The sequence below is a fragment of the Actinomadura sp. DC4 genome, assembly GCF_030406325.1.
Classification (GTDB): Bacteria; Actinomycetota; Actinomycetes; order Streptosporangiales; family Streptosporangiaceae; genus Actinoallomurus.
The window spans coordinates 1-57671 of sequence record NZ_JAUEQY010000036.1 but is presented as its reverse complement, the minus strand read 5'-3'; the positions used below and the strand labels follow the sequence as shown (position 1 = coordinate 57671).

At 71.9% G+C, this 57671-nt stretch carries 50 protein-coding genes (1 of these 50 running past the window's edge); 19 read left to right on the top strand and 31 right to left on the bottom strand.

Features of this window, described 5'->3' with window-relative positions; genetic code table 11:
- The 5 genes from QWU11_RS40345 to QWU11_RS40325 all read left to right on the top strand — a co-directional run.
- Nucleotides 1–569 carry the end of an APC family permease gene (locus QWU11_RS40345; protein ID WP_290119843.1) on the top strand. It extends 829 nt beyond the left edge of the window, so only the last 569 of its 1398 coding nucleotides appear in the window; its start codon lies beyond the left edge, outside the window; its stop codon occupies nucleotides 567–569.
- Nucleotides 566–1450 carry an ROK family protein gene (locus tag QWU11_RS40340; protein ID WP_290119842.1) on the top strand — a complete coding sequence of 295 codons (885 nt, stop codon included), beginning with the start codon at nucleotides 566–568 and terminating at the stop codon, nucleotides 1448–1450. The genes QWU11_RS40345 and QWU11_RS40340 overlap by 4 nt, the downstream gene beginning before the upstream one ends.
- Nucleotides 1451–1466: 16 nt before the next feature.
- Complete coding sequence (locus QWU11_RS40335; protein WP_290119841.1) at nucleotides 1467–1982, top strand: hypothetical protein; 516 nt, start codon at nucleotides 1467–1469, stop codon at nucleotides 1980–1982.
- 91 nt (nucleotides 1983–2073) lie between these two features.
- Nucleotides 2074–2433, top strand: a complete 360-nt coding sequence (locus QWU11_RS40330) for a hypothetical protein (RefSeq protein WP_290119840.1) — start codon at nucleotides 2074–2076, stop codon at nucleotides 2431–2433.
- 35 nt (nucleotides 2434–2468) lie between these two features.
- Nucleotides 2469–3404, top strand: coding sequence for a helix-turn-helix domain-containing protein (locus QWU11_RS40325; protein ID WP_290119839.1), 936 nt, complete (start codon nucleotides 2469–2471; stop codon nucleotides 3402–3404).
- Here QWU11_RS40325 and QWU11_RS40320 read toward each other — a convergent pair.
- Nucleotides 3399–4589, bottom strand: a complete 1191-nt coding sequence (locus tag QWU11_RS40320; protein ID WP_290119838.1) for an MFS transporter — start codon at nucleotides 4587–4589, stop codon at nucleotides 3399–3401. The two genes, QWU11_RS40325 and QWU11_RS40320, sit on opposite strands and share 6 nt — an antisense overlap.
- A gap of 468 nt (nucleotides 4590–5057) precedes the next feature.
- Nucleotides 5058–6650, bottom strand: coding sequence for a phosphoglycerate dehydrogenase (gene serA, locus QWU11_RS40315; protein ID WP_290119837.1), 1593 nt, complete (start codon nucleotides 6648–6650; stop codon nucleotides 5058–5060).
- A 258-nt stretch (nucleotides 6651–6908) separates the two neighbouring features.
- Between serA and QWU11_RS40310 the strand changes: the two genes are divergently transcribed.
- On the top strand, nucleotides 6909–7583 hold the full coding sequence (locus tag QWU11_RS40310) for an SseB family protein (protein ID WP_290119836.1): 675 nt from the start codon (nucleotides 6909–6911) through the stop codon (nucleotides 7581–7583).
- Between the two features lie 45 nt (nucleotides 7584–7628).
- Nucleotides 7629–8990: a CehA/McbA family metallohydrolase gene (locus tag QWU11_RS40305; RefSeq protein WP_290119835.1), complete on the top strand. Its 1362-nt coding sequence runs from the start codon at nucleotides 7629–7631 to the stop codon at nucleotides 8988–8990.
- A gap of 48 nt (nucleotides 8991–9038) precedes the next feature.
- Here QWU11_RS40305 and ilvC read toward each other — a convergent pair whose 3' ends face one another.
- The 6 genes from ilvC to QWU11_RS40275 form a co-directional block, all read right to left on the bottom strand.
- Nucleotides 9039–10022 carry a ketol-acid reductoisomerase gene (gene ilvC / locus QWU11_RS40300; RefSeq protein ID WP_290119884.1) on the bottom strand — a complete coding sequence of 328 codons (984 nt, stop codon included), beginning with the start codon at nucleotides 10020–10022 and terminating at the stop codon, nucleotides 9039–9041.
- Between the two features lie 36 nt (nucleotides 10023–10058).
- A complete protein-coding gene (gene ilvN, locus QWU11_RS40295) occupies nucleotides 10059–10583 on the bottom strand; it encodes an acetolactate synthase small subunit (protein ID WP_290119834.1) in 525 nt (174 codons plus the stop codon).
- A gap of 33 nt (nucleotides 10584–10616) precedes the next feature.
- A complete protein-coding gene (locus QWU11_RS40290) occupies nucleotides 10617–12359 on the bottom strand; it encodes an acetolactate synthase large subunit (protein WP_290119833.1) in 1743 nt (580 codons plus the stop codon).
- A 312-nt stretch (nucleotides 12360–12671) separates the two neighbouring features.
- Nucleotides 12672–14570: a peptidoglycan recognition family protein gene (locus QWU11_RS40285; protein ID WP_290119832.1), complete on the bottom strand. Its 1899-nt coding sequence runs from the start codon at nucleotides 14568–14570 to the stop codon at nucleotides 12672–12674.
- A gap of 124 nt (nucleotides 14571–14694) precedes the next feature.
- Entirely contained in the window at nucleotides 14695–17415 is a 2721-nt protein-coding gene (locus QWU11_RS40280) for an EAL domain-containing protein (protein ID WP_290119831.1), read from the bottom strand.
- Nucleotides 17416–17863: 448 nt separating this feature from the next.
- The gene (locus QWU11_RS40275; RefSeq protein WP_290119830.1) at nucleotides 17864–18775 is read right to left on the bottom strand and encodes a 2-hydroxyacid dehydrogenase; all 912 of its coding nucleotides are present in this window, start codon (nucleotides 18773–18775) and stop codon (nucleotides 17864–17866) included.
- A gap of 178 nt (nucleotides 18776–18953) precedes the next feature.
- Between QWU11_RS40275 and QWU11_RS40270 the strand changes: the two genes are divergently transcribed.
- The 3 genes from QWU11_RS40270 to QWU11_RS40260 all read left to right on the top strand — a co-directional run bounded on the left by QWU11_RS40270 (nucleotide 18954) and on the right by QWU11_RS40260 (nucleotide 22028).
- A complete protein-coding gene (locus QWU11_RS40270; RefSeq protein ID WP_290119829.1) occupies nucleotides 18954–20048 on the top strand; it encodes a PQQ-dependent sugar dehydrogenase in 1095 nt (364 codons plus the stop codon).
- A 14-nt stretch (nucleotides 20049–20062) separates the two neighbouring features.
- On the top strand, nucleotides 20063–20605 hold the full coding sequence (locus tag QWU11_RS40265; RefSeq protein WP_290119828.1) for a suppressor of fused domain protein: 543 nt from the start codon (nucleotides 20063–20065) through the stop codon (nucleotides 20603–20605).
- Between the two features lie 139 nt (nucleotides 20606–20744).
- Nucleotides 20745–22028, top strand: coding sequence for a YhjD/YihY/BrkB family envelope integrity protein (locus QWU11_RS40260; RefSeq protein WP_290119827.1), 1284 nt, complete (start codon nucleotides 20745–20747; stop codon nucleotides 22026–22028).
- A gap of 234 nt (nucleotides 22029–22262) precedes the next feature.
- On the opposite strand, the gene QWU11_RS40255 is transcribed toward QWU11_RS40260, so the two are convergent.
- The 9 genes from QWU11_RS40255 to mnmA form a co-directional block, all read right to left on the bottom strand.
- Nucleotides 22263–22427, bottom strand: a complete 165-nt coding sequence (locus QWU11_RS40255) for a hypothetical protein (protein WP_290119826.1) — start codon at nucleotides 22425–22427, stop codon at nucleotides 22263–22265.
- 195 nt (nucleotides 22428–22622) lie between these two features.
- Nucleotides 22623–24104 (bottom strand): Asp-tRNA(Asn)/Glu-tRNA(Gln) amidotransferase subunit GatB, encoded by a 1482-nt coding sequence (gene gatB / locus QWU11_RS40250; protein ID WP_290119883.1) that lies wholly within the window; start codon nucleotides 24102–24104, stop codon nucleotides 22623–22625.
- An 11-nt stretch (nucleotides 24105–24115) separates the two neighbouring features.
- Nucleotides 24116–25615, bottom strand: coding sequence for an Asp-tRNA(Asn)/Glu-tRNA(Gln) amidotransferase subunit GatA (gene gatA, locus QWU11_RS40245; protein WP_290119825.1), 1500 nt, complete (start codon nucleotides 25613–25615; stop codon nucleotides 24116–24118).
- Between the two features lie 2 nt (nucleotides 25616–25617).
- Nucleotides 25618–25929, bottom strand: coding sequence for an Asp-tRNA(Asn)/Glu-tRNA(Gln) amidotransferase subunit GatC (gene gatC, locus QWU11_RS40240; RefSeq protein WP_290119824.1), 312 nt, complete (start codon nucleotides 25927–25929; stop codon nucleotides 25618–25620).
- Nucleotides 25930–26018: 89 nt separating this feature from the next.
- Nucleotides 26019–28118: a bifunctional diguanylate cyclase/phosphodiesterase gene (locus QWU11_RS40235; RefSeq protein WP_290119823.1), complete on the bottom strand. Its 2100-nt coding sequence runs from the start codon at nucleotides 28116–28118 to the stop codon at nucleotides 26019–26021.
- Between the two features lie 236 nt (nucleotides 28119–28354).
- Nucleotides 28355–30550, bottom strand: a complete 2196-nt coding sequence (ligA, locus tag QWU11_RS40230) for an NAD-dependent DNA ligase LigA (RefSeq protein WP_290119822.1) — start codon at nucleotides 30548–30550, stop codon at nucleotides 28355–28357.
- A 99-nt stretch (nucleotides 30551–30649) separates the two neighbouring features.
- Nucleotides 30650–31648, bottom strand: coding sequence for a methionine synthase (locus tag QWU11_RS40225; protein WP_290119821.1), 999 nt, complete (start codon nucleotides 31646–31648; stop codon nucleotides 30650–30652).
- A gap of 202 nt (nucleotides 31649–31850) precedes the next feature.
- On the bottom strand, nucleotides 31851–32669 hold the full coding sequence (locus QWU11_RS40220; protein WP_290119820.1) for an LLM class F420-dependent oxidoreductase: 819 nt from the start codon (nucleotides 32667–32669) through the stop codon (nucleotides 31851–31853).
- Nucleotides 32670–32684: 15 nt separating this feature from the next.
- On the bottom strand, nucleotides 32685–33761 hold the full coding sequence (mnmA, locus tag QWU11_RS40215; RefSeq protein WP_290119819.1) for a tRNA 2-thiouridine(34) synthase MnmA: 1077 nt from the start codon (nucleotides 33759–33761) through the stop codon (nucleotides 32685–32687).
- A gap of 130 nt (nucleotides 33762–33891) precedes the next feature.
- On the opposite strand from mnmA, the gene QWU11_RS40210 reads away from it, so the two are divergent.
- Nucleotides 33892–34899 carry a DUF695 domain-containing protein gene (locus QWU11_RS40210; protein WP_290119818.1) on the top strand — a complete coding sequence of 336 codons (1008 nt, stop codon included), beginning with the start codon at nucleotides 33892–33894 and terminating at the stop codon, nucleotides 34897–34899.
- A 1-nt stretch (nucleotide 34900) separates the two neighbouring features.
- Here the strand turns inward: QWU11_RS40210 and QWU11_RS40205 are convergent, their stop codons facing one another.
- On the bottom strand, nucleotides 34901–36055 hold the full coding sequence (locus tag QWU11_RS40205; protein WP_290119817.1) for a cysteine desulfurase family protein: 1155 nt from the start codon (nucleotides 36053–36055) through the stop codon (nucleotides 34901–34903).
- Nucleotides 36056–36226: 171 nt separating this feature from the next.
- On the opposite strand from QWU11_RS40205, the gene QWU11_RS40200 reads away from it, so the two are divergent.
- Both QWU11_RS40200 and QWU11_RS40195 read left to right on the top strand, forming a co-directional pair.
- On the top strand, nucleotides 36227–36748 hold the full coding sequence (locus QWU11_RS40200; protein ID WP_290119816.1) for a TetR/AcrR family transcriptional regulator: 522 nt from the start codon (nucleotides 36227–36229) through the stop codon (nucleotides 36746–36748).
- A gap of 84 nt (nucleotides 36749–36832) precedes the next feature.
- Nucleotides 36833–38029 carry an MFS transporter gene (locus QWU11_RS40195; RefSeq protein ID WP_290119815.1) on the top strand — a complete coding sequence of 399 codons (1197 nt, stop codon included), beginning with the start codon at nucleotides 36833–36835 and terminating at the stop codon, nucleotides 38027–38029.
- 115 nt (nucleotides 38030–38144) lie between these two features.
- Here QWU11_RS40195 and QWU11_RS40190 read toward each other — a convergent pair whose 3' ends face one another.
- From QWU11_RS40190 to QWU11_RS40165, 6 genes are all read right to left on the bottom strand, one after another.
- Entirely contained in the window at nucleotides 38145–39095 is a 951-nt protein-coding gene (locus QWU11_RS40190) for an electron transfer flavoprotein subunit alpha/FixB family protein (protein WP_290119814.1), read from the bottom strand.
- An 11-nt stretch (nucleotides 39096–39106) separates the two neighbouring features.
- Entirely contained in the window at nucleotides 39107–39886 is a 780-nt protein-coding gene (locus QWU11_RS40185; protein WP_290119813.1) for an electron transfer flavoprotein subunit beta/FixA family protein, read from the bottom strand.
- Nucleotides 39887–40099: 213 nt separating this feature from the next.
- Nucleotides 40100–40759 (bottom strand): hypothetical protein, encoded by a 660-nt coding sequence (locus QWU11_RS40180; RefSeq protein WP_290119812.1) that lies wholly within the window; start codon nucleotides 40757–40759, stop codon nucleotides 40100–40102.
- Nucleotides 40760–40817: 58 nt separating this feature from the next.
- Entirely contained in the window at nucleotides 40818–42269 is a 1452-nt protein-coding gene (locus QWU11_RS40175) for a serine/threonine-protein kinase (protein WP_290119811.1), read from the bottom strand.
- Nucleotides 42270–42279: 10 nt separating this feature from the next.
- Nucleotides 42280–43902 (bottom strand): serine/threonine-protein kinase, encoded by a 1623-nt coding sequence (locus QWU11_RS40170; protein WP_290119810.1) that lies wholly within the window; start codon nucleotides 43900–43902, stop codon nucleotides 42280–42282.
- Nucleotides 43903–43958: 56 nt separating this feature from the next.
- On the bottom strand, nucleotides 43959–44759 hold the full coding sequence (locus QWU11_RS40165; protein ID WP_290119809.1) for a serine/threonine-protein kinase: 801 nt from the start codon (nucleotides 44757–44759) through the stop codon (nucleotides 43959–43961).
- Nucleotides 44760–44819: 60 nt separating this feature from the next.
- On the opposite strand from QWU11_RS40165, the gene QWU11_RS40160 reads away from it, so the two are divergent.
- Complete coding sequence (locus QWU11_RS40160; RefSeq protein WP_290119808.1) at nucleotides 44820–46346, top strand: DUF885 family protein; 1527 nt, start codon at nucleotides 44820–44822, stop codon at nucleotides 46344–46346.
- On the opposite strand, the gene QWU11_RS40155 is transcribed toward QWU11_RS40160, so the two are convergent.
- The gene (locus tag QWU11_RS40155; protein ID WP_290119807.1) at nucleotides 46343–46762 is read right to left on the bottom strand and encodes a hypothetical protein; all 420 of its coding nucleotides are present in this window, start codon (nucleotides 46760–46762) and stop codon (nucleotides 46343–46345) included. The two genes, QWU11_RS40160 and QWU11_RS40155, sit on opposite strands and share 4 nt — an antisense overlap.
- 120 nt (nucleotides 46763–46882) lie before the next feature.
- On the opposite strand from QWU11_RS40155, the gene QWU11_RS40150 reads away from it, so the two are divergent.
- Nucleotides 46883–48328, top strand: coding sequence for a sulfatase (locus QWU11_RS40150; RefSeq protein ID WP_290119806.1), 1446 nt, complete (start codon nucleotides 46883–46885; stop codon nucleotides 48326–48328).
- Here QWU11_RS40150 and QWU11_RS40145 read toward each other — a convergent pair whose 3' ends face one another.
- The 6 genes from QWU11_RS40145 to QWU11_RS40120 form a co-directional block, all read right to left on the bottom strand.
- Complete coding sequence (locus QWU11_RS40145; RefSeq protein ID WP_290119805.1) at nucleotides 48329–49639, bottom strand: MinD/ParA family protein; 1311 nt, start codon at nucleotides 49637–49639, stop codon at nucleotides 48329–48331.
- An 840-nt stretch (nucleotides 49640–50479) separates the two neighbouring features.
- Nucleotides 50480–51406, bottom strand: a complete 927-nt coding sequence (locus QWU11_RS40140; protein WP_290119804.1) for a hypothetical protein — start codon at nucleotides 51404–51406, stop codon at nucleotides 50480–50482.
- Nucleotides 51407–51423: 17 nt separating this feature from the next.
- Entirely contained in the window at nucleotides 51424–51939 is a 516-nt protein-coding gene (locus QWU11_RS40135) for a hypothetical protein (protein ID WP_290119803.1), read from the bottom strand.
- 38 nt (nucleotides 51940–51977) lie between these two features.
- Nucleotides 51978–54275, bottom strand: a complete 2298-nt coding sequence (locus QWU11_RS40130) for a hypothetical protein (protein WP_290119802.1) — start codon at nucleotides 54273–54275, stop codon at nucleotides 51978–51980.
- A gap of 32 nt (nucleotides 54276–54307) precedes the next feature.
- The gene (locus tag QWU11_RS40125) at nucleotides 54308–54640 is read right to left on the bottom strand and encodes a DUF6507 family protein (protein WP_290119801.1); all 333 of its coding nucleotides are present in this window, start codon (nucleotides 54638–54640) and stop codon (nucleotides 54308–54310) included.
- The gene (locus tag QWU11_RS40120) at nucleotides 54637–54945 is read right to left on the bottom strand and encodes a hypothetical protein (RefSeq protein WP_290119800.1); all 309 of its coding nucleotides are present in this window, start codon (nucleotides 54943–54945) and stop codon (nucleotides 54637–54639) included. Before QWU11_RS40120 ends, QWU11_RS40125 begins: the two co-directional genes overlap by 4 nt.
- 245 nt (nucleotides 54946–55190) lie before the next feature.
- Between QWU11_RS40120 and QWU11_RS40115 the strand changes: the two genes are divergently transcribed.
- The 4 genes from QWU11_RS40115 to QWU11_RS40100 form a co-directional block, all read left to right on the top strand.
- A complete protein-coding gene (locus QWU11_RS40115; protein WP_290119799.1) occupies nucleotides 55191–55532 on the top strand; it encodes a hypothetical protein in 342 nt (113 codons plus the stop codon).
- Between the two features lie 14 nt (nucleotides 55533–55546).
- Nucleotides 55547–55852: a pore-forming ESAT-6 family protein gene (locus QWU11_RS40110; protein WP_290119798.1), complete on the top strand. Its 306-nt coding sequence runs from the start codon at nucleotides 55547–55549 to the stop codon at nucleotides 55850–55852.
- A 33-nt stretch (nucleotides 55853–55885) separates the two neighbouring features.
- A complete protein-coding gene (locus QWU11_RS40105; protein WP_290119797.1) occupies nucleotides 55886–56860 on the top strand; it encodes a TNT domain-containing protein in 975 nt (324 codons plus the stop codon).
- Nucleotides 56861–56901: 41 nt separating this feature from the next.
- Nucleotides 56902–57671: EsaB/YukD family protein (locus QWU11_RS40100; protein ID WP_290119796.1), on the top strand; the 770-nt coding region annotated here is incomplete at its 3' end.

Below are 57671 nucleotides of genomic sequence, written 5' to 3'. Positions count from 1 at the left end.
TCGTGCTGGAGAAGGCCTGGGGCAAGGGCGCCGCGCAGATCTTCACCGTCGGGATCATCATCACCGCGTTCGCCTCGGTGTTCGCCGGGCTGCTCGGCGGGTCGCGGGTGCCCTACAACGCCGCGCGGGACAAGGTCTTCCTGTCCTGGTTCGGGCGGCTGCACCCCCGCCTGCACTTCCCCACCGCCGGCCTGTTCGCGATGGGCATCATCACCGCGGTCGGCAGCCTCTTCACCCTCACCGACGTGATCAGCATGCTCACCGCGGTCTTCGTGCTCATCCAGTCGGTCGCCCAGGTCGTCGCCGTGACCGTGCTGCGCAAGCGGCAGCCGAACCTCCGCCGCCCGTACAAGATGTGGCTCTACCCGCTGCCCAGCATCGTCGCGCTGGTCGGCTGGATCTACATCTACAAGTCGGCCGGGCTCAAGCCGATCCTGCTCTCGCTCGTCTGGCTGGTCGCCGGCGGCATCGCGTTCCTGATCTGGGCGCGCGCCGAGCGGACCTGGCCGTTCGGCCCCAAGGAGATCCGGGAGGCCTTCGTGGAGCACGCCGAGGAGGCGCCGGCATGACCTCGGCCGACGGCTTCGTCCTCGGGCTCGACTTCGGGGGCACCAAGATCGCCCTGGCGACCGCCACGACCGCCGGCGAGCGCCTGCGGGGCACCCGCATCGAGACCCGCGCCGCCGACGGCGCCGAGGAGGTCATGCGGCGGACCCTGGCCGCCGCCCGGCGGCTCGTCGAGGACACGCCCGGCCGGCTCGCCGCGGCCGGGGTCTCCACCTTCGGGGTGGTCCGCGACGGCCGGGTGCAGCTCGCGCCCAACGTGCGCGGCTGGGAGGACCTGCCGCTGCCCGCGCTCCTCAAGGAGGGCCTCGGCGTCCCGGCGCTGAAGGTCGACAACGACGTCAACGCCGCCGCGACCGCCGAACTCGACTGGGGCGCCCTGGCCGGCACCGACGTCGGCCTGTACGTCAACCTCGGCACCGGCACGGGCGCCGCGCTGATCGTGGGCGGCCGGGTCATCCCCGGCATGCACGGCGCCGCCGGGGAGATCGGCTATCTCCTGCGGGAGCCGGGCGAGCCCGGGTACGCGCACGGCCACGCGCCGCTGGAGGAGTACACCTCCGGCAGCGGCCTGGCCTCGCGCGGCACCACCCTGCTGCGCCGGTCGGTCACGGCCGTGGACCTGGCGGCGAGCCGGGACGAGCCCGCCGTCGCCAGCCTGCTGGACGACGCCGCCGCCACGATCGGCATGACCGTGGCGAACCTCGCGACGTTCCTGGACCCCGAACGCGTCATCGTCGGCGGGGGCATGGCCACCGCGTTCCTGCCCGCCATCGCGGCGGCCGTCACCCGCGCGGTGCCGTTCCCGCCGCCGGTGCGTACGGGCCGCTTCGTGGACGACGCGCCCCTCATCGGGGCGCTGGCCCTCGCCGTCGAGGCACTGTGAGCGCTACGTTCGCCGTGTGACCGTACGCCGGTACCGCTATGTGGGGCCCCTCGACGTCCTGGCCGCGGTACGGCCCGGCCGCGAGGGCCGGGCGATCGGCTCCCAGGACGACCTCGCCGCGTGGCTGGGCTTACAGGGGTCGTCCGAGCCGTTCACGTTCGTGGTCGACCTCGCCGGGGTCCTGCGTCTCGCGCCGCGCCGCAGCGAGCACGTGGCCTGCGCCGGCGGTTCGGCCGTCCTCGGCGCGGGAGAGATCACCTTCGCCCGTGACGGCGAGCGCTGGGCGGTCGAGGACATCAGCAACCAGTCGACCGGCTACTGCCCGGACCTGACCTCCTGGGCCGCCGTACGGCACGCGCTCGACCGGGCCGGCCTGGCGCATCCCGGCCGGTTCACCGCGCCGATCGTGTTCCGTCTGTGTCCCGGCTGCCACGAGCGCAACCTCGTGAAGGACGGCCACTTCGCGTGCGCGATCTGCGGCGCCGCACTGCCGGAACGATGGAACTTCGGCGCACCCGGAGACGGGTCTTGACGCGCCAAATTCTCGTGTGGACGCTGAGCGGGGAGGTGGCGGCGATGGGCGACGGGTACGAACGCGGCGATCCCGTACGAGGTGGCATCTCGTGAGCGGTGACGACGGCACGTTCGGAGGTGTGCTGACCCCCTGCGACATGTGCCTGGAGGTCGGCGAGCTCGTCACGCTCGACGGCCGCCCGCCGCAGGTGCTCCGCATCGGCGAGTGCCCGCAGTGCCACGGGTCGGGCCACGTGCACATCGACTGCGAGGAGCACGAGGTCGACGACGTCGTCCGCAGCCTGCCCCCGACGCGCCGGCAGGTCGCGGTCCGCCGCATGGTGGCGGGCGTCGGCATGTGCGCCGACTGCTTCGGCGTCGGCGCGGTGGCCCACGTCGAGTGCGACGCCGACCGCGCACCCACCCGCTACGTCGAGGCCCCCTGCCCCAAGTGCAAGGCGGTCGGCTGACCGTCCGAAACACCACTACCCGTACACTTCCCGACATGGACTCGATCGCGCTGGCCGTCCACGACGGGATCACGATCTTCGAGGTCGCCGCGGTCTGTGAGGTGTTCGGGGTCGACCGCGGGATCGCCGACCCCTGGTACGACTTCACGATCTGCGGCGCGGACCCGGTACGGGTCGGAGGGTGGTTCCGCGTCGAGGCCCCGGACGGGCTCGACGCCCTCGTCTCGGCCGGCACCGTCATCGTGCCCGCCTGCCGCGACGTCGACGAGCGGCCGTCCGCCGACCTGGTCGACGCCGTACGCGCGGCGCACGAGGCCGGCGCGCGCGTGGTCTCCATCTGCACCGGGGCGTTCGTGCTGGCCGCGGCCGGGCTGCTCGACGGGCGGCGGGCCACCACGCACTGGCTGTACGCCGACCGCCTCGCCGCGCGCCATCCCCGCGTCCACGTCGACCCGGACGTGCTCTACGTCGACGAGGGCGACGTCCTCACCGCCGCGGGCAAGGCCGCCGGGCTGGACCTGTGCCTGCACCTCGTCCGGCTCGACCACGGCGCGGCGGTCGCCAACGACCTGGCCCGCCGCCTGGTCGTGCCGCCGCACCGGTCCGGCGGCCAGGCCCAGTTCATCCCCGCCCCGGTGGCCGGGCCCCGCGACCACCCGCTCGCCGATCTGATCCCGTGGGCGCTCGCCCGGCTGGACCGGCCCCTCACGGTCGAGGACCTCGCCCGTGAGGCCAACATGAGCTCGCGCAACCTGGGCCGCCACTTCAACGCCGTCACCGGCACGACACCGCTGCAGTGGCTGCTCACCCAGCGCCTGCGCCGCGCCCAGGAGCTCCTGGAGACCACCGACGACAGCGTCGAGCTGGTCGCCGCCCGTACGGGAATGGGCACCGCGGCCACGCTGCGGCGGCACTTCAACCGCGCGCTCGGCGTGCCGCCCGACGCGTACCGGCGGACGTTCCGCTCATGAGACGGGCTGCCGCTCCGGCAGGGCCTCCCCCGCCCTCGTACGCGCGCGGGCGGTCGTCCAGACCAGAGTGATCACGGCGAGCGCGGCCACGCCGAGCAGGAGCACGCCGGGAGGCACGTCGCGGCCCAAGGCGGCGAGCGGGAGGGGCACCACGAAGCCGAGGTAGGACACCGCCTGGTACGCCGCGGTCAGCCCGGCGAGGCCGTCCGGCCCGGCCAGGCGCTGCACCTCGATCAGGCCGCACACCTGGCAGCAGCCGTAGCCCGCGCCGAGGACGAGCGCGGCCACCACCACGAGCGCCGGCTGTACCGTGGCCGCCGCCAGGGCGGCGACGAGCAGCCCGGCCACGACGATCGCCATCGAGGTGGTGAGCAGGTGCGGCCGACAGGGGGCGTCCACGCGCCGGGCCAGCGGCTGGGCGAAGATGCCCGCGAACGCGGTCAGCAGCGTGACCAGGGCGCTGAACACCAGCGCGTGCCCGCCGAGGTGGGTCTCGACCACTCCCGGCAGGTACGCCATGGCGATGGCCGCCGAGCCGAACACCCACGGGGCGAGCGGCACCACGACCGTACGGAACCGGCGCTCGCGCGTCTCCGGGACGCGCAGCGCCCGCAGCGGCCCGCCGGCCCGGCGGGTCTCCGGAGCGCCCAGCACCAGCGGGAACGCGACGGCCGCCAGGATCAGGTGCGGGACGTACGGCAGGACGGTCGGCGCCGGCGCCCACTGCGCCAGCATGCCCGCCACCAGGGGGCCGAGGCCGAAGCCCGCGCTCATCGTGACGGTGAGCCGCCGGGGGCCCTGGCCGGCGGCCGAGAGTTCTTTGATCCACGCGGCGCCGGCGCTGAAGGCGGCGCCACTCGCGACGCCGGCCAGCATCCGCCCGGCGAACAGCCAGCCGACGCCCGACCCGCCGAGGACCAGCAGGGCGGTCGCGGCGACGGAGACGACGAGCGCCGGGACCATCACGCGGCGGCGGCCGTACCGGTCCGAGACCGGGCCGCCCAGCAGCAGGCCGGGGATCAGCCCGACGATGTAAAGGCCGAACGTGGCCTGGATGACGGTCGGGGACAGCCCCAGCCGGGACTGGTACATGAGCAACAGGGGCGCGAACTGCTGCGCGCCCCACCCGACCGACGTCACGGCCAGGCCGGCGCGCCACCAGGCGCGATCTCGTTCGTTTTCCATCACCCTCGCCATGCTGGCGAGGCGGATCCGCACTGACGAGTGGCGGAAACGCCGACATCCGTGCAGTTTCGGACATCGGACACGTGCCGGACGGCACCCCGGGAGCCGGGGTGCCGTCCGGGAGGTCGGTTACTTGCTGGCGGCGCCGCCGTTGTCGCGCCGGTCCAGGGCGATCTGGACGGCTCGGGTGGCTTCTTCCTCGGCGTCTTCGGCAGGCTTCAGCACGTACATCGCGTCCATGGGATTCGTCTCCGTGATTGTGTGCACCAGGGCGCTCGGGGCTTGGGGCCAGCGGCGGACTCCGCGACGGGTCGCCGGCCTGCCCGAGGGATCAGGCCCCGCCGCGGCCGCTAAGGATGACTACATGGCGCCGCATAGTGACTACCACGTTACCTCTCGCCCCGCGCCGAAGTCTCGTCTCGCGGTCAGAAATCCCACCAGGTGAGACACCCGGCGCGAAACGCCAGGTCAGGCGTCTAGGTCGACGCGGCGTCCCTGCTCCGCGCCGATCTCCGCCGCGATCGCGTCGGTCAGGTCGGGGCCGAGCGCGGAGTCGACGGTCAGCGCGATGAGCGCCTTGCCGCCCTTCTTGTGCCGCCCGACCTGCATGCCCGCGATGTTGATGCCGGCGTCGCCCAGCAGGCGGCCGACCATCCCGACGATGCCCGGCCGGTCGGTGTAGGTGAAGAAGCCCATGTGCGCGGTCGGCGCGATCTCCATCGCGTAGCCGTTGACCTCCACGAGCCGCTCGGCGTGGCGGGGCCCGGTGAGGGTGCCTGCCACCGAGACGACCGAGCCGTCGGCCATCGTGCCGCGGACCGTGATGAGGTTGCGCCAGTCCGCGCTGTCCTCGGTCGTCGTCAGCGTCACCTCCACGCCGCGGTCGCGGGACAGCAGCGGCGCGTTGACGTAGGTCACCGACTCCTCGACCACGTCGGTGAACGCGCCCTTGAGCGCGGCCAGCTCGAGGACCTTCACGTCGTGCTCGGTGATCTCGCCGCGCACCTCGACCTCCAGGCGGGCCGGCACGCCGCCCGCGAGCGCGGTGAAGATGCGGCCGAGCTTCTCGGTCAGCGGCAGCCCCGGCTTGACGTCCTCGGCGATGACCCCGCCGCCCTGGACGTTGACCGCGTCGGGCACGAACTCGCCCGACAGCGCCAGGCGTACGGACCGGGCGACCTGGGTGCCGGCCTTCTCCTGCGCCTCGTGCGTGCTCGCGCCGAGGTGCGGGGTGACCACGACGTTGTCGTGGTGGAACAGCGGGCTGTCGGTGCAGGGCTCGCTGCTGAACACGTCGATGGCGGCGCCCGCGACGCGCCTCTCCTTCAGCGCCAGGTCGAGGGCGCTCTCGTCGATGATGCCGCCGCGCGCGGCGTTGACCAGGCGCACCGACGGCTTGACGAGGTGCAGCTCACGGTCGCCGATCAGCCCGAGCGTCTCCTTGTTCTTGGGCAGGTGGACGGTGATGAAGTCGCTCTCGCGCAGCAGCTCCTCGAGCTGCACCAGCCGCACGCCGAGCTGGGCGGCGCGGGGCGCCTGGACGTAGGGGTCGTAGGCGATGACCTTCATGTCGAACGCCGCGAGCCGCTTGGCCACCAGCACGCCGATGCGCCCGAGCCCGAGCACGCCGACCGTCTTGTCCTGCAGCTCGACGCCGGTGTACTTCGAACGCCTCCACTCCCCCTGCTTGAGCGCGGCGTGCCCCTGCGGGACGTTCCGCGCGGAGGCCAGCAGCAGCGCGATGGCGTGCTCGGCGGCCGTGACGATGTTGGAGGTCGGCGCGTTGACGACCATGACCCCGGCCTTGGTCGCGGCCTCGACGTCGACGTTGTCGAGCCCGACCCCGGCGCGCGCGACCACCCGCAGCCGCCGCGCGGCCCCGAACACCCCGGCGTCGACCGTGGTCGCGCTCCGCACGATGATCGCGTCGACGTCGGCGACCGAGGCGAGCAGGGCTGCGCGGTCCGCCCCGTCGGCGCGGCGGACGTCGAAGTCGGTCTCGAGAAGGGCCATACCGGCGGGCGAGAGCTCTTCGGCGACGAGAACGACGGGCTTGCTCAACGGAGGCTCCTTGCGTAGCGGACGGCGTTGGACCCCGAGCCCGGGGGTTGAACTGCGAGACACCGTCGTGCTCTCGCCGCGGCCGAGTCTATCGACGGCGTTCCCGCCCTCCTGAAAGTTGCAACGCGCGACACGGACACCGCACGGTTCCGTATTGACTTTCCGCCCGGAGGCGTTCTGGCCCACGGACGGCGACACCGTGAAATGTCGCCCGCGAGGGGACGCGTGGGGTCCCGCCGACGCACTAATGTCAGGCGCATGGCGAATGGAAACCCGAAGCTGGCCGAGGTCCTCGAGCAGCGCGGTGAACCCGAGGAGATTCTGCGTGCGCTGGTCGACGGCGGGGTGCTCATCGTGAGCAACCCCGACGGCTCGGTGCTGGTCGGGCAGCTCGAGGACGAGAGCATGGTGCTCGCCGCGTTCAGCTCTCCCGAGAAGTACGGCAACAAGCCGGACGAAGAGACGTTCCAGCAGGCCGACGCGGCACTGCTGCTCGAGATAGCGCGCAGCGGCGACGTCGAGGCCCTCGTGGTCGACCCCGAGGGCGACGACGCGGCCCTCATCCCCTTCACCGACATCCAGGGCTACCTCATCGCCCAGGGCATGACGGTGGACGAGGACGTCGAGGTGGCGTTCCGGCCCAGCGAGCACGAGCTGGTGCCCAGCCTGCGGGACGGGATCGCGTCGCGGCTTCCGGACTTCCCCGCCGTCGAGCGGGTGTGGATCTCCGACGTGCGGATGCCCAGCGGTGTCGAGGGCATCATGCTGCACGTCATGGTCGCCGAGGACGCCGACCCGCAGGTGGCCAACGAGCTCCTCCAGGCCACCATGGAGGACATCCCGGCCAGCGACATCCCCGTCTTCGCCCACCTCGGCGACGAGGAGACCGAGGGCTTCCTCACCGAGATGGACGCCGCCGTCGTACGCCGCTGACGCGGAGCGGCTGGCCGACCCCGGCCAGCCGCCACGGAGGTCAGGTTGGATCCGCTGACGTTCGCGAGTGCCGCCCCCGGGGACGAGCAGACCCGTACGGTCGCCGGACGCTTCGAGGCCGGCGCCCCGGACTGGGCCTACGTCTCCGTATCGGTGCCGCCCGGTGTGCGGGAGATCGCGGTCACCTCCGCCTACGACCGGCCCGAGCCCCCGGAAGGGCGGCCGGGCAACGCGCTCGACCTCGGTGCCTTCGACGAGGCGGGCTTCCGCGGCTGGTCCGGCGGCGCCCGCGACTCCTTCACCATCAGCCGTACGGAGGCCACCCCCGGCTATCTCCCGGGTCCGGTGACGCCCGGCGTCTGGCAGGTCGCGCTCGGCCCGTACACCGTCGCCCCGCAGGGGATGAACTGGACGGTCACGGTGACGCTGCGGTTCGGCGAGCCGGGGCCGGCGTTCGTCCCCGCGCACGCGCCGACGCGGGCCCGCGGCCGTGGGCGCGCCTGGTACCGCGGTGACATGCACCTGCACTCGGTCCACTCCGACGGCGCATGGCTGCCCGAGCAGGTCGTCGCGACCGCCCGGCGGTCCGGCCTGGACTACATCGTCTCCACCGAGCACAACACCTCCAGCGCCGCCGGCGTCTGGGGGCATCACGCCCGCGAGGACCTCCTCATCATCGACGGCGAGGAGGTCACCACGCGCAACGGCCACTACACCGCGCTCGGCCTGCCGCCGGGCACCTGGATCGACTGGCGCCACCGCGCGGCCGACGGGGAGCTCCCCCGCTTCCTGCGGGAGATACACCGGCACGGGGCGCTGGCCGTGGCCGCGCACCCGTTCGCCCCCTTCGCCGGCGGCCGGTGGAAGTTCGGGTACGACGAGGTGGACGCGATCGAGGTCTGGAACGGCCCGTGGACGCCCGACGACGAGACGGCGCTGCAGATGTGGGACGGTCTGCTGGCCGAGGGGCGCCGCTGGATCCCGGCCGTCGGCGACAGCGACTCGCATCGCGAGGGCCAGGTCATCGGCCTGCCGCAGAACGTCGTGCTCGCCGACGACCTGGAGCGCGGCGCGATCCTGTCGGCGGTGAGGGCCGGGCGGCTCTACGTCGCGGAGTCCTCCGCGGTGTCGCTGTCGTTCGAGGCCGCGGCCGGCCCGCGGAGCGCCGGCGTCGGCGGGCGGCTGGAGGCCGGGCCGGGCGAGGAGGTCACGGTCTCGGTGGCGACGGAAGGCGTGCCGGCGGGTGTGATCCGGCTGTTCACCGACGAGGGCCAGATGTTCGAGGGGCCGGTCGGCACGGCGGCCTGGCGGACGACGCCCCGCGTCTCGACGTACGTGCGCGCCGAGGTCCGGCATCCGGACGGCTCGATGGCCGCCCTCACCAACCCGATCTTCCTCGGCCACTGAGAACGGGCGGGCGCCCGGCCGGCGCCCGCCCGTTTCAGAAGAGCGTTCTCAGTCCTGGAGCCAGGACATCATCGGGCGGAGCTTGGCGCCGGTCTCCTCGATCGCCGAGTGCTGCTCCTCCTCGCGGCGCTTGAGGAAGTTCTTCTTCCCGCCGTCGAACTCCTCGACGAGCTCCTTGGCGAAGGTGCCGTCCTTGATCTCGCCGAGGATCTTGCGCATCTCCTCGCGGGTCTCGTCCGTGATGATGCGACGGCCGCGCGTGTAGTCGCCGAACTCGGCGGTGTCCGAGATCGACCAGCGCATCTTGGACAGGCCGCCCTCGTACATCAGGTCGACGATGAGCTTCATCTCGTGCAGGCACTCGAAGTAGGCCGCCTCCGGCTGGTAGCCGGCGTCGACGAGCGTCTGGAAGCCGGCCTTGATCAGCTCGGACACGCCGCCGCAGAGCACGGCCTGCTCGCCGAACAGGTCGGTCTCGGTCTCCTCGGTGAAGGTCGTCTTCAGCGCGCCCGGACGGGTGCCGCCGATCGCCTTGGCGTACGAGAGGGTGAGCGGCCACGCGTTGCCCGTGGCGTCGCGCTCGACCGCGACGAGCACCGGGACGCCGCGGCCCTCGGTGTACTGACGGCGTACGAGGTGGCCGGGCCCCTTGGGGGCGACCATGCAGATGTCGACGCCCTCGGGCGGCTCGATGAGGTCGTAGCGGATGTTGAGGCCGTGGCCGAAGAACAGCGCGTCGCCCTCGACCAGCGACGGCGCGATCGCCGAGGCGTACAGCTCACGCTGCAGGTGGTCGGGGATGAGCACCATCGTGACGTTGGCCTCCTCACACGCCTCCTCGGGCGTGACCACGCGGAGGCCGTCGTTCTCGGCCTTCTCGCGGCTCTTGGAGTCCTTCGGCAGCCCGACCCGCACGTCGACCCCGGAGTCGCGCAGCGAGAGCGCGTGCGCGTGCCCCTGGCTGCCGTATCCGAGTACCGCGACGTGGCGGTCCTGGATGACGCTCAGGTCGGCGTCCTTGTCGTAGAAGATCTCAGCCACTTGCCCTTACCTCTTTCGGAAAACGGGTCACGCGCTGCGTTCGATGGCGCGCAGCGAGCGGTCGGTGATGGAACGGGCACCCCGGCCGATGGCCACCATGCCCGATTGCACGAGTTCCTTGATGCCGAAGGGCTCCAGGACCCTGATCAAGGCGTCGAGCTTGTCCTTGCTACCAGTCGCCTCGACCGTCACCGCGTCCGGGGCCACGTCTATGACCCGCGCGCGGAAGAGTTCGACGGTCTCCAGCACCTGCGAGCGGGTCTCGTGGTCCGCGCGCACCTTGATGAGGACCAGCTCCCGCTGGACCGAGGCACCGGGGTCGAGCTCGACGATCTTGATGACGTTGATCAGCTTGTTGAGCTGCTTGGTCACCTGTTCGAGCGGCCGGTCCTCGACGTTGACGACGATCGTCATGCGGGAGATCTCGGGATGCTCGGTCGTGCCGACGGCGAGTGAGTCGATGTTGAAGCCGCGACGGGAGAACAGCGACGCGACCCGGGCGAGGATGCCCGGCTTGTTCTCCACCAGCACCGAAAGCGTGTGCCTGCTCATGAGCGTTCTTCCTTCTCTCGCCGTCCGCCGCGCTCACTCATCGTTCCCCCAGTCCGGAGCCATGTCCCGGGCGATCTTGATCTCGTCGTTGCCGGTGCCGGCGGCGACCATCGGCCAGACCATCGCGTCGTGGTGGACGACGAAGTCGACCACCACCGGCACGTCGTTGATCTCCATCGCCTTGTTGATGGTCGCGTCCAGGTCGGTGACGCTGTCACAGCGCAGGCCCGCGCAGCCGTACGCCTCCGCCAGCTTGACGAAGTCGGGGATCCGGCGGGACTGCAGGTCCGAGTTGGAGTACCGCTCGTTGTAGAACAGGGTCTGCCACTGGCGGATCATGCCGAGGTTACCGTTGTTGATCACGGCCACCTTGATCGGTATGCCCTCGATGGCGCAGGTGGCGAGCTCCTGGTTGGTCATCTGGAAGCAGCCGTCGCCGTCGATCGCCCACACGGTCGTGTCAGGGCGGCCCTTCTTGACGCCCATCGCCGCCGGCACGGCGAAGCCCATCGTGCCCAGGCCGCCGGAGTTGATGAAGGAGCCCGGCCGCTCGTAGCCGATGAACTGGGCGGCCCACATCTGATGCTGGCCCACACCCGCGACGTAAAGGGCGTCGGGACCGGCGATCTGACCGATCCGCTGGATGGCCTGCTGCGGCGCGAGCGAACCGTCGGCCGGGGTCTCATAGCCCAGCGGGTAGGTGTCGCGCCAGGCGTTGAGCTGCTGCCACCACTCCTCGCGGTCGCCCTTGCGCCCGGCCGTGTGCTCGTTCTGCACGGCGACGATGAGGTCGGCGATCACGTCGCGGCAGTCGCCCACGATGGGCACGTCGGCGTGGCGGTTCTTGGAGATCTCGGCCGGGTCGATGTCGGCGTGGATGACCTTCGCGTCGGAGGCGAAGGTGTCGAGCCGGCCGGTGACCCGGTCGTCGAAGCGAGCGCCCAGCGCGACCAGCAGGTCCGAACGCTGCAGCGCGCCGACCGCGCCGACGGTGCCGTGCATCCCGGGCATGCCCATGTGCAGCGGGTGGCTGTCGGGCAGCGCGCCCTTGGCCATGAGCGTCGTGATCACCGGGGCGCCGGTCAGCTCGGCGAGCGTGCGCAGCTCGGCCGCCGCCTTCGCCTTGATGACGCCGCCGCCGACGTACAGGACCGGGCGGCGGGCCGAGGTCAGGAGCCGGGCCGCCTCGCGGATCTGCTTGGCGTGCGGGCGGATGGCCGGCCGGTATCCCGGCAGTTGCATCGGCTGCGGCCAGACGAAGTCGGTCTGGTTCGTCAGCGCGTCCTTGGCGATGTCGACGAGCACCGGCCCCGGCCGCCCGGTGGAGGCGATGTGGAACGCCTCGGCGATGGTGCGCCCGATGTCGGCGGCGTCGGTGACGAGGAAGTTGTGCTTGGTGATCGGCATCGTGATGCCGGCGATGTCGGCTTCCTGGAAGGCATCCGTGCCGATGGAGGCGCTCGTCACCTGCCCGGTGATCGCGACGATCGGCACCGAGTCCATGTACGCGTCCGCGATCGGGGTGACGAGGTTCGTGGCGCCGGGCCCGCTGGTCGCCATGCAGACGCCGACCTTGCCGGTGGCCTGCGCGTATCCCTGCGCCGCGTGGCCGGCGCCCTGCTCGTGGCGGACAAGGATGTGACGTACTTGACGCGAGTCGAAGAGCGGGTCGTACGCCGGGAGGATCGCGCCACCCGGGATTCCGAACACAGTGTCGACACCGACCCGCTCCAAGGCTCTGACGAGCGCCTGGGCTCCGGTCATCCGTTCGGTCATCGCTTAGTCCTTGTGCTCCTGAGCGCTGAGGCTCGGGCTCGTGATCGCGGGTTACCGCCGTGTCACACGGGCCCAGGGGTCATGGCCAACAAAAAACCCCTCGCGCCGTGAGGCGGTCGAGGGGAGCGCGCAAGCGATCGACTTGGTCAGCTCGCGCGCCGGCCAAGTACGAGAATCAGGTTGCGTTTCACGTTCACAACCATGGCGAATTTGCTGCCTCACGTCAAATTGGTGGACGACAAGTCTCACCATACGAGACCGCTCACCGTGATCGCGGGATCACGGTGAGCGGTGGGGCGGCTGGTGCGCCGTTCAGAGGACGCGCTTGAGCACCACGTCGCCGGTCTTGACGAAGTAGACGCGGTGGCCGAACTGGATCTCGTAGTACTTCAGCTTGCCGCGCACGACGGTGTGCGTGGACACGTCGAAGGTGTTCGAGTAGTCGTACTCCCCACTGAGCTCATCGGCCACGGCGTAACTCTGGCCGGCGGCGAAGGTGTACTGCATGGGCGTGAGCGTCTGCACCGGGACGTTCGCCGGGTACGCCTCCGGCTCGGGGTAGGCCCGCCCGTAGATCGGCACCGACGCGGCGCCCGGCTTGGGCGTCACGACGAGGCCGTGCGCCCCGACGGCCGCCGGCTGCTTCCTCGGGTTGAGGAACCAGGCCTTCTGGCCGAGGTACCAGATCGCCGTCCAGTCGCCCTGACGGTCCGCCACGGCGAAGGTCTGGCCGGTCGCGGCGCGGGCGCTGTGGTCGTACACGCTCATCGTCGCGTCGCCGTTCGGCGGGTGCTTGCCGATGTCCTTCACGAGCGGGGCGTCGGCGGACGGCGCGGTGCGGAGCATGACCGACCCGCCGCCGTGCGCCGGGCACGGGGCACTGGGGTTCGCCGCGTCGCAGCCGGTGTAGGGCACGACGTTCTTGTCGTAGTCCGGCAGGATCGTGACCATGCCCGACCGCGGGCCGGCGGTGGCGTGCAGCGGCCTGCGCAGGAGGGTGAAGTAGTGCGCCCAGTCCCAGTACGGCCCGGGGTCCTCGTGCATGCCCTGCACGTTGGCCGGGGTGATGCCCGGGACGTTGTCGTGGCCGAGGATGTGCGCCCGGTCCACCGGGATGTCGTACTTCTTGGTCAGGTAGCGCACCAGCTCCGCGGAGCTGCGGTACATCGCCTCGGTGTACCAGGCGCCGCCCTGGGCGAGGAAGCCCTCGTGCTCGATCCCGATCGACTTGGCGTTGATGTACCAGTTGCCCGCGTGCCACCCCACGTCCTTGGCCTTGAGGTGCTGGGCGATGTGCCCGTCGGCCGAGCGGACGGTGTAGTTCCAGGCGAGGTACGTCGGGTCCTGCACCAGGTTGAGCGTGACCGGGTAGGAACCCTCGGTGTCGTGGATGACGATGAAGCGGATCTTCTGGCTCTTCGGCCGGTCGCCGAGGTCGTGGTTGCCGTAGTTCGTGGGGTCGCTCGGGTCGAGCTGCTCGTACGGCGCGGGGATCCACTCGCAGCCGAGGCCGGGCGGGCACTCGGTCCGCGGGTCGTCTGCGCCCGCCCCGGCCGGCCGCAGGCCCGGAGTGGCGGCGAGCGTGACGCTCTGCCCGTCGTCGGTCGTGCGGGAGGCGCCCGTACGCAGGACGTCGAAGACCTGGCCGGCGAACCACGCGCTGCCGCCGTAGCGGACGGCCGCCTGGTACCACGCGGCCGGGTCGCCGCCGAGCGGTCTGCCGAGGTCGCGCTGGTAGCGGGCGAGCAGCGCGGCGCCGCCGCGGATATTGGCCGCCGGGTCGGCGCGCAGGGCACCGGCCCCGGTCCCGGTCAGGGTGGCGGCCTGCTGGAGCGTCTGCCCGCCGGCGGCCTGGCCTTGGGCGGTCACGGCCGCGGGGTGCAGCGCCGTACGGGAGGTGTCGCCGCGCGGGTCCTCGGCGCCGCCGGAGAGGTGCTCGCCGGAGGGGGTGAGGGTGCCGTCGGTCAGGTGCATCGGCCCGTAGCCCGCGCTGACGCTCGGCCGGCCCTGGTTGGCGTCCCATCGCGACTCCAGGTAGGAGACCGCGAGCAGCACTTTCTCGGGTACGTGGTAGGTCGTCGCCGCGCCGGCGAAGGCCTGTTGTCGGGTGAGTGGGACCGGACTGGGTCGCTGGGCGGCGTAAGCCTGTCCGGTTCCAAGACCGGCCAGGGCCACGGTCGCCGCGACGAGGGTACGGCGTCGCACGCGCATCGGCAGCCTCCGCACTGACGGTGAGGGTCGCGGTAAGAGTGCCGAAGACACCGCTGCGCGTCAATGGCTTTCGATCATTCGTAACACCACGGAGAATTCTTACCGCGACGCCCCTTGACGCGCGTCAGCTCGCCGAGATCACCGAGCCGTGCAGCGGGATGGACGCCTCGCCGCGCGAGCTGAGCTGGACGAGCGCCTCGATGCCGCTCGGCGCCATCGGGCGTGAGACCAGGTAACCCTGGGCGCGGGGGCAACCCATCTCCCGCAGGAGCTCGAGCTGCTCCGGGCGCTCGACGCCCTCGGCCACGACCGTCAGGCCGAGGTCGCGGCCGACCCGGGCGATGGTGCGCGTCAGCAGGGTGAGCGTCTCGTCGCGGCCCAGTCCGGCCACGAACGACGGGTCGATCTTGATCACGTCGACCGGAAGCTGCCGCAGGAACGCGAGCGAGGCGTACCCGGTGCCGAAGTCGTCGATGGCCAGGCCGACGCCGAGCTCGCGCAGCGCGGAGAGCCGGCTGATCAGCTCGTCGGCCCCGTCGACCAGGACCTCCTCCTCGACCTCGAGTGTGAGCGCCTCGGGCGGCAGCCCGCTCTCGCGCAGCGCCTCGGCGACCGAGTCGACGAAGTGCGCGGCGGCGATCTCGCGCGGGCGGAGGTTGATCGACAGGCCGATGTCCCAGTGCGCCTCCGCGCGCCAGGCGGCCACCTGGCGGCAGGCCTCGCGCAGCACCCAGTTGCCGAGCGGCACCATCAGGCCGGACTCCTCGGCGGTGCCGATGAACTCCTCGGGGGGTACGGAGACCCCGTCGCGCCACCAGCGGACCAGCGCCTCGACGCCGGTGACCCGCGAGGTGGCCAGCTCGACGACCGGCTGGAACTCCACGGCGAACTGCTGCTCGGTGAGCGCGCGCTGCAGGTCGCTGCCGAGTTCGAGGCGACGCATGACGTCGGCGTGCATCTTGGCGGCGAAGACCTCGACCCGCCCGCCGCCGATCGCCTTGGCCCGCGACAGCGCGATGTCGGCGTTGCGGATGAGCTCGAGACCGCCGACGCCCGCCTCGGTGAAGGCGATGCCCACGCTGGCGGTGAGCACGATGCCCCGGTCGGCGACGCGGTACGGCTCGCCGGCCAGCGCCCGCAGCAGGCGCTCGCCGAGGTCGACCACGGTCTGCACGTCGGTCGCGCTCTCCATGAGCACGGCGAACTCGTCGCCGCCCCAGCGAGCGACCGTGTCGTCGGCCAGCACGCCGGCGCGGAGCCGGCGGGCCGCCTGGGCGAGCACCTGGTCGCCTCCGGCGTGGCCGATGGAGTCGTTCACCGCGGTGAAGCCGTCGAGGTCGACGAAGATCACGGCGACCGGGCCCTGGCCGCGCTCGACCTTCTCCCGCGCGCGTTCTTCGAGGTAGGCGCGGTTGGGCAGGCCGGTGAGCCCGTCGTGGAAGGTCAGGTGGGCGACCTGCCGCTCCAGCGCGGCCTGCTCGCTGAAGTCGCGGGTGGTGACCAGCAGCTGGTCGGTGCCGTCGCCGGCCCGGCCGTACCGGGAGATCGTCGACTCGGTGGGCAGCCAGGTGCCGTCGGTGGCCCGTACGCGGCAGGCCAGGCGCGCGACGTCGAGGTCGCAGTCGGCGCTCAGGAAGGAGGTGACCGCGTCCACGACGCGGGGCAGGTCCTCCGGGTGCACGACGTCGTACACGGGACGGCCGAGCAGGTCCTCGGCGGCGTAGTGGTAGGACCGCCGGGCGCCCGCGCTGACGTACTGCACGACGCCGTCGAGGCCGCAGATGAGCACGACGTCGTTGATGCTCTCGGCGAGCGCGCGGAAGTGCTCCTCGCCGCTCTCGGCGGCGCGGGCGAGCCGGTCGTTCTCCCGTACGAGCTCGGCGAGCCGGGCGAGGACGACGAGCACCGCCGAGCCCGCGATGATCGGGACGATCGGCCGCAGCCCGCGCGCCGCGGTGAGCGTGTGGCCGGCGACGAAGATCGCGGCCGCGGCGGCGGTCGCGGCGGGGGCCAGGCCGGGGCCGACGAGCGGCCGCCGCAGTTCGTCGGCGGACCCGCGGTCGCGCGCGATCCAGGGCACGGCGGCCAGGATCAGCAGGCCGACCGCGCGTACGACGTCGGCCGGGACGCCGTGCGCGCCGCCGTCGTTCAGGCGGAGGACGGCGTACAGGACGTCGGCTGCGGTGAGAACGAGCAGAGCGCAGTAGGCGATGGCGGCGGGCCGGTGGTTGGCCCGTACGGCGCCGAGCGCCATCGGGAACAGCACGCAGAGCAGTACGGCGTCGAGGACCGGATAGCGCAGCTCGATGAGGAACTGCCCCCAGCCCTCGCCGGCCACGTGGTAAAGCCGGTCGAAGATCGCCACCCAGCCGGCGACGAACAGGGCGCAGGCGCAGACGTAGGTGTCGGCGAGGTAGCGCAGCCAGGGGCGCGGGCTGCGCGGGAGGCGTACGGGGACGATGAAGCCCGCGGTGATGGCGATCGGGGCGACCAGCAGGAACAGGTCGGCCGGGGAGACCGTGACCACGGCCCGGCTGATCACCAGCCGGGACACCGCGTTGACGGTCGCGCCGGCGCACCAGGCGATCGCGGCGACGCCGAACCATCGCCACATGTCGCGGTCGATCTTGCCTGCGGGCGTCTGCGGCGTGCGCAACGCGGCGTACAGCAGCGAGGTCGCCGCCACGGCCGCGGCCCACGCGGACATCCAGGCACCGGAGAGACCGCCGCCCCAGCCCAGCCCGAGTGCGAGGACATAGATCAAGGCGAGCGCCGCCAGCGCTCCGAACGGCCGCAACGCCACCGGGATGCCCCAGCGCCGCCGCTCCGTCCCCTCCCCGGTCATCTAACTTGCTCCCCGCAACTTGATCATGAGCTGTCCCGCAGTGGAAACGCCTCGTACCGGTCACATGACTCCCGAGATCTCCACAGACCTCGGGTCGCTGCGAGGCGGGTCGGCCGCCGGGCTGTCAAGTGCCTTGTCATCCTGTACGAGACGGGTGCCCCGCCCTGCGGGACACCGGGTTCATGTTTCGCGCCCCGCGGATGCCTTGCCGGGATCTTCCGGCACGGCTCGCGCGGCAGTCAGGCTGGTCAGCTTCGCCGCTCAATGTACGGGCCGTAGGTCACGGCCCGATTGAGGCCGGGCGTCCACCCGGCGACAACCGGACACACTCGGTGACCGCCTCATGGGCGTTTTGGGCGGTTTGTCGGTAACACACATCAAGTGGGGAAAATCGCGGCGAGTAATCGGCCGCCGGCGCGTAAAGTGCCGCCGCACAGGATTTACCGGATCAGTAGTCGCCCTTGATGACGTTGTGCAGCGGCTCCCCTGCCACGAAGCGTCCGGCCTGCTCACGGACCAGCGCGACGGCCCGCCGGCGCGAGGCCGGAGTCGAGCCGCCGACGTGCGGGGTGATGAAGACGCCGGGCGCCGTCCAGAGCGGGTGCCCGGCGGGGAGAGGCTCGGGGTCGGTCACGTCGAGCACCGCCCGCAGCCGCCCGCCGGCGAGCTCGGCCAGGAGCGCGCCGGTGTCGACGACGGTGCCCCGCGCCGCGTTGACCAGCAGCGCGCCGTCCTTCATGCGGGACAGGAACGCCTTGCCGGCCATGCCGGTGGTCTCGGCCGTGGACGGCACGATGAGCACCACGACGTCGGCCTCGGGCAGGAGATCCGGCAGTGCACCGACCGGCTGCACACCGTCACGGGCAGTGCGCGCGACGCGGATGACGCGCGTCTCGAACGGGAGCAGCCGCCGCTCGATCGCCGCGCCCACGGAACCGTAGCCGATGATCATCACGGTCCGGTCTGTCAAGGCGTCTGTCATGTGCCAGTCCCACCGGCCCTCGCGCTGCGCGCCCGCGAATCCGGGGAATTCGCGCTGCGCGGCGATGATTCCGCCGACCACCCACTCGGCGGTGCTCGCGTCGTGTACGCCGCGCGCGTTGCAGAGGACGACGCCGTCGGCGATGTGCGGGAGGAAGGTGTCCACTCCGGCGACCTGCAACTGCACGACCTGGAGGTTCGTCATCTCGGCGAGGATGTCGCGGCTGCGCGGGGTCGCGACGAACGGCGGGACGTAGAACGCGACCTCCGCCGGGTCGCCGGGCAGCTCGCCGCCCCGGCCGTCGTAGACCTGGGCGCTGACGCCGTCGATCGCCCCGACGGAGTCCGCCATCTCCTGGTCCGGCACCCATATTCTCACCGCATCGCACCTCCGGCTGTGATCGTACGGCCGTCGCCTCCGCGCCGTGACGTCGAGGTGTGACGATGTGGCGCTAAGAGGCATAGATCACCCGTTCTCCGGCGCCCGGCCCGCGATCACTCTGAGTCAATGCCGCCAGGAGAAGTTCGTTCCGGATCGAGATGGGAACTTGACCAAAGTGAGGCTCAGAATCCTCGTCGCCCTAGGCGCTCTTACACTCGCCGGCTGCTCGTCGGGCGAACCGTCACACGCGGCCGGCTCGACTCCCCCGCCGCTGCCGTCGTCGGCTCCGGCGCACACCGCGTCGGCCGGCACTCCGCGCGATCTCGCCACCGGCCTGTCGGTTCCGTGGGCGATCGCGTTCCTGCCGGGCGGTGACGCGCTGGTGACCGAGCGGGACACCGCACGCCTGCTGCGCGTGACGCCGGGCGGCAAGGTGAGCACCGTCGGCAAGGTGCCCGGCGTCTCTCCCGCCGGAGAGGGCGGTCTGCTCGGGGTGGCGGTCTCGCCGACGTTCGCCCGCGACCACTGGGTGTTCCTCTACTACAGCGCCGCCTCGGAGAACCGCATCGTACGGTTCCCCTACCTCGGCAAGGGCGTCAGCGGCGTCCAGACGCTGGTCGGCGGCATCCCGCGCGGCCCGATCCACAACGGCGGACGGCTCGCGTTCGGCCCCGACCACTACCTGTACGCCTCGACGGGCGAGACCGGCCGCGGCGACCTGGCCCAGGACCGGTCCTCGCTCGGCGGAAAGATCCTGCGGCTGACGCTGGACGGCAAGGCGGCGCCGGGCAACCCGTTCGGCACGCGCGTCTGGACGTACGGGCACCGCAACGTCCAGGGCCTGGCGTGGGACACGCAGGGGCGCATGTTCGCCTCGGAGTTCGGCCAGGACCGCTTCGACGAGGTCAACCGGATCGAGGCCGGCCACAACTACGGCTGGCCGGTGGTCGAGGGGTTCGGCGGCGACCGCAAGCGGTACACCCCGCCGCTGCTGACGTGGACGACGGACGAGGCGTCGCCGTCCGGGCTCGCCTACGACCGCGGCTCGCTGTGGGCCGCCGCGCTGGGCGGGACACGGCTGTGGCAGGTGCCGCTGTCGGCCGGCGGCTCGGTCGGCAAACCGGTGGCCCGCTTCACCGGCCGGTACGGGCGCCTGCGGGCGGTCGTCACCGCGCCGGACGGCTCGCTGTGGGTGAGCACGAGCAACCGCGACGGCCGCGGCGCCCCGAAGCAGGGCGACGACCGGATCCTGGTGATCCCGGTCACCTGACTAGTGTGATGCGGATGAGCGACTCTGTGGCCGGGCACGCCGAGCGGTACCTGGGCCGGGCCCGGCCCGCCGTGGCCGGCGGGCGTACGCTGGGCGTGGCGATCGTTCTGCACGACCACGCGACGCTGTCCATGGTGACGGCCCTGACCGACGGCATGCGGACGCGGTCGGTGGCGTCGCCGCTGCCGCTGGAGTTCGCCTGCTCGGTACGGCCGGGCCAGGAGGACGAGGCCGCGCGGCTGGTGGAGATGTTCGCGGACCTGACCGTACGGGACGGGTCGGAGGTGGAGTACGACGACGGTTTCCTGGTCGAGGAGCCGCTGGTCGCCGAGACGTCGATCCGCGGCCTCCTCGCTGCGCCCCATCCGTACGCGGACGAGATGTTCAACCTGTACCGGGACGCGGAGGGCGAGCTGCGGCTGCAGTTCGTGACGCTGGTCCCGCTGACCGCCGCGGAGGGCGCGTACCTCCGCGACCACGAGACCGGCGAGCTGTTCGAACTCTGGGAGTCCGCCGGCACCGACCTCCTGGACCTGCACCGGTCCTCGGCCGTCTGAGGCCGCGTGGTCCGCCGACCTCGGCGGACCGTGGCCGGTCGGTTACCGGACGGGATGCGGTGGGGGCACCGGTGCCTCTATCGTCACTCTCGTGTCAGACGATAAACGACATATACGGTTGGCGATTTTCGTCCGGCAAGTGCTTGGCACCGGCGCCATGCGGCGGGCGGTGGCCGGGCCCGGGGACGGGTTCACGGCACGGGACTGGATCGTCGTCTTCCAGCGCGTGCGGAAGGAGGCCAAAGAGGACAACCTCGGCCTCGTCGCGGCGGGCGTCGCCTTCTGGGCCATCCTGTCGATCGTGCCGCTGCTCGTCGGTGTGATGGCCGTCGCGGCCGTCGTCTCGGGGCCGGCGCAGATCCGCTCACAGCTCGGCCCGCTGGCGGAGATCTTCCCACGTCCGGTCGCCCGGTCGCTGACCGGCCAGCTGTCCGACGCCGCCTCGGCCATGAGCGGCCAGGGGCAGACGCTGGCTCTGATCATCGGCCTCCTCGGCGTGCTGTGGACCTGCGCGCGCGGCGTCGGGGCGGTGATCAGCGGTCTGCACATCGTGATCGACGAAACGGAGACGCGCGGGGTGATCCGGCGCCGCGCCACGGCGTTCGCCCTGGCGGCCGGGGCGGTGGCCACCGTCATGGGCTCGCTGGCGCTGGTCTCCGCCGTACCCCACGTCGCGCTGCGGGACGCCGACTTCATCCTGGAGTTCGGCATCCGCTGCGTGCTGCTCGCCCTCCTCGTCGTCGTCGGCCTGATCCTGCTGTACCGCTACGGCCCCGACCGCGCCAACTCCGACTGGCACGCCGTCCGCTGGGGCGCGGGCATCGCGATGACGTGCTGGCTGGTGATGTCGATCGGCCTGGGCGTATGGGTGGCCCACACGGGCGGGCGGAGCTCGACGTACGGGACCCTCGCCGGCGCCGCCGCCATCGCGACCTGGCTGTACCTGTCGTCCTACATCGTCCTGCTCGGCGCCGAGATCAACGCCGAGATCGAACGCCTCCTGAACCACCGCTCCGCCTTCCGCGACGAACCCCCCAAACCGACGGAGCAGGTGGTGACCGTGGAACAGCCGATAGCGGCAGAGCAGCTGGGAGTGGCGGAGAGGCCGCGGGCCGAACAACCCGTATCAGTGGAGCTGCCGGTAACGACAGGGAAGCAGCCGACCGAACAGCCCACGCCGGTGGAAAACACACCGCGGGCGCAGCAGCCCGCAGCCGCGCAGCGGGCCGCTGTCACTGAGCAGCCCGTACCGGCGGAGCAGCCGGTGGCGGTAGGAAAGCAGCCGGCGGAACAGCCTGCACCGGTGAAAGAGGCACCGTCGGCGCAACACCCCGCGTCTGCCGAGCGGGCGGCAGACGCGGAACAGCCCGTACCGGCGGAGCAGGCGGCTCTGCCCGCCGACACCGGTGCGGCGAAGCGATGACCGGATGACGGCCGGCGCAGGAGGACGACGCGGCGCTCGTTGAGCGGCCGGTGACCGCGGGCGCCGCCGGGGTCCGATCTGACCCCGCGACGGCCGGGACCGGTTCAGGCGAGACCGGTTCGGCCGCTACCTGCAGGTGCGCGGCGCTCTGGCGGCTGGACAGATCCGCGCGGAACGGGGGTCAGCCACGCCGGGGTGTCTGGCGGTAGCGCTCCGACGACGGGGCCGTCGTCCTCAGCCGACGTGCCCGGAGCGGCCTGATCGTCCGGAAGAGGCCTCGTACGACCCGTACAGGTCGGGTATGCCGGCGCGCGGGCGCGGATTCACCGGATCCGCGGCGGTCACGAGGAGCAGCCGGGTGAGCGTCACCCCGCTGCCGCCCGGACGAGGTGGAGTCACCGCCACCACGCCCCGACGCCGCCCAACACGGCGACCGCGAACTCCCGCAAGCCGCCGACCGACCCATCGGCACGCCCCGGCCTCACCCCACACCCCGACCTCACCCCACGCGCTGACCCACCCCACGCGCTCACCCCACCACGCGCTGACGCCGGGCCGGAGCCCGGTCCGGCGTCAGCGCGGTGAGGTCGGCTGTCAGCCGGTGAGTTTCTCGATGATGAGCTCGCGGGCGCGGCCCGCGTCGGCCTGGCCTCGGGTGGCCTTCATGACCGCGCCGACCAAAGCGCCGGCCGCGGCGACCTTGCCGCCTCGAATCTTGTCCGCGACGTCCGGGTTGGCCGCGATGACCTCGTCGATGACGGACGAGAGCTCGCCCTCGTCGCTGACGACCTTCAGGCCGCGCTTCTCCACGACCTCGTCCGGCGTGCCCTCGCCCGCGAGGACGCCGTCGAAGACCTGCCGGGCCAGCTTGTCGTTGATCGTGCCCTCGGTGACGAGCAGGCTCACCCGTACGACGTCCGAAGGGGTCACCGGCAGCTCCGTGAGCTCCACGCCCTGCTCGGTGGCGCGACGGGAGAGCTCGTTCATCCACCACTTGCGCGCGGCGGAGGCGTCGGCGCCGGCCTGGACGGTCTCCTCGATGAGGTCGAGCGCCCCGGCGTTGACGATGTCCTGGAACTCCTTCTCGCTGACCGCCCACTCCTCGCGCACGCGTACGCGACGGGCCGCGGGCAACTCGGGCAGGCCGCCCAGCAGGTCGTCCACCCATTCGCGGGTCGGGGCCATCGGCACGAGGTCCGGCTCGGGGAAGTAGCGGTAGTCCTGCGCCTCTTCTTTACTCCGGCCGCTCGTCGTGGTGCCGCTGTCCTCCTGGAAGTGGCGCGTCTCCTGGACCACGCGCTCCCCCGCGTCGAGCACGCCCGCCTGGCGTTCGATCTCGTGCCGTACGGACCGCTCGACCGAGCGCAGGGAGTTGACGTTCTTGGTCTCCGAGCGGGTGCCCCAGACCGTGGTGCCGGACGGCATCAGCGAGACGTTGACGTCGCACCGCATCGAGCCCTGCTCCATGCGCACGTCGGACACGCCCAGCGAACGGACCAGCTCGCGCAGTTCGGTGGCGTACGCCCGCGCGACCAGAGGAGCCGCCGCGCCGGTCGCCTCGATCGGCTTGGTGACGATCTCCACCAGCGGGATGCCGGCGCGGTTGTAGTCGACGAGGGAGTAGTCGGCCCCATGGATGCGGCCGGTGGCGCCGCCGACGTGCAGCGACTTGCCGGTGTCCTCCTCCATGTGGACTCGCTCGATCTCGACGCGGTACGTCCTGCCGTCGACCTCGACGTCGAGGTGGCCGTCGACGCAGAGCGGCTCGTCGTACTGCGAGATCTGGAAGTTCTTCGGCATGTCCGGATAGAAGTAGTTCTTCCGGGCGAACCGGCACCACTCCACGATCGAGCAGTTCAGCGCCAGGCCGATCTTGATGATGCCCTCGATCGCCGCCTGGTTGGTCACCGGGAGCGAACCCGGCAGGCCCAGGCAGACCGGGCAGACCTGGGTGTTCGGCGGCGCGCCGAACGCCGTCGGGCAGCCGCAGAACATCTTGCTGTTCGTGCCCAGCTCGATGTGGGTCTCGATGCCCAGCACCGGCTCGTACCGGCCGAGCGCCTCGTCGTAGGGCACCAGGGTGGTCGTCACTTCACAGCCTCCGTGAGGTCAGGGGCCTTGGCCAGCAGGGGTCCGCCCCAGCGGTCCCACAGGGCCTTCTCCACGGCGGCCCCCACGCGGTAGACGCGGTCGTCGCCGAGGACCGGCGCCATGATCTGCAGGCCGACCGGGAGGCCGTCCTCGTCGGCCAGGCCGCACGGCACCGAGATGGCGGCGTTGCCGGCGAGGTTGGACGGGATCGTGCACAGGTCGGCGAGGTACATCGCCATCGGGTCGTCGGCGCGCTCCCCGATCGGGAACGCGGTCGTCGGCGTCGTCGGCGACACGAGCACGTCCACCTGCTCGTACGCGGCGTCGAAGTCGCGCGCGATGAGGGTGCGGACCTGCTGGGCCTTGCCGTAGTAGGCGTCGTAGTAGCCGCTGGACAGGGCGTAGGTGCCCAGCATGATGCGGCGCTGGACCTCGGGCCCGAAGCCCTCGGCGCGGGTCAGCGCCATGACCTCCTCGGCCGAGCGGGTGCCGTCGTCGCCGACGCGCAGGCCGTAGCGCATCGCGTCGAAGCGGGCCAGGTTGGAGGAGCACTCCGACGGCGCGATCAGGTAATAGGCCGGCAGGGCGTACGTGAAGTGCGGACAGGACACCTCGACGACCTTGGCACCCAGCGACTCGAGCAGCTCGACCGTCTCCTGGAAACGCGCCAGGACGCCCGGCTGGTAGCCCTCGCCGCCGAACTCCTTGACGACGCCGATGCGCAGGCCCTCGACGTCGGCGCGGCGCGCGGCCTCGACCACCGGCGGCACCGGCGCGTCGATCGAGGTGGAGTCCATCGGGTCGTGCCCAGAGAACGCCTCGTGCAGCAGCGCGGCGTCCAGGACCGTACGGGCCAGCGGGCCCGGCGTGTCGAGCGAGGACGCGAACGCGATCACGCCGTAACGCGACGAGCCGCCGTAGGTGGGCTTCATGCCCACGAGGCCGGTGACCGCGGCGGGCTGCCGGATGGAGCCGCCGGTGTCGGTGCCGGTCGCCAGCGGAGCCTCGTACGCGGCGACCGCCGCCGAGGAGCCGCCGGAGGAGCCGCCGGGGATGCGGGTGAGGTCCCACGGGTTGTGCGTCGTGCCGAACGCGCTGTTCTCCGTCGAGGAGCCCATCGCGAACTCGTCCATGTTGGTCTTGCCCATGATGACCATGCCGGCCGCGCGCAGCCGCGCGGTGATGGTCGCGTCGTACGGCGGCCGCCAACCCTCGAGGATCTTGGAGGAACAGGTGGTGGGCATGTCCGCGGTGGTGAAGACGTCCTTGTGCGCGATGGGCACGCCCGCGAGCGGGCCGAGCCGCTCGCCGGCGGCGCGCTTGGCGTCCACCGCCCGCGCCTGCTCCAGGACGTTGGCCGGGTCCACGTGCAGGAACGCCTTGACCGAGCCGTCGACGGCCTCGATCCGGTCGAGGTGCGCCTGGGCGACCTCGACGGCCGACGTCTCACCGGAGGCGATGAGCTCCGCCAGCTCTGCGGCGGTCTTCTTGATCATGGTCACGCCTCCTCGTCCAGAATCCGCGGGACCTTGAAGCGCTGCTGCTCGGAGGCCGGGGCGCCCGAGAGCGCCTGCTCGGGCGTGAGGCCCGGCCGCACCTCGTCGGCGCGGAAGACATTGGTCAGCGGAAGCGCGTGCGAGGTCGGCGGGATGTCCTCCGCCGTCACCTCCTGGACCCGCGCGACCGCGGAGATGATGTCGTCGAGCTGGGTGGCGAGGTGGTCGAGCTCGTCCTCCCGCAGCGCAAGCCGGGACAGCCGGGCAAGGTGGGCCACCTCGTCCCGGGTGATGGCGGCGTGCTCATCAGGCATGTCGAAACCGTTTTCTGCGATCGATGGGTTCGCCTCAATCCTAGGGGGCGCGGCCCACCCGCACCGACCGGTTTACCCAGCGATGATCGTCAGCAGGCGGCCTCTTCCGGTGCGGCCAGCTCGTGCGCGCGCTCACGCAGCCAGGCGGTCGCGTCGGCGGCCGCCATCGGCGGCCGGAAATGGTAGCCCTGGGCCGCGTCGCACCCCATCTTTCGCAGCAGGCCCACGGTCCTCTCGTCCTCCACGCCCTCCGCGACCGACCGCAGGCCGAGCGTGTGGACGAGGTCCACGATGGACTGCACGATCACCGCGTCGTCGCCCGTGTCGCACAGGCGGCCCACGAAGGACGAATCGATCTTGATCTCCTCGACCGGGAGGCTCCGCAGCCGTACGAGGGAGGAGTAGCCGGTGCCGAAGTCGTCCAGGCTCAGCGGGATGCCGAGCTTGGCCAGCGCCGCGACCGTGTCGGCGGCGTAGGCCGGCTCGGTCATCAGGATCCGCTCGGTGATCTCCAGCTGGAGCGAGTGCGGGGGCACGGCGTGGCGCAGCAGCCCGGAGGCGATCGTCTCGGTGAGCGTCGCGTCGAGCAGGTCGCGGCCGGAGGCGTTGATCGCGACCTGGATCTCCAGGCCTGCCCTCCACCACTCGGCCACCTGCGCGAGGGCGGCCTCGACGACGAATCCGGTGATGCCGCGCATGAGGTAGGTCTGCTCGGCGATCGGGAGGAACTGGTCGGGGGTGAGCAGGCCCTTGGCCGGGTGCCGCCAGCGGAGCAGCGCCTCCATGCCGGCCGGGCGGCCGTCGTCGAGGAAGATCTTGGGCTGGTAGTGCAGCTCGAGCTCGCCGCGGTCGATCGCGCGCCGCAGCTCGCTCTGGCGACTCAAACGTTCCGGGGAGTTACGGTCGCGGGCCGGTGAATAAATCTCTACCCCGGTGCGGTTTTCCTTCGCCACGTACATCGCGACGTCGGCGCGCTGGAGGAGGAGTTCGAAGTCGGGCGCGTGGTCCGGGTGGAGCGCGATGCCGACGCTGCCGTCGAGATCGAAGGAGTTGCCGTCGAGGCGTACGGGCTCGCCCAGCGCGGCCCGCAGGCGGGCCGCCACCTCGCGGGCGGCCCGCGCGTCGCGTACGGAGGGCAGCAGCACCGCGAACTCGTCGCCGCCGAGCCGCGCGACCAGATCGCCGGGGCGCACGCTGTGGGTCAGCCGGTGCGCGACGAGCTGCAGCAGCCGGTCTCCCGTGGGGTGCCCGAGCGTGTCGTTGACCTCCTTGAACCGGTCGAGGTCGAGGAGGAACAGGCCCACCCGCTGCTGCGGATCCTCATCCACCACGCGGCCCTGGGCGGCCCGGCGCTCGGCCCGGTGACGGGCGTTGGCGAGCGCCTCCTCGGTGCGGACGATCAGCAGTTTCCGGTTGGGCAGGCCGGTCAGGGCGTCGTGCATGGCCTGGTGCTCGCGGCTGAGCGAGACCGAGGCGTTGAGGTAGACCGCGATGAACGGCAGCACGAACAGCGGCACGAACGCCGCGGACCGGCTCATCGCGACGGCGACCAGCGGCGCCAGGCCCAGCAGCGCGCTGTGCACGAGGAGCTGGAGGCCGAGGTTCCAGCGCATGGCCTTGATGATCGAACCGCGCTCGTGGAAGGCGATCGCGGCGTTGACCAGCAGCGAGTTGACCAGGAAGTACGCGGTGCCGGCCAGCGCCATGGGCAGCAGGTCGCGGCCGTCGGGGACCCATACCTGGCAGGGCCGGGCGGTGATGCCGAAGGCGAGCAGGGTGAGCCCTGCCGCGGTGAAGCTCAGGGTGTACTGGCCGACGTTGAACGCGTTGCGATGGATGGCGCGGCGGCGCAGGACTCCGCTGGCCACGGTCGCGACCGCCTGCAGGAGCAGCGCCGTGGGCATGCCCACGTAGAGCATGGTCGCGAAGGTGAACGTGGTGGAGATCGCGGCGCCGGTCGTCTCGGTGGAACCGGGGGTGATGATCGGCTTGAGCTCGCCGAGGACGATGAGGCCGGCCAGGATCCAGAAAAGCGGGTTCCGGCCCAGCTCACGCAGGTCGTCGCCGTGGAGGAAGGCGACCGAGCCGGCGAGGGCCACGACACCGGCCGAAGTGACGCAGACGATGTAGACCCACAGCGGCGATCCGCGCCGAGGGACCGTGTCACGCGTGTTGTTCGGGTCCTTCATCACGTCCTCGAGGGGTTACACCAGGTTGTTTGGGTACGGTCCGCTTTCGACGAGTGCGGTGGTGTTTGGACGGACACAGGTGGTGCTGAGGGGAGACTACGACGTTCGGGCAACTTCGCGAAACCGATTGGGCACGTTCCGTTACGTCCGAAACCGGAGCTTAATACGCTGAACGGTAATCAGACGATACCGTACGGTATGTTGCTGCAGGTCAGAAAGCGATAAGACGAGTCATGTCACTCCTCGGGTACGACCGCTACCTCTGTGGCCGCATCCGGCCCATCACTGAGCAGTACGCCGAAGCCGGCCTCGTCCAGGAGGCGCACGCCAAGCTTGACCGCTTTGTCGTATTTCGACCCTGGACTGTCGCCAAAAACGACAAATCCCGTCTTTTTTGACACCGCACTCGACACTTTGCCGCCGAGGTTCTGGACGGCCGCCGTGGCCGAGTCGCGGCTGTACGCGTCGAGCGAGCCGGTGATCACCACGCTGACGCCCTCCAGCGGGCGCGGTCCCTCGTCACTCCCCTCATCCTCCATGCGCACCCCGGCCACGCGCCACTTTTCGACGATCTCCCGGTGCCAGGGCTCCTCGAACCAGTCCTTGACCGAGGCGGCGATCGTCGGGCCGACGTCCTCGACCGCGGTGAGCTCCTCCTCCGTGGCCTCCCGGATGCGGTCCATCGACCGGAACTCCCGTGCCAGCGCCTGCGCGGCCGTCGGCCCCACGTGCCGGATCGACAGGGCGACCAGAACCCGCCAGAGCGGCTGCATCTTGGCCTTCTCCAGCTCCTCGAAGAGCTTGTCCACCGTCTTCTTCGGCTCGCCCGACTTGTTCTTGAAGAAGGTGACGACCTTCTCCTCCCCCGTCTTGGGGTCGATCTTGGGCAGGCCGGTGCGCTGCTCGCGTACGACAGACTTGATCTTGATGAGCTCATTGATGTCGAGGTGGAACAGGTCGCCCTCGTTCTTGACCGGCGGCTCCTCGGGCTCCAGCGGCTGGGTGAGCGCGGTCGCCGCGACGTAGCCGAGCGCCTCGATGTCGAACGCGCCGCGGCCGGCCACGAAGTAGAGACGTTCGCGGAGCTGCGCCGGGCAGGCGCGGGCGTTCGGGCAGCGGATGTCGACGTCGCCCTCCTTCTGCGCCTTCAGCTCCGTGCCGCACTCGGGGCAGTGCGTCGGCATCACGAAGTCGTGCTCGCCGCCGTCGCGCAGGTCCGCGACGGGCCCGACGATCTCCGGGATGACGTCGCCCGCCTTGCGGAGCACGACCATGTCGCCGATCTTCACGCCCTTGCGGCGTACCTCGTCGGCGTTGTGCAGCGTCGCGTACGCCACCGTGGAACCGGCGACCGTGATCGGCTCCATCACGCCGTACGGCGTCACCCGCCCGGTGCGGCCCACACCGACACGGATGTCGAGGAGCCGGGTGTTGACCTCCTGCGGGGGGTACTTGAAGGCGATCGCCCAGCGCGGCCAGCGGCTCGTGGAGCCCAGCCGCCGCTGGAGCGCGAGCTGGTCGACCTTGACCACGACCCCGTCGATCTCGTACGCGGGCTCGTGGCGGTGCTCGCCGTAGTGCTCGATGTAGTCCCGTACGCCGTCGAGCCCGTCGACCACCGTGTAGCGGTCGCTCACCGGCAGCCCGAACCCGCGCAGGACCTCGTACACCTCCGACTGGCTCTGCGGCTGCGCGCCGCCGCCGGTCCAGGTGCCGAAACCGTGCACGATCATGCTCAGCGGCCGCTTGGCGGTGACCCGCGGGTCCTTCTGCCGCAGCGACCCGGCCGCGCCGTTGCGCGGGTTGGCGAACGGGGCCTTGCCCGCGTCGACCAGGCTCTCGTTGAGCTTCTCGAAGGCCTCGACGGGGAGGTAGACCTCGCCGCGGACCTCCAGGACGTCGGGGAAGTCGCCGTCGAGCCGGGTCGGCACGGCCTCGATGGTGCGGATGTTGTTGGTGATGTCCTCGCCGGTACGCCCGTCGCCGCGCGTCGCACCGCGTACGAGCCGGCCCTGCTCGTAGGTCAGGTTGACGGCCAGCCCGTCGATCTTCAGCTCGCACAGGAACGCGGCGAGCGTGCCGACCTCCTTTTCGGCCCGCCCCGCCCAGGCCGACAGGTCGTCGGTGTCGAAGGCGTTGTCGAGGCTCTGCATCCGCTCGAGATGCTCGACCGTCTCGAAGTCGGTCGTGATCGGCGCCCCGACCTTCTGCGTCGGCGAGTCGGGCGTGACGAGATCGGGGTGCTCGTCCTCGATGGCGAGGATCTCGCGCATCAGACGGTCGTAGTCGGCGTCACTGATCGTCGGCGAGTCGAGGACGTAGTAACGGTAGTTGGCGTCGTCGAGCTCCTGCGTCAGTTCCCCGTGCCGCTGCCGAGCCTCTTGGGGTGTCGCCACGTGTGTCTCCCTGCCGTACGAGGTGCGCTCAGACATAGTCTCTCGCGCCGCACTGACACTTTGACCTGCGGTCTCACCCACTGCCGCGCCATGGCGGTCATCGGGTCCGGCGCGCGCGGGCACCGGCTCGACGACTCAGTCCTCGGCGGACTCCTGGATGATGCGGGCGGCCTCGCGGCAGTGGCGGAGGGCGCTGCGGGCGTACGACGGGGTGGCGCCGGCCAGGCCGCAGGTCGGGGTGAGGACCACGGACCCGGTGAGGGAGCGGGGCGAGAAGCCGAGACGGCGCCACAGCTCTCTCACCCGCGCGGTGGACGTGGCGGGGGCCGGCAGGCGGGCGTCACGGCCCGGGACGACGCCCATGAAGAAGCCGGTGCCCGCCTCCACGGCCTCGCCGATCGCGTCCTCGTCGCGGATGAGGGACGCGTCCACCGAGATCGCCTTCGCGCCGGCGCCGCGCAGCAGGCCGTACGGGACGCGCGGGGCGCAGCAGTGCACGATCGTGAAGGCGTCGGCGGACTCGATGACGCGGCGCAGGTGGTCCTCGGCGAGCGGCGCCTCGACGGTGCGGATGCGGGAGAAGCCGCTCGCGGTCGGGACGCCGCCGGACAGGACGCCCGGCAGGGACGGCTCGTCCAGCTGCAGGAGCACGGTCGCGCGCGGCAGGCGCCGGCGTACGTCGCGGACGTGGGCGGCGACGCCCTCGGCCAGTGAGTACGTCACGTCGCGGACCGCCCCGGGGTCGGCGCGCGCGCGCTCGCCGCTCCTCGTCTCGATGGAGGCGGCCAGGGTCCACGGCCCGGCGACCTGGATCTTGATCGGGCCCTCGACGTCGGCGGCGACCTCTTCGAGGACGTCCAGGTCCTTGGCGAGGTAGCCGTGGGTACGCGAGGTGTCGCGGCCGGGGTGGTCGGTGAACCTCCAGCCGGACGGCTGCAGCCCGACGGCCAGGTCGACGAGCAGTCCCGCCGTACGGCCGATCATGTCCGCCCCGGGCCCGCGGGCGGGGAGCTCGGGCAGGTGCGGCAGCTCCGGCAGCTCGCCGAGGACGACCCGCAGCGTCTCGGCCGGGTCCTCTCCGGGGAAGGACCCGACGCCGGTTGCGGACCCCTCGGCCCACGGGAAGTCACTCACGGGCCGAGCCTAGTGCCGCCCCGGCCGAGGTTCGCCCTGCCGCGAGCGCCGGACGCCCAGGAAGACGGCCTCATCGCCGGGAACGCCGGCTGATGCCGGCACGGCGCGCGGGCGAAAGGCGGGTGCGAACCGTGGCGTGCGCGAGATCCTCGCTCACCCGAACGCGACCCACCTACAGAGCCGACGCGGCCGCGGAGGCCCCTCAGGTCGTGAGTTCGGCCATGGTGTCGAGGTGGGCCAGGGTCTGGTCGGCCGGTCCGGTCGGGAGGAAGAAGAGGATCTCGTCCACGCCCGCCAGCGTCAGCTGCTCCACCGCGTCCGGCTTGGCGCTCGCGCCGTACGCAACGACCGGTACGTGCCGCCCCGCGCGGGAGCGCAGGTCCGCGACGGCCTTGGCCAGCCGTCCCTGCCGGTCGCGGCCGGCCACGGGCATCCAGGCGTCGCCGTACTCCAGCACCCGGTCGAACGTCTTCTCTCCCCAGCCGCCCACGAGGACCGGCGGGCGGCGTACGGGCTTGGGCCAGCAGAAGATCGGGGCGAAGTCCACGAACTCCCCGTGGAACTCCGCCTGGTCGTGTTCCCAGATCTCCCGTACGGCCAGGACGTATTCGCGCATGCGCGCCATCCGCGTCGTCGGGTCCGTGCCGTGGTGGCGCATCTCCTCGCGGTTCCAGCCGGCGCCGACGCCGAAGACCGCGCGGCCGCCGGTGACCAGGTCGAGGGAGGCCAGCTCCTTGGCCAGGAGGATCGGGTCGCGCTGGTTGACCAGGGCGATGCCCGTGCCGACCTCCAGCCGGGAGGTGGCCGCGCCGGCGACGGCCAGCGTCACGAACGGGTCCAGGGTCCGGTAGTACTCGCGGGGCAGCTCGCCGCCGCCCGGGTACGGGGACTCCCGGCTCACCGGGATGTGCGTGTGCTCGGCGACGTACAGCGAGGTGAAGCCGCGCTCTTCGAGGGCGGGCCCGAGGGCGGCGGGCGAGATGCCCTCATCGGTCACGAACGTCGACACACCGAACTTCATGCTTCTCCCAACGGTTCACGCAAGAGACGGCGCGGCCACCGCGATCGTCGCCGAGCCCAGGACGGTCTCCCCCGCGTACAGCACCGCCGCCTGGCCCTTGGCCACGCCGCGCGCGGGCCGGGAGAGCCGCAGCCGCAGCTCGTCGCCGGCGACCTCGGCGGTGCAGTCGTGCACCTCGCCGTGGGCGCGGAGCTGCACCTGGCAGGCGAGCGGCTCCACGGGCGGCGGCGTCAGCCACACCGGGCGCGTCCCGACGATCTCGTGCACGTCGAGCGCCTCGCGCGGGCCGACCGTCACCGTGTTGGTCACCGGGGAGATGTCGAGGACGTAGCGCGGCCGGCCGTCCGGCGCGGGCCGGCCGAGCCGCAGGCCGTGCCGCTGGCCGATGGTGTAGGCGTACGCGCCCTCGTGCGAGCCGAGCACCTCGCCGGAGGTGTCCACGATCGGGCCCGTCTCCTCGCCGAGCCGGTCGGCGAGGAAACCGCGGGTGTCGCCGTCGGCGATGAAGCAGATGTCGTGGCTGTCCGGCTTGTCGGCGACCGCGAGCCCGCGCCGGTCCGCCTCCCGGCGTACGTCGGCCTTGGTCGTGTCGCCGAGCGGGAACATCGCGTGCGCGAGCTGCGAGCTCGTGCAGACCGCCAGGACGTAGGACTGGTCCTTGCCCAGGTCGACGCTGCGCCGCAGCACGCCGTCCGCGAGCCGTGCGTGGTGTCCGGTGCAGACCGCGTCGAAGCCGAGCGCGAGCGCCCGGTCCAGCAGCGCCTGGAACTTGATCTTCTCGTTGCAGCGCAGGCACGGGTTGGGCGTACGGCCCGCGGCGTACTCGCTGACGAAGTCCTGGACGACGTCGCGGTCGAACCGCTCGGCCATGTCCCAGACGTAGAACGGGATGCCGATCACGTCGGCGGCGCGCCGCGCGTCGCGGGCGTCCTCCAGCGTGCAGCACCCGCGAGCGCCGGTGCGGTAGGACTTGGGGTTGGCGGACAGCGCGAGATGGACGCCGGTCACCTCGTGACCGGCTTCGGCGGCACGTGCGGCGGCCACGGCGGAGTCCACCCCGCCCGACATGGCGGCGAGTACGCGAAGAGTCATGACCCCATCGAGGGTACGCGGTCGGGCACCCCTGTCCGCAAACGCCTTCATCGCAGACGTCGCCGAGCGCAAAGAAACCCCAATGCCCACGCGTCCACCGCGCCCCGGCGCGAATACGATTGGCGGCACTATGGGAATCTTCCGCCGCTCACCAGGCGCAGCAGCGTCGCACACGGAGGCCATCTCACGTTTCTGGGAATGGTGGCCGCAGGCACGGCGCCGCCTCGACCAGGCGACGCCGGCCGACATCGCCGATGAGATGTCCGCGCATGTCGAGGCCATCCACAAGGACCTCGAATGGGAGATCGGCCCGGGACCCGGCCTGACCCTGAGCGGCGGCGGTGTGGACGAGTTGCGCGGCATCGCCGAACGCTGGCTCCTCGGGGCGCCCAAGGACGACAACTGGCACTACCACGCCGCGCGGCCGGCCGATCCGGCGATGCTCAGCGGCAAGCTCCAGCTCGACGAGCACGAATTCGACCTGGAGTACGTACGGATGGGGCTGCGCGCCGACTCGGCGCGTGCGCGCGTCGACATCACCTCCTACCATCCGGACTTCCTGTTCGTCCCCGACGAGACCCGGCTCGCGCTCACACTCCGCGTGCTCGACTGGGCGCTCGGCGAGGACGACGTGGCGCGGTGGGTCGGCGAGGTCGCCACCGTCGCGGACGAGCCGATGGACGCGCTGCCGCCGGCCATGCTGCCGACCGTGGTCGAGCAGATCGCCGCGCCGTTCGGCGAGGCCGCCTGGCTGGTCGGCGAGGGCCGTACGCCGCTGAACCACACCGCACGCGTCGCGGTGCGCTTCCCGCTGCACCGGCAGGACTATCCGCTCTGCGAGCTGTACGTCTCGGTCACGCTGCCGTACGCGAACGCCAACCCCGACCGGCTGCCGGTCGAGCCGTCGGCCTCGAAGCTGCGGGAGTTCGAGGAGGCCGTCGAGGCGCTCGGCCCGCGCGCCGTACTCGCCGCGCACGAGACCGGTGACGGGCGCCGGGTGCTGCACATGTACGCCGACCCGGCGTCGGGCGCGGTGGCGCAGCTCGACCAGCTCGCGGCGTCGTGGTCGGAGGGCCGCGCCAAGGTCAGCGCGCAGCCCGATCCCGCCTGGTCCGCCCTCGCGCCCTACCGTCCGTGAGTCAGACCGCGCCCGCCCGGCGGGCGCGGTCGACCACCGGGGCGATGGCCTCGGCGGTGGCGTCGACGTCGGCCTCGGTCGAGGTGTGCCCGAAGGAGAACCTCAGGGAGCCGCGCGACCGCGCCAGGTCGGCGCCCATGGCCAGCAGCACGTGGCTGGGCTCGGCCACGCCGGCCGAGCAGGCCGAGCCGGTCGAGCACTCGATGCCGCGGGCGTCGAGCAGCATCAGCAGCGCGTCGCCCTCGCAGCCGGGGAAGGAGAAGTGCGCGTTGCCCGGCAGGCGGCCGATCGGGTCGCCGTTGAGGATGGCGTCCGGCACCTCCTCGCGGATCCGGGCGACGAGGTCGTCGCGGAGCCGCGCGAGGCGTACGGCCTCGGTCTCACGGCGGGCCATGGCCGTGCTGATGGCGGTGGCGAAGGCCGCGATCGCCGGGGTGTCCAGCGTGCCGGAGCGTACGTCGCGCTCCTGACCGCCGCCGTGCATCACGGGAACAGGGTCCAGGCCGCGGGCGAGCAGCAGCGCGCCGACGCCGACCGGTCCGCCGATCTTGTGCCCGGTGATGGTCATGGCGTCGGTGGTGAAGCGCACCGGAAGCTGGGCGGTGGCCTGGACGGCGTCGGTGTGGAACGGGATGCCGTGCTCGCGCGCGATCGCGGCGAGCTCCTCGACCGGCTGGACGGTGCCGACCTCGTTGTTCACCCACATGACGCTGACCAGGGCGACCGAGCCGGGGTCGCGTTCGATCGCGGCGCGCAGCGTCTCGGGCCGCACCCGGCCGTACTCGTCGACCGCGAGCGGCTCGACCGTGGCGCCCTCACGCTCGGCCAGCCAGTCGGCGGAGTCGAGCACGGCGTGATGCTCGATCGCGCTGATGAGGACGCGCGTACGCGTGGAGTCGGCGGCGCGCCGGGCCCAGTAGATGCCCTTGAGCGCGAGGTTGTCGGCCTCGGTGCCGCCGCTGGTGAAGACGATCTCGCTGGGCCGGGCGCCCATCGCCTCCGCGATGATCTCGCGTGACTCCTCGACGACACGCCGCGCCCGGCGGCCGGAAGCGTGCAACGACGATGGATTTCCGACTCGCGCGAACTCCGCGGTCATCGTCTCGATCGCCTCGGGCAGCATCGGCGTGGTCGCCGCATGATCCAGGTACACCATGGCGGCCTCAGCCTATCCGCGCCGCCTCCGCCCGGCGACGCCGTGGTCTGGCCGTGACAGGTCACCGCATCGGTCGTCGCAGGTCGCGCAACGTACGGGCGGATGGGAATGCATGAGCGGTCTGTCCGGTTTGACCGTATGTACCGTCCGGACGGTATAGTAAGGATCGCCATGAAGAGAGACGAACTCCTCGACGCCGCCGAGGCCCTGCTGTGCGAGCAGGGCACCCAGGCGCTCACCCTATCCGCGGTCGCCGACCGCGCCGGGGTGAGCAAGGGTGGGTTGCTCTACCACTTCCACACCAAGGAAGCCCTGGTCAGAGGTCTCGTCGAACGGCTCGTCCAGGAGTTCGACGCGTTGATCGCCTCCTACGACACCGGCGGCCCGGGGGCGTACACCCGTGCCTTCGTCGAGGCCAACCTCGCCGTGGTCATGGACCGCGACCAGTCACGCCTCCTGAGACGGTGGGCGACGGTCAGCGCGGCGGCCGCCGACCCGGGGCTGCTCGCCCTCGTACGCGAGGCGATGCATCGCTGGCATGACGTCGATCCGGGCGACGATCCGGATCCCGTGGCGGCGCGCGTGGCGCGGCTCGCCGCGGAAGGCCTCTGGGAGGTCGTCATGCACGACCCGGGCCTGTACGACGAGGCGCAGCTCGAAGAGCTGCGCGAACGGCTGCTCGACCTGCTCTAGCAGCGAAAGACGAACCCACGAGCCGGCACCCATCGGGTGCCGGTCGTTCCGTGCGCACGAACCAAGTATGAAAGAGGTGAAATCATGACGTCTCGCGTCCTCAGCCGGGCGCGCCTGGGCACCGTACTCACGTTCGCCCTGGCCGGCATGCTCTGCGGAATCTGGGTGTCACGCACCCCGGCGCTCGCCGCGAGGTTCGGGCTGAGCGACGGCTCCGTCGGCCTCGCGATCCTCGTCTGGGGGATCGGTGCCATCATCGCGATGCAGGGGCTACGGGGCGTCATCGCCCGGGCCGGCAGCGGCGCGGTCCTGCGGGTCGCGGCGCCGGCGACCGCCGTCAGCATGACCCTGGTCGCGCTCGCCCCGAGCTGGCCGCTGCTGCTCGGGGCCGTCGCGATGTTCGGCATGGCCTTCGGCCTGACCGACATCGGGATGAACGCTCAGGGCAGCGCCGTGGAACGTTCCCACGGCCGTCCCGTGATGAACGCCATGCACGCCGGATGGTGCGCGGGCGCCATCTCCGGCGGGCTGCTCGGCGCGCTCAGCGCCTCGGCCGGGCTGTCCTTCGGCCAGACGCTGTTCGCCGGCGGCGTGCTCGCCCTGCCCGCCTCCCTGACGGTCGGGCGCACGTACCTGCCCGACGCCGCCGCGCCCCAGGCCGCCGGGACACGCGGCCGGCTTCCGCTCGTCGTCTACATCGTGGGCGGGCTGGCGTTCGCCGCGTTCATGATGGAGGGCTCGATCGCCGACTGGAGCGGGCTGTACCTCAGCCGCGAGCTCGGCGCGGGCGAGGCGGTCGGCGCGCTCGGCTACCCCTTGTTCGAGGCCGCCATGCTGGTCGGCCGCCTCGGCGGCGACCGCCTGCGCACCCGGATCGGCACGCGGCGCCTGATGACGTACGCGGGCCTCGGCACGGCCGTCGCGGTCGCGGTGGTCGTCCTGGCGCCGACGGCCAAGGTGGCGCTGGCCGGGTTCGTCCTCACGGGCCTGGCGATCTGCACGGTGATCCCGACCACGATCTCGGTCGCGGGCACCGTGGTGCCGGGCCGGTCGGCGGGCGCGGTGGCCCAGGTCGGCGCGATGGGGTACGGCGGCCTGGTGCTCGGCCCGGTCGTGATCGGCTTCCTGGCGGACGTCTCCTCGCTCCGGGTCGGGCTGGGGGTGGCGGGCGTGCTCGGCCTGCTGATCGCGGCGGGCGCGCGCTACGTCCCGATGCGCCGCCTGGTCGCCATCGCCGGCGAACGCGAGCCCGAACGCGAGGCCGTGTCCCTCGCCGCCTGACGGCCACCGGAGCCCGCCCGTCCGCGGGTCGCGGACGCGGAGTGGCGGCCGCACGGCCACCGGAAAAGAGTCAGGACCCGGGCGGAGTCCGCCCGGGTCCTGGCCTCACGCGCGTCTACTTGCGCTTGGTGATCTCTTCGGTGAGTTGCGGGGCGACCTGGAACAGGTCGCCCACCACTCCGTAGTCGACCAGCTCGAAGATCGGCGCCTCGGAGTCCTTGTTGATGGCGACGATCGTCTTGGAGGTCTGCATTCCGGCGCGGTGCTGGATCGCGCCCGAGATGCCGACCGCGATGTAGAGCTGCGGCGACACCGTCTTGCCGGTCTGGCCGACCTGGAACGTGTGGGGGTACCAGCCGGCGTCGGTCGCGGCGCGGGAGGCGCCGACGGCCGCGCCGAGCGAGTCGGCCAGGTCTTCGATGATCTTGAAGTTGTCGGCGCCGCCGACGCCGCGTCCGCCGGAGACGACGATCGCGGCCTCGGTGAGTTCGGGCCGCTCGCCCTTCTCCTGGACGACCTTCTCCACGACCTTGGCGCCCTTGGCGGCATCGGACAGGGTCACCGACACCTGCTCCTCGGCCGGCGTGGACGGGGACGCCTCCGGCGCGGTGGAGTTGGGCCGTACGGCGACGATGGGGGTGCCCTTCGTCACCTTGGCGTGCGAGACGATCGCGCCGCCGAAGATCGAGTGCTCGCCGACGAAACCGTCCGCGAGGCCGACGACGTCCGTGAGGACGCCGGAATCGATCTTGACCGCGAGACGGCCCGCGACCTCCTTGCCCTCACCGGTCGCGGCCACCAGGACCGCGGCCGGCGAAGCGTCGGCCACGATCTTGGCCAGCAGCTCCGCCTTCGGCGCCACGACGTAGGAGGTCAGCTCCTCGTCGGCGGCGACGTACACCTTGGCGGCGCCGTACTCGGCCAGCTTGTCCTTGGCACCTTCGTACCCCGGCCCGATCCAGACCGCCGCCGCCTCGCCGTGCTTGCGCGCCAGCGTGAGCAGCTCGAAGGTGACCTTCTTGACCTCGGAGTCGACGTGGTCGACGAGAACGAGAATCTCCGCCATTTTCCCGCCTCTCAGACGAACTTCTTCGACGCGAGGAACTCGGCGGCCTTCGAGCCGCCGTCGCCCTCGTCCTTGACGATCTGGCCCTTCTCACGCGGCGGCGCGTCGGCGAAGTCGACGACCTCCGTTGAGGCTCCGGCGAGGCCGACCAGCGCGGCATCGATCTCCGCGTCGGCGACGGCGAGCTTCTCGACCGGCTTCTTCTTGGCCGCCATGATCCCCTTGAACGAGGGGTAGCGCGGCTCGTTGATCTTCTCGACCACGCTGATGACCGCCGGCAGGCTCGCCTCGACCCGGTCGAAGCCGTAGTCGGTCAGCCGCTGGGCCTTGAGCGAGGAACCGTCGATCTCGACCTTGTTGGCGAGCGTCACCTGGGGGACGCCGAGCCGCTCGGACAGCATCGCGGCGAGCACGCCCGTACGCGCGTCCGTCGACTCCGAGCCCAGGATGACCAGGTCGAACCCGATCTTCTTGAGCACCTGGGCGAGAGCGTACGAGGTCGACAGCCCGTCCGAGCCGTGCAGCGCCTCGTCGTTCACGTGGACGGCCTTGTCGGCGCCCATCGCGAGGGCCTTGCGGATCGAGTCGGCGGCCTTGTCCGGCCCCATGGTGAGGACGGTCACCTCGCCGCCGTGCGCCTCCTTGATCGTCAACGCCTCTTCGACGGCGTACTCGTCGAGCTCGTTGATGACACCGTCGGCGGCCTCGCGGTCGAGGGTCTTGTCGTCGGACTTCAGCTTCCTCTCGGACGCCGTGTCGGGCACCTGCTTCACGCAGACGACGATGTTCATTCCGGGTACGCCCTCCCTGCACACTCCATAACGCGCCTCTCTCCCTCCCGCCGCCGCCTGCGCCGAAAGAACAGGCGCGCCCGGTTGGGCCGGCGCGGGCATTGCGTTCGCACCATAAGCCTGCCAAAGACCCGAAACACATTCGGCCCCGGGTCCGCGGCAAGGACACGCTCGATGTTACCCGTGAGTAGCCTGGGCGCAAAACGCCTGGTCTCAGGAAACGCTCCGGCGGACGGAGTGCTGGAACTGCGACAGCTGCTGGGCGATGGAGTTCTTCAGCTCGTACACCGGGGAGAACCTCGGCTGCAAAACGATCGCGCCGGCCACCGCTCCGAGTGACAGAGCACACAGCAGCACGCCCGTGATCGCGAACCGGCGCGGCTCCGCGGCGAGGGCGGCGAAGATCCGCATGAGCTGACGCCGCGGCACCCGGATGCCGGGGGCGGCGAGCATGACGTACGCCGCCGCGCCCGCTCCCCACGCGGCGCCCACGAGCGGGGCGACCTCGACGCCGACCGCCGCGACCGACATCACCAGCATCGGCACGACCACGGCGAACACCGCCGCGTAAGGGAGGCTGACGAGGGTGCCGCCCGTCCCCCGCAGCAGGTCGAGGGGCACGGTCAGCGGGCCGGCCAGCAGGCGCAGCAGCCCACCGGCGTGGCGGCGCGCGTGCAGGTCGCCCGCGCGCAGGTAGGACGCCGTGGCGATCGCGAGCAGGAGCCCGAAGAAGGGCAGCACGACGGTGAAGCCGACCACGATCGCGACGACCAGGTAGGCGAAGAGCCGTGACCAGCCTTCGATCACGGCGTCGGCGGCCTGGTCGTCAGCGGGCCGCAGGAGGGGAGCCGCGTGTGTCTCGTCCGACGTCATCGCGAGGCAACATTACCGGCGCGAGCGCCCTTCCGTAGGCAGGCGCGGGCGCACGGAGTCAGGGCAGTCTCCCGGTGAGATCTCCGACGAGATCGGCGAGCCGGCCGAGCACCGGGTACGGGGAGGGAGCGGGCCAGAAGGACGGCGGTGAACTCCAGCCCGCGAACACCGCGCCCGCCGCGAGCCCGGCCACTGCCACCCCGGCGACCGCGGTCGCCCACCGGGTCCGCGCCACGCCCGACAGCAGCCGTACGAGCTGGCGGCGCGGGGCCATCACGCGGGGACCGGCCAGCAGCGTGTACGCGAAGGCGAACGCCGTCCACTTCGTGGTCGCGCCGGAGCCGATCGTGCCGCCGAGCCGCCCGCGCACGTGCAGCGCCGTGCCGACCATCGCCGCGATCAGCCCGGCGTAGGCCAGAGTCGGCAGGAGCACGGCGGCGGCGCGGAGCCGGTCGCCGGCCGGTGCCCGCGCCGGCGCCAGCGTCAGGTCGGCGGCGGTCTCGATCGGGACCCGGCGGCCGCGCAGCGCCGAGTCGCCCGCTCGTAGGTACCACCCGGCGACCACGACGCCCGCGACGGCGGCGACCGGCAGGACCGCGCTCGCGGCGGAGGCGGCCACGATCGTCCCGTAGGCGAACAGCTTGTACAGGAACAGCGGGGGACGCCGCTCCGGCACCACGACGGTCGCCGGGACCACGACCGTCTCGGGGACGCGGAGGTCGAGGTCGCGCAGCCGGGCCGCCAGCTCCGCCGCGGACGGCCGGCGCCGCGGGTCGCGGTCGAGCGCCGCGCGCACCAGTGGCTCCAGCCGCGCCGGCACGCCGTCGAGATCCGGGCGGCCGGCCGCGACGCGGGCCAGCACCGCCTCCAGCGAACCGCTGCCGTACGGCGACCGGCCGCTCGCCGCGAACGTCACCGTCGCGGCCCAGCCGTAGACGTCCACCGGCGGCCCCGGCATCGCGCCCTCGATGATCTCCGGTCCCATGTAGCCGGGCGTCCCGACGACCTGCCCGAGGCGCGTCAGCCGCGTGGCGTCCACGGCGTGCGCGATGCCGAAGTCGATCACGACCGGGGAGCCGTCGACGAGCATCACGTTGTTCGGCTTGAGGTCGCGGTGGACCACACCCGCGCCGTGGATCGCGACGAGCGCGTCGGCCAGCCCGGCCGCCACACGACGCAGCGGCTCGCCGGACAGCGGGCCGCCCGCCCGTACGACGTCGTCCAGCGCACGGCCCCGGATGAACCGCGTGACGACGTAGGGCCGTTCGCCCGCCACGTCGGCGTCCAGGACCTGGGCGACGTACGGGCTGCGCACGCGGCGCATCGTGTCCACCTCGCGCGCCAGCCGCCGGCGGAAGTCGGCGTGGCCGGTCAGCTCCGGCTTGAGCAGCTTGACGGCGACCTCGCGGTCGTCGCCGCCGAGCGCGCGGCGGACCACGCCCATGCCACCCTCGCCGACGAACTCCAGGAGGCGGTACGGCCCGGCGCGCTCCGCCTCGCGGTCGGGCATCGGAGCGTGCTCAGTTCCCGAACAGCTTGCGTAGCTGGTGCCGCAGGTGCGGCAGGTCGTGTTTGAACACCGGGAAGTCGAACGGCCGCAGCTCCGGCGTCTGGCTCAGGGAGAAGGAGACGAGGAAGAAGACGAGCAGGCCGACGACGCCCACGACGATCCAGGCGCGCTCGCGCCGGGGCGCGACCGCACCCCAGATCCGGGAGAGCTGGCGGCGGGACGGCTCGCTGCCCGGTCCGACGCAGGTCGTGATGATGAACGCCGCGGCGCTGAACGACAGGGCGCGGGCGATCGTCATCTCGGACTTGGCGGCCAGGGCGATGACGAGGACCACCACGCCGGCCAGGATGGCGATCGGGCTGATCAGCGCCATCGTGAGGCCTCCGCGGACCACCGAGAACGGCGACCGGACGATCACCCCGGCGACGTCGGAGGGTTTGGGCCCCCGGCGTGTGCGCTTGGAGGTGAGGCTCTGATGGGCGCGGTCCGCGACCCGGAGGATCAGCATGACGACCACGACGACGACCACGGCGATCGAGGGCAGCACCATGGCCAGCCCGACCGCGCCGGCGAGGAGCATGAAGCTGAGGAGCCGGTAGAGGCCGTACGGCTTGGGGCCCTCCGGCTTGGGCGGCTCGGGCGGACGCTCGCGCGGCGGCGCGGGCTGCGGCCGCTGTGCGTAGGGCTGCTGCCGGCCGTACGCCGGCGGGGGCGCCACAGGCGGCAGCTGGCCGCGGAAGTCACGCGGGTTGGCCGGCGGCGGCGGCGCGATGACCGCGGTGAGCGGTTTGGTGCGCGGCGCCGACGGCGAGTCGACCATCGTCCGCTCGACGTCGAGCCGCGAGGTCAGGCCGACGAGCGCCTGCGCGGTCGGGCGCTCGGCCGGGTTGCGCGCCATCGCGGCGCGTACGAGCGGCAGCAGCGCGGGCGGCACGCCGTCGAGGTCGGGCTTGCCTTCCATGATCTTGTAGAAGATCGACTCGAAGGTGCCGGAGCCGAACGGCGCGCGGCCGGTGGCGGCGTAGGCGATCGTGCTGGCCCAGGAGTGCACGTCGGCCGGGGCCGCGGCGTCCTCGCCCTCGATGATCTCCGGCGCGAGATAGCCCGGGGTGCCGATGACCAGGCCGGTCGCGGTGAGCCGCGTGGCGTCGACGCCCTGGGCGATGCCGAAGTCGATGACGACCGGCTCGCCGTTGTCCAGGAACATCACGTTGCCGGGCTTGAGGTCCCGGTGGATGATCCCGGCGTCGTGGATGGCCGACAGGGCGGCGGCCAGGCCGGTGGCCAGCCGCTGCAACTGGTGGACCTTCAGCGGGCCGCGGTCGCGTACGGTCTGCTCGAGCGTGCGCCCGGGGACGTACTGCGTGACGACGTACGGCGGCTCGGCGGTGACGTCCGCGTCGACGATCTCCGCGACGTGCGGGCTGCGCACCCGCCGCATCGAGTCGACCTCGCGCGCCAGCCGCCGCAGCGCCGTCTGGTCGGAGGCGACGCCCGGCCGCAGCACTTTGACGGCCACCTGGCGCCCCTGAGGGTCCGTCGCCAGGTGCACGACGCCCATACCGCCTTCCCCGATCTTCTCGAGCAAGCGGTAACGGCCGATGTTCTGCCCGGACGTGTCTACCCCCTTCATAGTTCCGCCACGATACCTGTGCATGTGGGGTCCGACGGGTGTCAATCAGGACAAGGTCATGAGGCCCGTCTCGCCTCGCCCAGCGTAAGCCGGGCGGCGAGCCAGGCCGCCGACGGCCGTGCCGCCGGGTCGCGCCGCAGGCCGAGGCGTACGAGCGACAGCACCGGTTCGGGGACTCCGTCCAGGTCGGCGTCGCCGCGGAGCACGCGGAAACACACGCCGTGCAGCGACCCCGCGCCGAACGGCGGGCGGCCCGTCGCGGCGAAGGCGACCGTGGCCGCCCAGGAGAAGACGTCGGCGGCCTCGCTGGACCGCCCGCCGTCGATGAGTTCCGGCGCGACATAGCCCGGAGTTCCGGTCAGCACACCCGCCTGGGTGTGCTGTTCGGCGGTCGAATCCTGCGCGATGCCGAAGTCGATGATCTTGGGAGCGCCCGACAGGACCATGACGTTGCCCGGCTTGAGGTCGCGGTGCAGCAGACCCGCTCCGTGGATCGCCGCGAGGCCCTGCGCGAGCCGCCCCGCGAACACGGTCAGCGACTCGCCCCGCATCGGGCCGAACCGGGGCACGAGGTCGCCCAGCGGCGCGCCGCCGACGAACTCGGTGACGATGAACGGCTGCTCCCCCGACAGGCACGCGTCGTAGGCCTCGGCGACGTACGGGCTGCGCACCCGGGCCATCGCCTGCGCCTCGCGGGCCAGCCGGCGGCGGATGGTCGGGTCGGCGGCCAGCTCACGGCGCGGTTCCTTGACCGCGACCACGCGTCCGAACAGGTCCACCGCGCGGTGCACGACGGACGTGGCGCCCTCCCCGACCGGCTCCAGCAGGTCGTAGGAGCCGAGTGATCGAACCCCCATCACGTTCATGACCGTTTCGACGCGGGAGGGGCGGCGAGGGTTCCGAGTAATGTCCGGGACATGGATGATCTGCCATCGCGGCTGCGCGCGGTCTGCGACCTTCTCATGCCCTGGGTGCGCGAGGGCGCCGGCCGGCACGAGTACGACGGACGGATCCCCGACTACTCGGTCACCGGCGTACGCGACGCTCTCGCCCGCGTCGGCGACGGCCCGCCGCTGGACGACCCGTACGACGAGGCGCATCTGCGCGTCTTCGAGTCCTTCGTACGGGTGGCCTACGGCGAGCTGGAGGCGCATCGGCGCAACCCGATCGAGCATCTGGGCGCGCTCGACCTGGCCGGCTACGACCGGGAGTACGCCCCGCCCGCCGAGCGAGCGGCGGTACGGGAACGGCACCTGGCGGCCTGGCCGGAGGCGGCCGACGCCGCCGTCCGCACGCTCGATCTGGTACCGGCGCCGGTCGCCCGCGCGCTGCTCGGCACCGTACGCGGACTGGCCGCGGGCATCCCCTCCGGCTCCGGCGAGGCGGGCGACCGGGCGCTGGCGGCGCACGCCCGGCTCGCGGCGCACGTCGAGGACCTCGCCGAGCACGGCGACCCGGACGCGGCGCTCGGCGCGCCCGCGCTGGCCCGGCTGATGAGCGCCGCGGAGGGCCTCGACGTCGACCTCGGCGTCCTGGCCACCGAGGCCGACCGCGAGCGCGACCGGCTCATGGCGCTCCTGGCGGAGTCGTGCGCGCGGCTGGACGCCACGAAACCGCCGCTGGAGCTGTGCCGCGAGCTCGTACGGGACCATCCCGACACCGACGGCGTGATGGACGCCTCCCGCCTGTGGACCGAACGCGCGCTCGCCTTCACCCGAGAGCACGACCTGGTGCCCTACCACGACGGCGAGTGCCTGGTCGGGCCGGCGCCGGAGTCGCGGCGGTGGGGCATGGCCATGATGTCGTGGGCGGCACCGGGCGAGCCGGACGCGCCGTCCTGGTACCACGTCTCCCCGCCGGACCCGTCCTGGCCGGCGGAGGACGTCGAGGACTGGCTACAGGTCTTCAGCGCGACGACGCTGCCGGGCATCACGGTGCACGAGGTCGCGCCGGGCCACTTCTCCCACGGCCGCGCCCTGCGCCACGCGCCGACCGCCGTACGCCGGACGCTGTTCTCCGACGCGTTCGTCGAGGGGTGGGCGCACTACGCCGAGGAGCTCTGCGTCGAGGAGGGCTTCATGGCCGACGACCCGAGGTTCGAGATCGGGGTGTGGCTGGAGTCGCTGGTCCGCGTGACGCGGCTCGCGTGCGCGATCGGCGTGCACAGCGGCGAGATGACGGTCGAGGACGGCGCGCGGCGCTTCGCCGCCGACACCCACCTGGCGGGGTCCGCGGCCCGCGCGGAGGCCGGGCGCGCGGTGTTCGACCCGACATACGGCCGCTACACCCACGGCAAACTGGAGATCCTGCGCCTGCGCGAACGCGCCCGCCGCGAGTGGGGCGCGGGCTACTCCGTCCAGCGCTTCCACCGCGCGATGTTCGAGCTCGGCTCCCCGCCCCTCGGCCTCCTGCCCACCGCCCTCGGCCACCCGACCACGATCTAGAGACGGCGTAGCAGGAGCCCGGCCGTCAGGAGGGCGGCGCCGCCGAGCAGGGCCGGGAGCAGGGCGAGGGCGGTCCTGGCCGCCGAGCCGCCCGGCGGGCCGGTGAACAGCAGCACGGTGAGGACGACCGTCCCGGCGCAGAAGACGGTGCCGAGCAGCGTGGCGAGCCGCGACGCGAGCGCCGTCGCGGTCGGGCCGCCTCGCCACACCCGCCAGAGCATCAGGGCGACCACCGCGGTCCAGAACGTGATTCCCGCCACTCCGGCGGCGCCGGCGCGAGTGTCGTGGGCGGTCTCCCACGCCGCCAGGCCCGCGGAGGAGATCCAGAAGGCCGCCAGGAGCACGACCGCGATCAGGAGCGGCAGCGGCCGGCTTCGCACCCTGCGTACGCGGGCTTCCGGCTCCGGAGGGAACATGGCCGACGAGCGTACCCGCACCTTCCGTACCTCACATCGTGATGCCAGCGCGGTCCCATCGTCCTCCAAGACTTGTCCGCGACGCTGACGGCCTGTCATGTCACCGATGAAAGGCATGAGATGAAGCGGTTCGCAGCACTGACCATCGCGGCCTCGCTGGCGCTCGCCTCGTGCCAGGCGGACGCCGCCGAGCGGACCTCCCAGCCGACGGCGGCGCACGCGCAGGAGCGGCCGAACATCGTCTTCGTCCTCACCGACGACCTCGCCGCGAACCTCGTGAACTACATGCCGGCGCTCCAGGGCATGCGACGGCGGGGCACGACGTTCGGCGACTACTTCGTGACCGACTCGCTGTGCTGCCCGTCGCGGTCGACGACGTTCACCGGGGAGTTCCCGCACAACACCGGCGTCTTCACCAACGGCGGCTCCGACGGCGGATACGCGGCGTTCAACGCCAACGGGAACCAGGGGCACACCTTCGCCACCGCCCTGCAGGCGGCCGGCTACCGGACCGGGATGATGGGCAAGTACCTCAACGGGTACCAGCCGCAGGACCCGGTGCCGCCCGGCTGGAGCGAGTGGGACGTCGCCGGCAACGGCTATCCCGAGTTCGACTACTCCCTCAACGAGAACGGCAGCGTCGTCACGTACGGCCACCAGCCGGATGACTACCTGACCGACGTCCTGAACCGCAAGGGGCAGAGCTTCATCGGCCAGTCCGTCAAGGCGGGAAAGCCGTTCATGCTGGAGCTCGCGACGTTCGCGCCGCACGGCCCGTTCACGCCGGCCCCACGGGACGCGAACAAGTTCCCCGGTCTGAAGGCGCCGCGCGGTCCCGCCTTCAACGAGGCCGACATGTCCGACAAGCCGGCGTGGATCAAGGACCATCCCCGGCTCACCGCTGAGCAGATCAACAAGATCGACACGTCGTTCCGCAAACGCGCGCAGGCCGTACAGGCGGTCGACAAGATGCTCGGCGACATCCAGGCGGCGCTGAAGGCCAACGGCGTGGCCCGCGACACGTACGTCGTGTTCGGCTCCGACAACGGCTTCCACATGGGCGAACACCGGCTCATGCCGGGGAAGATGACCGCGTACGACACCGACGTCAACGTGCCGCTCGTCGTCACCGGCCCGGGCGTGGCCGCCGGTCACCAGGCGACCCAGCTCGCGCAGAACACCGACCTGTGCCCGACCTTCGAGTCACTCGGCGGCGTGCCCGTCCCCGACACGGTGGACGGCCGTTCCCTCAAGCCGTACTTCACAGCCGGCGCGAAGCCCTCGCGCGACGCGGTCCTCATCGAGCACCACGGCCCCGACCACCAGGCGGGCGACCCGGACCTGCCGACGAAGGCGAGCGGCAACCCGCCGAGCTATGCGGCCGTACGGACCGGTCACGAGCTCTACGTGGAGTACGCGGACGGCGAGCGGGAGTACTACGACGTCGCGAAGGACCCTTACGAGCTCCACAACGCGATCTCCGGCGTCCCGGCCGCGCGGCTCAGCCGGCTGACGGCGACGCTGCACCGCCTGGAGAAGTGCGAGGGTGAGGAGTGCCGGGTCTGATCAGCGGTTCGCCCTGGTCAGCGCGTCGGCGGCGAGCGTGAGCGCGGCCGTGCGCGTGGACTCGGCGAGAAGCGAGGGGACGAGCACGCCCCCGGAGGCGAGATGGCGGTCATAGGGCAGGTACGCGACGCCGACGCCGTTGTGGTGCAGGAGCCCGGCCGCCTGGCTGAGATCGGGCCGCGCGTGCGGCGCGTGCGTGGCGAACACCGTCACCGTACGCGGCAGCAGCTCTCCGAACCCCTTCTTCCGCATCCAGTCCAGCGCACGGCCGACGCCGACCGCCCCGTCGGAGGTGGCGGGCGCGACGTGCACGCACGCGTGGGCGCTCGCCAGGATCGCCTCCGGCAGTTCGCCGACCATGCCGACGCCGCAGTCGACCACCACGACGGTGAAGAACCGGGTCAGGGCGGAGGTCGCGGACGCGTAGGTCGCCAGGTCGAGCGGCTGCTCGGCCATCTCGCCGCGGACGCCGGGCAGCACCCACAGCCCGCCGTCGGTACGGGCGAGATGCGGCGCGACCTCCTCGAATGAGTTCGGCCGCCGCCCGGCGAGGTCCCGCAGCGAGGGGGCCCCGGTCATGCCGAACCGCATCGGCAGGGAACCGAGCCCGGGGTCGGCGTCGATGAGCAGCACCCGGTCCGGGCGATGGCGGGCCAGAGCGGAGGCCATGAGCGCGGCGACGGTCGTCTTCCCGGCGCCTCCGCGGACGCTGCTGACGACGATCCGGCGGATGGTGGTGATCGGCTGCCGCAGCCCGGCCGCCACCGCCGCCCAGTCGTGCACGTCCTGAGCCGCCGACGCCCCGACCGCCCGCCGGACCCCGCGCCCGACCCTTCGCAGCAGCGGGTCCCCGTGCACGCTCCTGTGACCGGGCTCGGGGGGTGGGGCGGGCCGTCCGTGGAGGGGGTCGAGCGCCTGGCCGGGGAAGGACGGGCCGGCCCACTGGACGTCCCGGTACGGCGGCGGCCCCTGGGAGTCCCGGCGGGTCTCCTCCGCCGGATCCTGGGTCTCGTCGGCGGAAGGCCAGGCCGCGGGGTCCAGTGGGAGGTCCTCGGCGGTCGGCGGAGTGGGGGGCTGAGGCTGAGACTGGGGCTGGGGCGGCGGCGGGAAGGTCCCGTCCGGCTCCACGGCACCCGCCTCCGGCGGCCGGTCCGGCATGGTCGGCACGGCCCCGGCGGGAAACGGCACGTCGCCCTGTCGCTCCCGGTGGTCCGGCGGCCCCGGACGGGCTTCGGCCTGCCGCTCCAGACGGTTCCACGGCCCCGGAAGGCCCTCGGCCTGCTGCCCCAGACGATCCGACGGCCCCGGCACGGCTTCCGCCTGGCGATTCGGGACGTCTGCGGGTCCCGGGACGGCCTCGGTCGGTCCGCCGAGCCCTGTGGACGCCGCCGATTCTCCCGGCGGCGGCTCCTGGGGGTCGGCCGGTCCCCCGTGGTCCGCGTCGTAGGCGAGGTACGGGGCCGGGGCCGGTTCGTAGGCCGGTCCCGGGACCGGCGGTCCCGTCCATCCCGAGGTCTCCCCCACCGGGATCGGATCGGGAAACCCCGCCGACGCGGCCTCCGCGGCCGGACCCGGAACCGGAGCGGAGAAGTCCGCCGGCCCGGTCGACTCCGCATCCGACGAGGACAAGTCCGCCGGGCCCGGGGCCGGGGTGGGAGCAGAAGCCGGGGCCGGACCGGGGCCGGCTACGGAAGGCTGCGAACTCTCCGGTGACAACCCCGCACCCCGGCCGGACGGCGGAGCGGAAGAATCCTCCGCACCCGGAGCCGGGCCGGGATGCGAAGCTGACGCGGAGGCGGAGGCCGGCGAACCCGCCGACAGCGATCCCGTGCCTTCGGCCGGCTCTGGGGCCGAGGGTGGGAGGTCTCCGGGTGCCGTGGGGTCGGCCGGCGGGAGCGGGAAGGTGGTCAGGCCGGGCTCGACGTCGAGTTCGTCGAGTACCGCCGTCTGCCAGTCGCCGGCCGCGGGCCAGGTCGCGTCGCTCACGTCGGTCACCTCACCTGCCCTCGCAGGCCGGGCGGAACCGTAACTCGCGCAGGTGGCTCCGGGCCGGCGGGCGGAGTCGGTGCGCGTTCAACGGGGTCCCTTCCGCCGCGTGACTGTGATGGTAAGCGGCCGTGCCGACGGGCACCATGCCCGTACGCGTCATGCTCACGGCGCCTTCGGGGTCCACCACCCGTAGTGGGACGGCATGCCCTTCGGTACGGCGCCGGGCGGGATCGGGTCGGTGTCCTCGGCCGCCTCCCTGAGCGCCTCGTCGATCTCATCGATCTCGTCCATGTCCACCAGGTCGAAGGCCGCACCGCCGAGGAAGCCCTCGAACAGCGCCTCCAGCGCCGAGCGGTACAGGCAGGCCCCGAACCACCCGTTCGCCCGTACGGCGAGCGCGTACGACTCGGCGTCCGCCACGTACGCCGCCAGCTCCCCACTGCGCGCGGCGACCGCCTCGGCGATCCGTACACGCTGCTCCCGCGCGGCGGCCGGATCGAAACCGGCCACCGTGGCGCCCAGGACCATCGCCATGACGCGGTCGAACGGCATGCCGGAACCCGCGTCGCTCTCCGCCTGGTCCAGATATTCGCCGCCCGAACCACCGAAGTCCCAGACCGGCCGGTCGCTCGACTCCGGCCACCCGAACGACTCCAGCCACGCCCGGCCGTCGTCGGCGTCGATCTCGACCACCGTCTCCAGCAGCACCGTCGTACGGGCGACCTCGGCCGCCCCGCGCCGGAACACCAGCCGCCCAGGCGAAGTGACGGTCGCCCCGCCGTGCGCGACGGTCGCCGAGGCCGCCGCGTGGTACGGGCCGATCGGCGAACCGCTCCCCCGCTCGGCCACCGGCAGCTCGCGCAGGCGCCGCAGCGAGAGCGTCGCCGCCTCGACGGACGACCGGAACGCCAGCCGGTCCGCGCTCGCCCGCAGTGTCGTCACCGCGTCCGTGTCCGGTTCGACCCGCACGCCCGTACGGCCCATCGCGGTGATCTCCGCCAGATCGGCCGCCAGCCGGTCCCGTATGAGGCCTGGATCGGCCAGCAGCCGCTCCGCGGCGATCCGCTCCGGCTCGGGCCCGTCACTCATCGCCTCGCGCTCCCCCGTCAGTCATCGAGCTCCCCGCCGTACAGGCGGTGCAGCCGTTCCTCTTCGCTCATGTCGGTCCGTTTCGGCGCCCGCCACCACCAGTGCGACTCCGGTATCCACGAGGGCACGTCCAGGATCGGCGGAGCCTCTTCGGCCGCGTCGGCCAGCTCTTCGTCGATCTCCTCCAGGATCGCCAGGGTCGATTCGTCGAACAGGTCGCCGGCGAAGTCCTCCCGCAGGATCTGCAGTCCCGAGCGGCCCCGCACGGCAGGCTCATACCCGTCGAAGCGGCCCTTCTGCGCCTTCACCAGCACACTCCCGAGAAACCACCCGAACTGACCTGGGTTCTCTCCGCTCCCCAGCAACTCGACCAACCGCTCGCGGAAGCGCGCCAGTTCGCCGGCGTCCGGCCCCTCACCGCGGGCGATCAGCCCCCGCAGCGTCAGCAGGCCCTCAATCGCGTCGCGGACGAGAAGGTTCCCGTTCGGCGGGCCCGGGGCGGCCTTCTCCAGCCCGGACACGATCCCCCGCATGACCCTCTCCGCCGACGGGCCGTCACTGGACCCCATCGTCACTTCGCCTTCGCGTTGCCGAACGTGGTCATAATCAGTTTCCCATCCGGCCTGGCGATGACGATGGCTTCCAGCTGCTTGGGGTTTCCGTTCGCGTCCACCACGTCGCGGCGGAAGATGAGGCGCTCGCCGCCGCCCTCCAGCGGCTCTCGCTTCCAGACCTCGCCGTCGTGGATGGTCCGCTCGGCGCTGTCGAAGTAGTCGCGGGTCGGGTTGCCGGTGATCTCGTCCGGAGGAATCTCGTCAAGGTGCTTGCGCACGTGGTACGCGGCCGAGGTGTCCGAACCCATGTCGATGTCGCCGGCCTTGCCGCGCACCGCCGCTTCGAGGTCCGGCCCGGGCAGGTCCGGGTCGACCGACGCCGGATGGGGGCGTTCGGCGTGGACGGCGTCGATGTCGGCCTTGAGGTCGGCCTTCAGGTCCAGGTCGCCCAGCCGCTCGGCGGCCTCCTGCGCGATGCTCTTGTTGCCGAGCTTGAGCCCGCCCCTGACCTCCTTGGTGACCTGGGCCTGCAGCTCGTCGAAGCGCGCCTTGAAGTACTCGTACCGGTGCGCGAACGTCTCGGGGTTCGTGGTGTGCCCGTCGTCCAGGGCGAACTCCACGGCCTTGGGATGCAGCAGTCCCTTGACCTTCTTCCCGAAACCCTGCTGCAGCGCCGAGGCGAGCCGCTGCCACTGGCGGCTGTCACGGGGCAGGTCGCCTCGTAGCCGGTCGATCTGGTCGTCCGTGAGGCCCCCGTCCCGCAGGCCGTCCTCGAGCTTGTCCGCCTTGGCGAGCTTCTTGGCCTCATCGGGGTCGGGCGTGCCGGGATCATGGTCCTTGCCCGGATCCGCCGGGTCGTGTTGCCCACCCGGATCGTGCTGACCACCGGGATCGTGCTGGCCACCGGGATCGTGCTGGCCACCGAGGTCGTGCTGCCCGCCCGGATCAGCGGGACCGTCGTGGTCGCCCGGCTGGCCGGGGCCGTCGTGCTCCCCGCCCCCATGGTCCCCGCCGCCGTGGTCGCCGGTTCCGCCCGCGCCCGGGTCGTCGGTGCCGCCCACGTGTGCCGGGTCGCGGTCGGGCAGGTCGTTGTCCGGTACGTCCTGATCCGGAAGGTCACCGGCCGGGTCGTGGAGATTCTCGGCGTCGTCGACCGTCCGCTCGATGCCGCGCAGGTCATCGATCTTGAGCTTGATGTTGTCCAGCGACGCCTTGAGGTCCGCGACGCTCGGCATCTTGAAGGCGCTCTTGAAGCCGGCGAGGAACTCACGGCCGAGGAAGCCGGCCTTGGACACCGCGCCGGCTCCTTCGACCGCCTCGAGCGTACGGCCGGCCCGGCCCACGCGGACCAGGCCCTTGACGATGCCGGCGCCGACGAAGCAGGAGCCGATGTTGAGCACGCTCTGGGTGATGACGTAACCCGCGCCGTTGCCGCCGTCCCACTCGCGGTAGGGCACGAACCCGTTCACGAGGTTCAGCCAGTTGTCGCCGACGTTGTCCCAGCCCTGCCAGCCCCACCCGTCGGGGCCGTAGAAGCCGACCAGGCCGACGATGCCCCCGGCGAGCGCCTCCCAGTTCTCCCCCAGGCCGTCCCAGCCCTGCCAGCCCCAGCCGTCCGCGCCGTAGAAGCCGACCAGCGATGACACGTCCTGGGCGATGCCGACGCCGAAGTCCTTGACGCCGTTCCAGACGTCCTCGTACCAAGGGGCGTCGTACTGCTGCGGCTTGGCCCACGGCGTCTCGATGTCCTTGATCGGCTCGGACAGGCCGTAGGCCTTTTCCCCCAGCTTGATCAGCTGATGGTCCTTCGTCGGGTCGGTGCCGATGAAGTGCGTTCCGCCGAAGAGCCCAGTGATCTTGTTGGCGCAGTCGCGTTCGGCCGCCTGATAGGCGACGAGCTTGGCGAGGATGTCGTTGTTGAGGTTGTTGTGCTCGTTGACCTTGTCCTCGTCCTCGCGCCAGTCGTCGTCCCCGTCGATCTTCTTACGGAACGCCTCGGCCTTCGTCTTCAGACCCTTGAGGTCGGCGACGAGCTTTTTGGCCGTCTCCGCGAAAGTGATCAAAGCGTCGCCCGCGGTCTGCGTCGGCACCTTGATGCTGTCGCCGGCCGTCGCCACCGGTTTGGTCTTGGCGAAGAGTAAGTCCGCCTCCGGCGAATGGTAGAACTGCTTCAGCCCCTGCCAGTCGGTGTCGATGTCGTGACCGGTCTGCGCGATGTGCACGCCATCGGTCTTGATGGCCTTCCCCGCCGTGTCCACCTGCTCCGGATCGACGTCCGGAATCGGGATCGCGTTCGGATCGATTACGTCACTCACGATCTACCCCCAAGGCCCCGTACGAGAAAGACCTACTGCGCCTGGACCGCTTTTCTCTGCGCCTCGGCGGCCATTTCAAGATCACCCTGGATGTAGGCCTTGGTCGCGTCGACCGCGCCCTTGACGCAGCTGCCCGTCTTGGTCGCCATCCCCTTGAGGGTCGGCGTGTAGTGCTCGACGAACTCCTTCAGCGCGGTGTTGATCGGCGAGCTCGCCGTCCCCGTGCCGGCGTTCTGGAGATGGACGCCGAAGTCCGCGAAATGGTGCTCGAGAGTGTCGCCGCCGCCGTGCCCGTCGGTGACGTGGCCGCCGACCTTGGTCACGACGCTCTTGACCCCGGGAGGGTCGATTCTCCATCCGCTCATGAGAGTCCTCGTCTGGTCGGCCGGCCGCCGAACCGGGCCGCGCGGAAGCTCGCCGGCGGGCGCGCCGCGGTCGTCGGCCCGGCCCTGGCCACGGCGGACAGGGCGGCGAGATCGGCCGCCTCCGCCACGCAGTCGTCGATCCGCCGCGCCTCCGCCTGGACGCCGGAGACCAGCCGGGCCGCCCCGATCACGAGATCCTGAAAAGGGTCGGCCGATGCCTGGTTTTCGGTCATTGAATTGTCGGACCCAGGATTATCGCCGTACAGCGTTCCCCGCTGGTACTGCTCGACGATCTCGAACTTCATGACCTGGCCTAACGTCGATCCGCGTCGCTTCCTGGAGCTATTTGGATGTGCCGGAACCAGCAATGGTTCCGGCGGAGTCGAGGAAGATGAGCTTATTCTATGACACACACTGTCAGACCAACGGAGAAATATACCGGCGCGGATCTCAATGCGGGGAACCGAACCGGCCTGTCGCACATCTGTGTTCCAAAGAGGTGCCGACACGAATTCGATCATGAAAGACGACTCAGTGGGCAGGTGAGGACATGTCAGGGCGATGGGACCACGGGCAGCACACGCTGGTCACCCTGGCGCGGGGGACCCAAGGATCGACGCAGGAGCTGGGCACTCTCGTGAAGCAGTTGATCCAGGCGGCGGAGCCTCTCGCGGGCAAGTTCGACGGCGCAGGCAAGGCGGCCTTCGACAATTTCAAGGCGCACGCCGACCAAATTACGGCGGACCTCAATGCCGGGCTCGGGTCGGTCAATACGGGCCAGTTCGGCATGGAGAAGGCCTTCTCCACGGGCGACCAGACGATGGCCGACGACGCCCAGTCACGGATGAGCTCGGCCAACTTCGACGCCGCCAAGTTCCGTACCGGCGCCTGAGCGAGGGGACCGAAATGAGCGGAAATGGACGGCGCAGCTACGACACGGGGGCCTCGCAGGAGGCGCAGACCAACATCCACGTCATCATCGGCCGCCTCGAGACCCTGATCGGCCAGCACGACACCGACGTCTCGACCGCGATGTCCGACTTCGAGGCCACCGGGGTCTCGGACCGGTACAGCGCCAAGGAGCTCAAGTGGCACAACGCCGCGAATGAGGTCCGGGAGATCATCCGGCTGGTCAAGGGCACGCTCGAGGCCAACGACGGCACCGCGCAGACCACGCTCGGCAAGGCGAGCGCGGCGGTCGAGGCGATCTGACACCGGCGGCACGCGCAGGCCGGGGGGACGCGAGTGGCCCGAGACTACGACACGCAGCTTCTGGAGTCGGTGGCGGTACGCCGCCGCCGGCTCCGCGACGCCCTGCTGTTCGGACGGCAGCGCGCTCGCCGCACGCTCGACGAGAGCATCAACAAGATCCTCATCGGGCTGTGCGTCGCTGCGGTCGTGTGCGCGGGCTGCGTCGGCTGGTCGCTCGTCAAGACCCAGTTGCTGAAGCAGAAGAAGCAGCAGCAGGCCCAGGCGCAGCCCGCGACCTCCCCGACCACCTCCGCGCCCGAGGGCGCCGAGGTGTCGATCCCGGCCGCCTGGGTGGGCGCGCAGGTCACGCTCCCCATGCTCCGCGAGGCCCTCGGCCAGGCGGATGTGCCGGCCTCGCTCTACGTCCTGCCCGGGCAGCCGGCGCGCGCGTCGAGCTACTACCTGCTGGCCAAGACCGAGACCGGCTTCACGGGCGGGACCGTCGAGGGCCGGCAGGGCCGCATCGGCGGTGAGTTCGGCACCGAGGACGAGGCGTGCCGGTGGCTGTACGCCGAACTCGTCATCCGGGAGACGCCGCCGGCCCGGCTCACCGCGGCGCAGGAACAGCAGGCCACGGCGCTGACCGCCGCGCTCGTCCAGGACGCCAAGAACAAGATCGCGCAGAGCGGCGGCGCGCCCGTCGCCTATCCCCTGGACCCCGGCCGTCTCGTGGACGCCTTCGGCCAGGAGAGCGGGGCGACGCTGTCCCCGGACGGCACCCCGTTCGGCGAGCGCGGACAGCCCAGGTCCGTACGGGCGACCGTGAACCCCAAGACGCCGAAGAACTACCACCGCTACCGGGTGGTCAGGTCGTTCCGGGCGAACGCCTCGCTCGTGTCGCCGGGCGGCGGGGTCCGCCTCACGCTCGGCGCGAGCCTGTTCGCCGACCCGCCCGCGCTGCCGACCGTCCGCTGGCTGCTACGCAACGGCTACCTCGGACGCGTCGCCGTGACGACCGTCCCCAGATGACCCGTCCCCAACAGGACGGAAGAACGACGAAAGGCGGGCCAGTGGCTTCGTGGAGCCGGGTCACGATCATCGGTGACCAGCGGCGGGTGGACGCGGTGCTGCCCGCCCAGGAACCGATCGGCGCGCTCATGCCCGACGTGCTCCAGCTCGTCGGCGACCGGGTGGAGCGGCCGCCACGCCTGCGCCACCTGGTCACCGCGACCGGTGAGGTGCTCGACGGCAGCGCCACCCTCGCCGGCCGGCGCATCCCCGACGGGTCGGTGCTCCGGCTCATCCGGGCGGACGAGCCGCTGCCGGCGCCCGTGGTGCACGAGGTCCCCGAGGTGGTGGCCGACGCCCTCGACGGGTACGCCTGGCGCTGGGGACCGCATGCCCGGCGCTGGACCGCCACGTTCAGCGTCGTCGCGCTCGGCCTGGCCGCCGGTCTGCTCGTGCGGCACCGGCTCCCCGGAGCGGACGGCCTGGCGGTCGTGGCGGCGGCCGCGTTCCTGCTGCTCGTCACCGGCATGGCGCTCGGCGTGACCTGGCGGGAGCCGCTCGGGACGGCGCTCACGCTCGGCGGCGGTGCCCTGAGCGGCCTGGCCCTGTGGTCGGCGACGGACGTCTACGCCTGGGGCCACTGGATTCGCTGGGGCGGTCTGGCCGTCGTGGCCGGCCTGGTGCTCGTCGCGCTCGGGCTGACCTCGCCGCTGCGTCGCGGCGGCACCATCGGCGGCGGCGTCGCCCTGGTCCTCGCCGCGGCCGGCGCGGCCGGCGCCGGGCTCGACCTCGGCGGCGCGCGCGTCGCCGCCGTGCTCGCGGTCGCCTCGGT

Bases quoted from the DNA above. Each gene is read 5' to 3' on its own strand.
- QWU11_RS40320 (WP_290119838.1), bottom strand. From the start codon at position 4,589: ATGGAAAACGAACGAGATCGCGCCTGGTGGCGCGCCGGCCTGGCCGTG.
- gatA (WP_290119825.1), bottom strand. From the start codon at position 25,615: ATGATCAAGAAGACCGCCGCAGAGCTGGCGGAGCTCATCGCCTCCGGT.
- QWU11_RS40280 (WP_290119831.1), bottom strand. From the start codon at position 17,415: ATGACCGGGGAGGGGACGGAGCGGCGGCGCTGGGGCATCCCGGTGGCG.
- QWU11_RS40325 (WP_290119839.1), top strand. From the start codon at position 2,469: ATGGACTCGATCGCGCTGGCCGTCCACGACGGGATCACGATCTTCGAG.
- QWU11_RS40310 (WP_290119836.1), top strand. From the start codon at position 6,909: ATGGCGAATGGAAACCCGAAGCTGGCCGAGGTCCTCGAGCAGCGCGGT.
- mnmA (WP_290119819.1), bottom strand. From the start codon at position 33,761: ATGACTCTTCGCGTACTCGCCGCCATGTCGGGCGGGGTGGACTCCGCC.
- QWU11_RS40115 (WP_290119799.1), top strand. From the start codon at position 55,191: ATGTCAGGGCGATGGGACCACGGGCAGCACACGCTGGTCACCCTGGCG.
- QWU11_RS40290 (WP_290119833.1), bottom strand. From the start codon at position 12,359: ATGACCGAACGGATGACCGGAGCCCAGGCGCTCGTCAGAGCCTTGGAG.
- QWU11_RS40185 (WP_290119813.1), bottom strand. From the start codon at position 39,886: ATGAACATCGTCGTCTGCGTGAAGCAGGTGCCCGACACGGCGTCCGAG.
- QWU11_RS40220 (WP_290119820.1), bottom strand. From the start codon at position 32,669: ATGAAGTTCGGTGTGTCGACGTTCGTGACCGATGAGGGCATCTCGCCC.
- QWU11_RS40265 (WP_290119828.1), top strand. From the start codon at position 20,063: ATGAGCGACTCTGTGGCCGGGCACGCCGAGCGGTACCTGGGCCGGGCC.
- QWU11_RS40110 (WP_290119798.1), top strand. From the start codon at position 55,547: ATGAGCGGAAATGGACGGCGCAGCTACGACACGGGGGCCTCGCAGGAG.
- QWU11_RS40155 (WP_290119807.1), bottom strand. From the start codon at position 46,762: ATGTTCCCTCCGGAGCCGGAAGCCCGCGTACGCAGGGTGCGAAGCCGG.
- QWU11_RS40150 (WP_290119806.1), top strand. From the start codon at position 46,883: ATGAAGCGGTTCGCAGCACTGACCATCGCGGCCTCGCTGGCGCTCGCC.
- QWU11_RS40170 (WP_290119810.1), bottom strand. From the start codon at position 43,902: ATGAAGGGGGTAGACACGTCCGGGCAGAACATCGGCCGTTACCGCTTG.
- QWU11_RS40200 (WP_290119816.1), top strand. From the start codon at position 36,227: ATGAAGAGAGACGAACTCCTCGACGCCGCCGAGGCCCTGCTGTGCGAG.
- ilvN (WP_290119834.1), bottom strand. From the start codon at position 10,583: ATGAGCAGGCACACGCTTTCGGTGCTGGTGGAGAACAAGCCGGGCATC.
- QWU11_RS40340 (WP_290119842.1), top strand. From the start codon at position 566: ATGACCTCGGCCGACGGCTTCGTCCTCGGGCTCGACTTCGGGGGCACC.
- QWU11_RS40285 (WP_290119832.1), bottom strand. From the start codon at position 14,570: ATGCGCGTGCGACGCCGTACCCTCGTCGCGGCGACCGTGGCCCTGGCC.
- QWU11_RS40125 (WP_290119801.1), bottom strand. From the start codon at position 54,640: ATGAGCGGATGGAGAATCGACCCTCCCGGGGTCAAGAGCGTCGTGACC.
- QWU11_RS40210 (WP_290119818.1), top strand. From the start codon at position 33,892: ATGGGAATCTTCCGCCGCTCACCAGGCGCAGCAGCGTCGCACACGGAG.
- QWU11_RS40190 (WP_290119814.1), bottom strand. From the start codon at position 39,095: ATGGCGGAGATTCTCGTTCTCGTCGACCACGTCGACTCCGAGGTCAAG.
- QWU11_RS40195 (WP_290119815.1), top strand. From the start codon at position 36,833: ATGACGTCTCGCGTCCTCAGCCGGGCGCGCCTGGGCACCGTACTCACG.
- QWU11_RS40120 (WP_290119800.1), bottom strand. From the start codon at position 54,945: ATGAAGTTCGAGATCGTCGAGCAGTACCAGCGGGGAACGCTGTACGGC.
- QWU11_RS40140 (WP_290119804.1), bottom strand. From the start codon at position 51,406: ATGAGTGACGGGCCCGAGCCGGAGCGGATCGCCGCGGAGCGGCTGCTG.
- QWU11_RS40135 (WP_290119803.1), bottom strand. From the start codon at position 51,939: ATGCGGGGGATCGTGTCCGGGCTGGAGAAGGCCGCCCCGGGCCCGCCG.
- QWU11_RS40160 (WP_290119808.1), top strand. From the start codon at position 44,820: ATGGATGATCTGCCATCGCGGCTGCGCGCGGTCTGCGACCTTCTCATG.
- QWU11_RS40175 (WP_290119811.1), bottom strand. From the start codon at position 42,269: ATGCCCGACCGCGAGGCGGAGCGCGCCGGGCCGTACCGCCTCCTGGAG.
- gatC (WP_290119824.1), bottom strand. From the start codon at position 25,929: ATGCCTGATGAGCACGCCGCCATCACCCGGGACGAGGTGGCCCACCTT.
- ligA (WP_290119822.1), bottom strand. From the start codon at position 30,550: ATGTCTGAGCGCACCTCGTACGGCAGGGAGACACACGTGGCGACACCC.
- QWU11_RS40180 (WP_290119812.1), bottom strand. From the start codon at position 40,759: ATGACGTCGGACGAGACACACGCGGCTCCCCTCCTGCGGCCCGCTGAC.
- QWU11_RS40165 (WP_290119809.1), bottom strand. From the start codon at position 44,759: ATGGGGGTTCGATCACTCGGCTCCTACGACCTGCTGGAGCCGGTCGGG.
- QWU11_RS40205 (WP_290119817.1), bottom strand. From the start codon at position 36,055: ATGGTGTACCTGGATCATGCGGCGACCACGCCGATGCTGCCCGAGGCG.
- QWU11_RS40235 (WP_290119823.1), bottom strand. From the start codon at position 28,118: ATGAAGGACCCGAACAACACGCGTGACACGGTCCCTCGGCGCGGATCG.